We start from the raw sequence: 57384 nt of genomic DNA on the forward strand, positions 1-57384 counted from the left end.
GCTGATTGAGGTTGTCTGACAGTGTACGCAAAACGTATCTGGCTTTGAAGAGCGGCCAGTTACGAGAGGGTACATAATCACACGACTCTAGACATTTAACGAATGCTGCTCTCATCCTTGGGGCAAATACTGTCACAGGGCGGAGCAGTAATAACCGTGGCACAGTCAATACCATGGGCAATGACTATGCTGAATATATTTATAAGGGCCCAGTTTGCGGCGTCGTTGCCCCTGGTCAAATAGTCGGTATTAACGCTGACAATAAAATTACCGACCAGTGGTGCGATGCGGTCATGTTCTCGATCAAATCGACTGCTCCATCTTTTGTCGGCGGCGATTCCTGGGCCAATGATATAGGCTCGCGTCCGACGCCCAAGGCTGGCCAGGCGCCGATACAACCTCTGCGTCACGTCGACGTGGTCACGCTACAACCATTACCAGGTAATAACCCGCCAGAGTACATGGACGTGGTGACCAAGTCCGCTGACAGCGACGAAGAATGGGCGCAAAAGCAGGAGCTTTACGCTGCTGCGTTAGCCACCTACAACATCGCCGCGCAGCAAGATGCCGACGCCATGGCCTCCTTCGACGCAGCGCTGGAAATCGCGCGCCAAAAAGTCGACCGCATCGCCATTGCCGGCCGCGTGCCCGTCAATGTATTAGGTGCCCAGCCTGGCGACTATATCGTGCCGGTGCAGGATGGCGCCGGCATCAAGGGTGTCGCCATGCACGAAGATGACTTGACCATGAAGCAGTATCTGCATGCCGTCGGGCGGGTGATTGCCATCGAGCCAGATGGCCGCGCCTATGTGATGGTCAAGTCCGTGTAGCTGTCGTCACGCAGCAGTCCCTCCCCAAACCCGCTACGGCGGGTTTTTTATTTCGCTAACAGAAAGGCAATCATGGCCATTGAAACCACCGCCGCCGGCGGCGCATTGATCAAACTGTTTGGCGTGCCCGTGCTGGCGGGCGCCGCCGCCACTTCGCTGGGCTTCATGTTCATGTGGCCCCGCTCTACCCGCGAGGCGTTTATCCGTTTTTGTTCCAGCATCATCATTTCCACCTTCCTCGGTCCGCTGCTGGTGGCGGCCGTGCTGTCGTGGTGGCCCAGCCTGTTCGACAGCGCGAAAGTCGTGGCCAGCCTGTATGGCGGCGACCCGGCCACCGGCTTTCTGTTTATCGCCGCGCCCCTGATGGTGGCGGCCGGCTTGCCCGCCTGGTGGGTGCTGGGCGCCTGCGTGCGCTGGTTCGACAAGCGCCGCGGCAAGGATATCGGCGAACTGGCGATCGATGCGGCCGCCATCGTCAAGGATGTGCGGGGTGGCTTATGACGCTGGCGCAATTGATGGTCATCATGCCGTACGCCGGTCAGCGCGCCACGCTGTTCCTGGCGCCCCTGAATGCCACGATGGCGGAATTTTCCATCAATACGCCGCAGCGCCAGGCGGCATTCCTGGCCCAGGTGGGCCACGAGTCGGGCCAGTTGCGCTATGTGCGCGAACTGGCCAGCGGCGCAGCCTATGAAGGGCGGGCCGATCTGGGTAACGTGATCGCGGGCGATGGCGTGCGCTTCAAGGGACGCGGCTTGCTGCAGGTGACGGGGCGCGCCAATTATGCCGCCTGCGGCGTGGCGCTGCGCCTCGATTTGCTGTCCAGGCCCGAAATGCTGGAACAAACCATGCACGCCTGCCGTTCGGCCGGCTGGTTCTGGCAATCGCGCGGCTTGAACACCCTGGCCGATGCGGGCGACCAGGAAAGGGTCACGCGCCGCGTCAACGGCGGCGTCAATGGACTGGCCGACCGCCTGGCCTTGTACCAGAAGGCGCGCAAGGTGCTGGCATGAAGCCGTCGTTGAACGTGCTGGCCTGTTTGCTGCTCTTGGGCGCGGCCCTGTTTTGCGCCCAGCGCTGGGGCCGGGAAACCGGCCGCGCCGCCTGCGCTGCGTCGCTTGCCGAGGCGCAGGGAGCGCTGCGGCGCCAGGATCAGGCCTTGACACTGATGCGGGAAGAGGGGACACGCCGCGCTGCGCACGCAAAGATGGTGCTGGCTGGCGCGCGAGAGGGGAGAGCAGATAGTGAGCAAGCCGCGACCCGCATCCTGGCGCTGCAGCCCGACGGCGACGCTTGCACTGCGGCCGAGGCATTGATCGCCCGGGAGATGCCGTGAGGGCGGCGCTGCTGTTGGTTTGCATGCTGGCCGGCTGCGCGGCGCGCGCGCCTAGTCCTGAAATGCTGCCGCTGGCCGTGCCCTGCATCACTAGCCGTCCCGTCGCGCCATCGCTGCCGGCAGTGCCATCGTCGGGCATCTATCCGCAGGTACAAGCCTTGCTGGCCCGCGAAAAACTGCGCGCCGCGTACGAGCGGGAACTGGAGGCGCTGCTAGACGCTTGCGCGGCTAACTAATGCTTCTTTTTGTGACGCATAACAAAAAACCCAGACTCTCCGCTTGTGCAGGGAAATCTGGGTTTTTCAGAAGTTGCTGTCGTGTGCTTTGGTGCCCGGAGCCGGAATCGAACCGGCACGCCCTTACAGGCGGGAGATTTTAAGTCTCCAGTGTCTACCAGTTTCACCATCCGGGCAGCGCGGCAAGATTCTAGCACAAGTAATGCTGATTACACCATCATCGACTGTATTAGATCGATGGGGTGCCGAAGAACTTTGTATCGTTTACGCTTCTGTTTTTTATAAAGATGCAATGATTTAGCGCACCCTCGCTCTCATCAAAACGTCGCCTTGAACTGCACCCCATAAGTACGCGGCTCGTTCAGAATACCCGTCAGGTTGTCGAAGTCGATCGCGCCCACGGCCTGGATGCGGTTGGTGATGTTGCGGCTGTAGGCGGCGATTTCGTATTTGTCCCATTTGTAGCCGGCGCGCAGACCGCCTTCGAGCAGCGGTTTGGCCTTGTATTCCTTGGCTTCGTACAGGAAGAAGTTGTAGCTGGTGCGGTAGGTCCAGTCGGTGTAGGCGAAGAATTCGCCGTTGGCGACGGGGATGCTGTATTTCAGCGTGAAGTTGCCCTGCCATTCGGGCGCGCGCGGCAGCGGGTTGCCGTTGATGTAGGCGGTGCCGACGAAGGGGCCGACCGGGTTGGTGACGGTGCAGCCGCTGGCCGGGTTATTCAGGGCATTGCCGCAGCTTTGCACGAACAGGTTTTTATCCTGGATCTCGGTGTGGTTGTAGCTGCCGCCCAGGGTCATGCTGACCGAGTCGCTCAGGTTGGCCTGGAAGTCCAGTTCCACGCCCTGGCCGGTGACTTTGTCGGCATTGATCAACTGGTTCATGTTGACGGCGCCGCTGCCGGCCGTCAGCTGCTTGTCTTTCACGCGGTACTGGAATACGGCCAGGCTGAGGCGGGCGCGCTTGTCGAACAGGTCCTGCTTGATGCCCGCTTCGACCGACAAGGCTTTTTCGGCGCCGGCAAACGATGGACGGTCGGAGAGACCATTCAATCGCCCCTGCATCGATGGCGCGCGGTAGCCGGTGGCGACGCGCGCGTAGACGTTCGTCGCTGGCGTCAAAATGTAGGTGCCGCTCAGGTCCCAGCTGACGTTATGCGAGGTGTTGTCGATGTTGAAGGGGCCGGCAGTGGTCAGTTCCACGCGCTTGGCCGAGAAGTCTTTTTTGTCGCTGGTGTAGCGCAGGCCGCCGCGCAGCTTCAAGGCGTCGGAAACGGTGTAGTTCAGTGAGCCGAAAGCCGCATACGAGGTGGAGCTCTGGTTCTGCGTCGAGTAAAACGGGTTTTGCGGATTGCCGGGCGACAGACTGTCAAAGCTGATGCTGTCGATCTGGATGTCTTCCTTGAAGTAGAACAGGCCGGCGATCCATTGCCATGGTCCCTTGCTGTTCGACTCGGCGCGCAATTCCTGTGAAATCTGCTTGTGGTTCGGGATCACGTCGGCCGTTTCAACCACGAAGGGGATGAAGCCGGGGCCCATCGGCGGCGCGTACACGGCGCCATAACCGCCATCGACGTCGGCGCGGCTGTAAAAGTCCAGTTTTTCGTAGCCGGTGATCGAGTTCAGGGTCACGCCGTCCAGGTCCCATTTCAGGCGCATGCTGCCGCCCTTGGTTTTCAGGTGCTGGCGGTTGATGCCGTCGGTAGGGTAGGAGCCGTAGTCGAAATTGTCGACCAGGTCATTCGTGCCCTGTTTCAGGATATTGGCGCGGAACAGGGTGGCGGTGCCGTCGAGGTCGCGCGCGTGCACATTGAACAGGGCGCTGAAGTCGCGCGAAGGCTTGACCAGCAGTTGTATGCGCGCGGCGTTGTCTTCATAGCCTTCGAAGTCGCGTGTGCCGGTCGGGCGCGGGTTGTGCACGCGGTTGTCGCGGCGCTGGGTCTGGCCCGAGAAGCGCAGGGCGACGGTGTCGCTGAGCGGGATGTTGAATACGCCTTCCAGGTTTTTTACGCCATCCTTGCCGAAGCCGCCGCTCAGATAGCCTTCGGTATTGAACACGGGTTTGGCGGAATCGAACTTGATCACGCCGGCCGGCGAGTTGCGGCCGAACAAGGTGCCTTGCGGGCCGCGCAGCACTTCCACCTGATCCACGTCAAACACGGGAAAACCCTTCAGCATGGCGTTTTCCTGCACCACGTCATCCATTACCAGGCCGACCGGCTGCGAGGCGTTCAAATCGAAGTCGGTATTGCCCAGGCCACGGATATAAAAGCGCGGGAAGGTGCGGCCGTAGTCGGATTCGACCGAGACGCTGGGCGAGCGGCCGCTGAGGAAGCGGATATCCTGGCCGCCAGCCGTCAGTACGTCCAGTTTTTCGCCTTTCAGGGTGGCGATTGACATCGGCACGTCCTTGATATTTTCAGCGCGGCGCTGCGCCGTGACGATCACCGTTTCCAGCTGGCCAGGGCCGGAGGCGGCCGGGGCGGCGGCTGGCGTATCGGTCTGTGCTGCGGCTGGCGCATCGGGCGCCGGGGCCGGGTCGTCTGCCATCGCCTGTAGCGGGAAGGCGGCAGTCACAGCCAGGGCAATCAATGTGCGGTGCACCATACCAGCATGCAGTGTCATCATGAACGGCTCCTATTGGTTTTCATTATGGGAAATGGGTCTTGGGTTTCGCTGTGCGTTTGCGGCAGTTGCGCTAATTTGCTAGACGAAAAGTCATGCTAGCACGTAAATTTCTGGCCGAAATGGCATTTCATCAGGCGTGCCATTCATTTTTATTTCGACTAAATGGCGAAACAAAATCGTATTTGCCGCTAGTCTGATGGCGATGCATAGTGGGAGAGCGCAGGCGTTTATTGCCGTGCCAGCGGCTGATCCAGGGCGCTTGCAGGGCGGGTTTTGTCTTCGCTTCCCGATGTGGCTGGCGACGCGTGTCGGTAAAAAGCAACATACGATATGGTTTATTTTCATCATCGACTTGTTGTCACGATACGACAAGGAGTGCCGATGGCGTCAATGCGGATACCGCCATTTCCCCGGCCCATGGTCCGCCGCATCGCGTAGAATACAAACCATTACATATTGGAAATTTGTATTTCTGCCATGACAACATCCTCATCCCCCGTCTCTTCTGCCACCAGCATCCGCCTGTCTGAACTGATCGCCGCATTGAGCCAGGCGCTCGACATTACCGAAGGGCAACCCGAAGGCCATTGCATACGCTGCTGCTGGATAGGCATGCATGTGGGCCGCGAGATCGGCATGCCGGACGAGGATTTGTGGAATCTATATTACACCCTGCTGCTCAAGGACCTCGGTTGCAGCAGCAATGCGGCGCGCATCTGCGAGCTGTATCTGACGGATGACCTGGCTTTCAAGCAAGGCTTCAAGACGGTGGGCGACAGCTTGCCGCAGGTGCTCAAATTCGTGCTCAAGCACACGGGGCTGAAGGCGGGCCTGTCCGAACGTTTCCGCGCCGTCATGACGATCTTGCGTGACGGCCCGCAGATTGCGCAGGAATTGATCGCCACGCGCTGCCAGCGCGGCGCCGATATCGCCCGCCTGCTGCGCTTTCCCGAAGAAGTGGCGGCCGGCATCTACAGCCTCGATGAACATTTCAACGGCCAGGGCAAGCCGGAAAAGCTGGCCGGAGAGGCGATTCCCCTGTTTGCACGCATCGCGCTGATGGCGCAGGTAATCGACGTGTTTCATACGGCCGATGGCGCGCGTGCGGCGCGCGGGGAAGTGCGCCAGCGCGCCGGCAGCTGGTTTGATCCGCAACTGGTGCAGGCCTTTGAACGCGTGGCCGAATCGGGCGCCTTCTGGTCCATGTTGCGCTCGCAAGAGATAGGCGCGGCCGTGGCGGCGCTGGAGCCGGCCAACAAGGTGGTGCCCGTCGATGAAGATTACCTGGACGATATCGCCGTAGCGTTCGGCCAGGTGGTCGATTCGAAAAGCCCGTACACCAGCGGCCATAGCGCCCGCGTGGCCTTGTACACGGACATGATCGCCGAGGCCATGGACGTGTCTCCCGAGCGGCGGCGCTGGCTCAAGCGGGGCGCCTTGCTGCATGACGTGGGTAAGCTGGGTGTCAGCAACAGCGTGCTGGACAAGGCAGGCAAGCTCGATGCGGAAGAGTGGCAGGCGGTGCAATTGCACGCCCAATACACGGAAACGATATTGTCGCGCATCGATGCGTTTGCGGAACTGGCCATCGTGGCCGCCGCCCACCATGAGCGGCTGGACGGCAAGGGTTATCCGCGCGGCTTGATGGCGGACAACATCAGCCTGGAAACGCGCATCATCACCACCGCCGACATCTTCGACGCCATCACGGCCGACCGTCCTTACCGTGGCCCGATCCCGATCCCGAAAGCGCTCGATATCATGGCCGAAACGGTGGGTACGGCCATCGATGCTGAATGTTTCGAGGCCCTCAAGGCGGCGCTGGCCCGCTTGCCGGCACTGGAGCAGCAGCCGCTGGCTGCATGATCAGATAGGAAACGCCCCGGCGCCCGATACATTCAAGCTGGCAACCTTGTCACTGGAAAAGTATTTGATCTGCCCCAGGCCGATGGCGTAAGCGCCGTCGCTGAGCGGCGTGATCGGGCCCGTCAGTTTTTCACCAGTAACCAGGGTCACGACCCATGGCGTGGTAGCTGACTTGCCCGCGTGCGCCAGTGCTTGTTGTACCAGGTCCGACATACTGCCTCCGTTGATGGATTGATGGCGCCATCATAGCAGCCGAACCAGCCGCTTCAGGTATCGGTCAGCAGATTCTTCGGCAGTGCGACCGAGCTCAGTTTCCAGCGCCACAGGCCGTCGCGCGTGAGCGTCAGTTCGCCGATATGGCTCTTGCTGTGGGCGCGCTGGACCACCACGCTATCCCACGCCGTGTAGTGCAGCGCGTAGTCTGCCTGGCCGTTGCGCTGCCGGCCGCTGACATCGCTGACCTTGGAAACCGGGCTTTCATAGCGGGTGTTCAGCTGCACCAGGGAGATCAGGCCTTCAGGCATGAGCATGGTGTCGAGCAGGGGCGCGATGACGGTCGGGCTGATATCGGCCGCCACTTCGGGCGCCGCGAACAGGGCGTGCAACTGCTGGTCGAGGCTGCCGCGCAGCAGGTCGAGGTCCACGTGGGTGGACAATGCCGCGCTGTCCTGGGCCTTGATGGCCGCGCGTATCTGCTGCATGGCAAAATACGGGCTGCCATAGAACAGGCCTGCCAATACGAACACAGCTATCACCGCAAAAAAGATGCCTCTTTTCATCATGCCACCTCTTGAAAAGCTGGCGCCCAGATGCGCCGGAAATCTTGGCATCTTACAGAATATTGCCTCAAAACAATATAGAATTTTATGCAATAATTGCCATAGGTCAAATATTTGACCTTCAGATTTGCTTTCCTGCCAAGGCTAGAGTAGTTCCGCGGGCAGGGTGACTGCGATGAGTTTCCAATCCCACACACCGTGCCGTTTCAATACGAACTGGCTCACGTCCTGGCCGCTGCGGCGCAGCACCACTTCCGACCACGAACGGTAAGACATGCCGAAGTCGTGGCGTTTTCCATCTGCCCCTTCCTTGCCACGCATGATCAGCGCCGTCAGGCCGGGCGGCGAGACGATGGTGTCGACCATGGCCGCCAGTTCTTCGGCATCGTGTCCATGGCCATCCGTTTGCAATTGCCGTAGTACGCTAGCACGCACGGCAGCCAGGTCGGCCTGCTGTTCCAGTCCCGTCATCCTGACCGACCTGGCGGCCATGCTGATGCGGTACATGGCGATGTAGGGGCTGACCCAGGTAAAGCCGATGGCGGCAACGCAAAACAGGGTGGCGACGGCGTGTTTTCTTTTCATGGTCTCTATTGTTTAAAATCTATCTCGGTTCGCGGTGATTTTACCCGGCCAGCGCCGGTAGATGGTGTAGCATGCGTGCCGGCGCGCCAGATCGCGCCGTCATACGCAATACAGAGGACAACCATGAATATCACTATCAATGCCGTGCTGCAGGCGTATATCGATCCGCTCACCGACAGCGAATACGCGGCGCTCGAACGCAGCCTGCTGAACGAAGGATGCCGCGACGCGCTGGTGCTGTGGAATGAGGTGCTGATCGACGGGCATAATCGCTACGCCATCTGCCGCAAGCACGACATTCCCTTCAAGACCATCCAGAATACCAGCTTCGAATCGATCGACGACGTGATGCTGTGGATGATAGACAATCACCTGGCGCGGCGCAGCGTGTCGGACTTCCAGCGCGGCGTGCTGGCCTTGCGCAAGAAGGAAATCGTCGCCGCGCGCAGCCCGGTGCCCGTGAACGCCGTCGATACGGCTGAGGGCGAAAGCCTGCCGAAACCGGCCATGAGCACGCGTGAAGAAGTGGCCAAGGCGGCGCGCCTGAGCAGCAACCAGATCAGCCAGATTGAGAAAATCCAGAAGGCGGCCACGCCGGAACTGGTGGAAGCGGTCCGTTCGGGCACGATTTCCATCAACGCGGCAGCTACCGTGGCGTCCTTGCCGCAGGCCGAGCAGGTGGCGGCGGTTGCCGGTGGCAAGAAGCTGCTGCGCCAGGCAGCCAAGGAAATCCGCGAACAGCGCGCGGCGACGCGTCCGCCACGTGAGCCGAAAGTCCATGTATCGCAGGATACGCCAGAAACGGGCAATGAGCCGTGGGCAGAGAGTGCGGCACAAGCGCCTTCCGAAGTGGAGCGCCTGCGCGGCGAGATCGCCAGCCTGAAACAGCGTTACGTGCAGCTGCAGGCGGAAAATGCGGAACTGAACCAGCGCATCGCAGCGCTGATCGACGCTTCCTGACGATGTGATCTGATGATTTGACTTGAGAGGGAGTACTGAATGCTAGCTCGCAGTGCCTTGTTTGCCGCCATCGCCTGCGGTGTTGTTGCCAGTGCCCCTGCGCTGGCCGCTCCCCCAGCTTCTGCAAGCGACATGGCGCGCTGGCAGGCGCAGGCCGCCAATGTCAGCATCGCACGCGATACCTGGGGCGTGCCGCATGTGACGGGCAAGAGCGATGCGGATGCCGTATTTGGCCTGATGTATGCGCAGGCGGAAGACGATTTTCCGCGTATCGAGCGCAATTACATCAACGCCATGGGACGTCTGGCGGAGGTGGAGGGCGAGCAGGAACTGTATCGCGACCTGCGCATGAAGCTCTTTATCAATCCCGCGGATTTGCAGGCGCAGTACCGCGCCAGCCCGCCCTGGCTACAAAAATTGATGGCGGCGTTTGCCGCTGGCCTCAATTTTTACCTGGCCACCCACCCGCAGGTCAAGCCACGATTGATCACGCATTTCGAGCCATGGATGGCCCTCAGTTTCAGCGAGGGCAGTATCGGTGGCGATATCGAATCGGTCGACCTGGCCCAGCTCGTATCGTTTTATGGCCAGCAGGCCAGGCCGGCCGCCGTGGCGCTGGCCAGCGTGGAGGCCGGCCTGGACCCCGAGCCGAGCGGCTCGAACGGCTTCGCCATCGCGCCCGCCATCACGCAGAATGGCCACGCACTGCTGATGATCAATCCGCATACCTCGTTCTACTTCCGTCCCGAAGTGCAGGTCACCAGTGGCGAAGGCTTGAACGCGTATGGCGCCGTCACCTGGGGCCAGTTCTTTGTCTACCAGGGTTTCAATGAGCGTCTCGGCTGGATGCATACTTCGGGCGGCGGCGACGTCATCGACGAGTACCTGGAAAGTATCGTCGACAAGGACGGCGCCTGGTTCTACCGCTATGATGGCGCCTTGCGTCCCTTGAAGGCCGTACCCATCAGCTTGCCCTACAAGCTGGCCGGCGGTGGCATGGGGACGAAAACCATCACGGTCTATTACAGCCACCACGGCCCCATCGTGCGTGCGCACGATGGTAAATGGGTGGCTGTGCGCCTGATGAATGAACCATTGAAAGCCTTGACGCAATCGTACACGCGCACCAAGGCGCGCGACTACGCGGCGTTTTACAAGAGCATGGAGCTGCGCACCAATTCATCGAACAATACCGTGTACGCAGATGCGGATGGCAATATCGCCTATTTCCACGGCAATTTCATTCCTGTGCGCGATCCGCGCTTCAACTGGAAGCAGCCTGTCGACGGCAGCGACCCGGCCACCGAGTGGAAAGGTTTGCATACGGTGGCGCAAACCATCACCCTGTTCAATCCGAAGAATGGCTGGATACAGAACACCAATAACTGGCCGTTTTCGGCGGCGGGCGCACATAGCCCGCGCCAGCAAGACTATCCAGCCTATATGTCCGTGTATGGCGAAAATGCACGCGGCCTGCATGCAGTGAAAGTTTTCCAGAACAAGACCGGTTTTACCCTGGACAGTCTGATCGCCGCTTCCTACGACAGCGAACTGACAGCGTTTGAATCGCTGCTGCCAGCGCTGTTCGTCGCCTGGGATGCCTTGCCAGCCGGTGATGCGCAAAAGCTGGCGCTGGCTGGCCAGATCACGCTGCTGCGGGCCTGGGACTGGCGCTATTCGCTCACATCCACGGCCACCTCATTGGCCATATTCTGGGGCCAGGAGCTGGCGGATATGGCCGGCAAGCAGGCGCGCGAGCAGGGTACGCCGGTGGTCGATTTCATGGCGACCGGGCAGGTCAGCGCCGGGCAGCGGCTGGCGGCATTAGCCAGCGCAGCGGATAAACTGCAGCGCGATTTCGGCAACTGGCAAACGCCGTGGGGCGAGATCAACCGCTTCCAGCGCCTGACGGGCGAGGTGGTGCAGCCGTTCGACGATGCGAAGCCCAGCTTGCCCGTGCCTTATGCGTCGGGTAACTGGGGCGCGCTGGCTGCGTTTGGGCAGAGTAGCAAGAGCACCACGCGCAGGATCTATGGCGAGCGCGGTAACAGCTTTGTCGCGGCAGTAGAGTTCGGCCCGCGCATCAAGGCAAAAAGCCTGCTCGCGGGCGGCCAGAGCGGCGACCCCGCATCACCGCACTTCAGCGACCAGGCGGCCATGTATGCGCGCGGGCAATTCAAGGACGTGCTGTTTTATCCGGAAGAGGTGGACCGGCACCTGGAACGCAGGTACCAGCCGGGGGAATAATCAGACCGGCGCTGTGCCGGATGAGCGGCGGCATGCCGCGTCATCCGGTACTGCCCGTTTAAATCGCGTCAAGCGCCGTGCGCAGGTCGTGGCGCAGGTCTTCGATGTCTTCGATGCCGACCGACAGGCGGATCAAGCCGTCGCCGATGCCCAGCTTGGTCCGTTGTTCTGCCGGGATGCTGGCGTGCGTCATCAGGGCAGGATGCTCGATCAGGCTTTCCACGCCGCCCAGGCTTTCAGCCAGGGCAAACACTACACAGCGCTCCAGGAAGCGGCGGGCGCCGGCCAGGTCGGTGTCCAGGTCGATCGAGATGATGCCGCCGAAACCATCCATCTGGCGTTTGGCCAGCGCATGTTGCGGGTGCGATTCCAGGCCTGGATAAAACACCTTGCGTACTTCCTTTTGCTGTTCCAGCCATTGCGCCAGCGCCAAAGCGCTCTGGCAGTGGCGCTGCATGCGGATGGCCAGGGTTTTTACGCCACGCAGGGCCAGGAAGCTGTCGAACGGGCCGGCAATCGCGCCCACCGAGTTTTGCAAAAAGCCCAATTGCTCGCGCCATTCCGCCTGGCGTTCCTCGGCGCCGACGATGGCGATGCCGCCGATGATGTCCGAGTGGCCGTTCAGGTACTTGGTGGTCGAATGGACCACGATATCGAAACCGTGTTCGAGCGGACGTTGCACCAGCGGGCTGGCGAAGGTGTTGTCGGCCACGGCGATGATGCCGCGTTCGCGGCAGATGTCGGCAATCGCACGCAGGTCGGCCAGTTTCAGCATCGGATTGGTCGGCGTTTCCACCCACACCATCTTGGTTTCCGGGCGAATCGCGGCCAGCAGGTTTTCCGGGTTCGTCAAATCGACATAGGTGAACTGATGGCCGGCCGAACGGCGGCGCACTCTTTCAAACAAACGGTAGGTGCCGCCATACATATCGTCGCCGGCGATGATGTGCGCGCCTGCGTCCAGCAATTCGAGCACGCTGGAAATGGCCGCCAGGCCGGAAGCGAAGGCAAACGCCGCGCTGCCGCCTTCGAGGTCGGCCACGCAGCGCTCCAGCGCCCAGCGCGTGGGATTGTGCGAGCGGCCGTAGTCCAGGCCCTTGTGCACGCCGGGGCTTTCCTGCACAAAGGTGGAGGTGGCGTAAATCGGCGGCATGATGGCGCCCGTCGATGGGTCAGGCGACTGGCCGGCATGGATGACGCGGGTAGCGAGGTGGCTCTTGCGGGAAGATGGATTGCTCAAGATAGTGTCCTGCGTAAGTGGTTGAGTAGGTCGAAACGCGTGATCAGGCCATAGAATACGGCATCGTCTGCCACCACGGCAGTCAAACCGCGGTCCAGGGTGGCGCGCAAGGCGGGCAGGCCGGCGGACGGCGCCAGGGTTTCGAGCTGGGTGGTCATGGTGGCGCCCACCAGCGAAGCAAAGTGTGCGGCGTCGCCAGAGACCTGCAGCAGCAAGTCCGATTCGTCGATGATGCCCACCAGCTTGCCCTCGGCGATCACGGGCAGCTGCGCCAGGTCGCTCGAACGCATGCGGTTGAAGGCCGTGAGCAGGGTGTCGCCAGGCGCCACGCTGACCACGTCGCCTTCGTCGTAGCGGCGGCCGATCAGGTCGCGCAAGTCGCCCGATACAGCGCGTTGCAGCAAGCCCTGGTCGCGCATCCAGCCGTCGTTATAGACTTTCGACAGATAGCGCGTGCCGGTGTCGCACACGAAGGTGACGACTCTTTTTGGCGTGGTCTGTTCGCGGCAGTATTTCAGGGCGGCGGCCAGCAAGGTGCCGGTCGAGGAGCCGCCCAGGATGCCTTCGGCGCGCAGCAGGGCGCGCGCGGAATCGAAGCTTTCCTGGTCGGTGATGGTAAAGGCGCGGCGCACGCCGTCCATGTCGGCAATCGAGGGGATGAAATCTTCACCGATGCCTTCCACCGCCCACGAGCCGCTGGTGTCCGACACCTTGCCCGATTCGATGTATTCGGTAAGGATGGAGCCTTGCGGGTCGGCCAGCACGAATTCCAGCTTCGGCTGCGCCTTGCGGAAGTAGCGGGTCAGGCCCGTCAGTGTGCCTGAAGACCCGACGCCAACCACGATGGCGTCCACGTCATGGCCGCTTTGCTCCCAGATTTCGGGGCCGGTGGTGGTTTCGTGGGCCAGCGGATTGGCCGGATTGTTGAACTGGTCGGCGAAGAAGGCGCCTGGCAGTTCGCGCGCCAGGCGCGCTGCGTAATCCTGGTAATACTCGGGGTGGCCCTTGCCCACGTCCGAGCGCGTGGTGTGCACCTCTGCTCCCAGCGCCTTTAAATGCAGTACTTTTTCAGTCGACATCTTGTCGGGCACGACCAGAATCACGCGGTAGCCCTTGATGCGGCCGACTAAAGCCAAGCCGATGCCGGTATTGCCGGCCGTCGCTTCGATGATGACGCCGCCAGGCTGCAAGCGGCCATCGGCTTCGGCTGCTTCGATGATGGACAGGCCGATGCGGTCCTTGATGGAGCCGCCCGGATTTTGCGATTCCAGTTTCAGGAATAGCTGGCACGGGCCGGTGTCGAGCCTGGTCACTTCGACCAGCGGGGTATTGCCGATCAGCTTGAATAGTGCTGCCGGTTCGGCAGGGGAGGGCATACGGTCATTCATGGTGGCTCCTGTCATCGAAACAGCCGCTCAGGATTGTGTCCCGGGCCGCTTTTCGCGCAAAAGGGCGGAGTGTAGGCGCGTCGGTAGCTTGCGCGAACGAATGTTTATGTGCTTGCTTATACATTTTGTGCATATCAACTCACAGTGGATGGGCGGGTTTCGCCGTGCCAGTATGCACCGTTTCTGAGCGCGTCGCCGCGCGGCTTGCGGCGCCTTCAGCGTGCAATTGCGCTGTCTCAAGCAGGCCATTGCCCTTTATAATCACGCCTCAAAAACGCAGTAAACAATATCCATTATTCAGACAGGGCGGCGACAGTGGCAAAACTTTATTTCCGGTATTCCGCGATGAACGCGGGCAAGTCGACGGCCTTGCTGCAGGTCGCGCACAACTATGAAGAGCAGGGCCAGCAAGTACGTTTGTACACGGCCGCCATCGACAGCCGCCACGGCGTGGGCCAGGTTACATCGCGGCTGGGGCCGCAGCGCGAGGTCGATATCTTCGATGCCGACACTGATTTCCTGGCCGAGATACCAAAAGTGGCCTGTCTGCTGATCGACGAAGCGCAATTTCTCACGACCCAACAAGTGCAGCAATTGCACCAGCTGGCGCAGGTCAAGGGCGTGCCCGTGATTTGCTACGGCTTGCGCACGGATTTCAAGGGCGAACCGTTCCCCGGCTCGGCCTACCTGCTGGCGCTGGCCGACGATATCGAAGAGCTGAAAAATATCTGCACCTGCGGCAAGAAAGCCACCATGAATATCCGCATCGACGAGCAGGGCCGCCGCATCCGCGAAGGCGAGCAGATCAGCATAGGCGGCAACGAGGCCTATCGGCAGGCTTGCGGGCGGTGTTTTTATTCCAGATAAATTGCTGTATTAGTTCCTCATCAAGGCGCCCCAGGCCCGCTGCCGGACCTGGGTACTGCCTCCAGTTTCTGCCTCTTCCCTTCCCATCCTTCTCATCCACACTTTTCCGACGTCAGAAATCCAGCATGCACGACGGCCTGGAAAACTGCTTTGCATGAAACGTGCGAAATAGACCATATTTGGCCGATTCTCCTTGTTTTTGCTGCATTATTTTACGAAAAATTTACACATCGCCATGCTCTTTTTCTGATTTTTTTATACTCGAATCGCTAAGCTTTGTCTGTATTCCAGCGCGTATTTCAGCGTGTCTCAAGACAGACATGAGGAGCCTGACCAGGCACCGGGAATGCTCGGTAGAGGTCGCTAAAAAAAATTGGTTTTCAACATAAAAGGGAAGTAACAGTATGGCTAAGATCAACACTGTCCGCCACCAGCTTGCATTGGCATGTGCCGGTCTCGGATTGCTTGCAATGACGGCAGCGCAGCCTGCGTTTGCGCAAGAAGCAGCTAGCAGCACGCCGGCAGCGACCGGCGGTGCGGCGGCAGGCAGTCCAGCAGGATCGGAAAACCTGTCATTTGCAGACCGGTTTGTGCATACCTACAAGGACTACCTGAACTGGAACGGCGATCCTGCGGATGCTGCGCCGACCTGGCGCAAGGGCTATCAGCCGCCGCCTGAGTCGTCGCCACCGATGCCGTTTACGGGCTGGCCGCTGGGCGGCTCCGAAACCATCGGCTACGACAATAGCTATTACGGCGCACTGATGGATGCTATTTATAGCGGTCCGAATGGCCAGGCCTGGAAAGACAGCCGGGTCACCGTGTATGGCTGGATTAATCCGGGCATGAACCGCAGCTCCTCGCATACGGCCTACAACACGCAAAATGGCACGGGCGGCAATTTCCCGGCCGCTTATTCCTACGCGCCCAACACCGTGCAGATGGACCAGGTTGCCTTGTATGTCGAGCGTACGCCAGATGTGGTGCAGACCGACCATTTCGACTGGGGTTTCCGTGTAGCAGCCTTGTGGGGCGCTGACGCGAAATATACCTTCTCGCGCGGCCTGTGGAGCAATCAATATACAAATTCGAATGGCAAGGTGGCCAAGAACGGCTATGACGTTCCGATGGCGTATCTGGAAGGCTATTTCCCTGGCGTCGCCGACGGCATGAACGTGCGTGTAGGCCGCTATATCTCGATACCCGATATCGAAGCCCAGCTCGCGCCGAATAACTATACCTATAGTCACTCGCTGCTGTACACCTATGATCCCTACACGCAGGAAGGTGCAGTCGCCACCATCAAGCTGAACAAGAACTGGACTGTCCAGGGCGAAATCTCGGGCGGCAATGACGTGGCGCTCTGGTACCACCCTAAAGTGCCTGCCACGTATATCAACGGCGCTGGTGCAACGGTGGCCAATCCGAATGCGGGCCAGAAAATCGGCGCGCAACTGACGCCTGCCGTCTGCGTGAACTGGACCTCGGACTCCGGCAATGACGCTCTGTATCCCTGCATGAACGGCGGCACGGGCATTTCCAACAAGGGCAATTACGGCTGGAACAATGTGCAGCATGAAGTGCTGACCTGGTATCACAAGTTCAACGACAAATGGCATATATCTACCGAGGGCTGGTATATGTATGAGAAAAATACGCCGAATATGCAGAATTCCGATGGCCAGGGCTTGTGGAACTCGTATTTTGCCGGCGCCAATTCGGTCGGTGGTCCGTTCGGCGCCATGGGTGGCAGAGGTTGCGGTCCTAACGACGGCGTCACTTGCACCTCGAAAGAATGGGCGTTCGTGAACTACATCGTGTATCAGCCTACGGCACGCGATTTCATCACCTTGCGTTCCGAAATGCTGGACGACGTGAATGGCCAGCGCACAGGCTTCCCGACCAAGTACACGGAATTCCTGCTGGGCTGGAATCACTGGATCGGCAAGGCGATCACGATTCGTCCAGAGATTCGTTATGAACACGCCGGCATGGCGGCCTACAACAACCCTTGCCCGGTAGCCGGCACGGCAGGCTGCGGTTCGACCGTCACCTCGGGATCGAATCACCAGTTCATGTTCGCCATGGATGCGGTGATCCACTTCTAAACGGACTTTCAGCATTACCTGGACGCTGGCGCATGGTCTGTGGACTATTGCGCCAGCACATTTTTCCTGCCTGAACTTGATAGTGACTCCTATGAAAAACCTCATCCTCCCCACACTGATCGCCCTTGGCTGCATGGCCAGCGCCAGCCTGGCCCAGGCGCAGCAGCAAGACGCCCCGTCCAAGCCGGCCAAACAGCAGGCATTGCCGCTGGACCACGGCCCGCACGCACAAGTTACGCCGTGGGTCAATCAACAGAAACGGCAACAGGCGGCAGCCGCAGCAAAGGCGAAACCGGCAGCACAGGATAAAAGTTAAAAAGATGCCTATGGCGGCTTTTTGTTAAATCCGGAGCGCTAAAAATAGTGCCGGGCTTGCTGATAAGCCGGTGTCCTGTCGCACGCTTACGCTTGCTTTTTTCGCGCCTGCATTGCCTGGCAACTTGAGTCTTTGTTTGCATTGTCAACTTGGGTAGATCATGTTTAGAAATAAGAAATACGTGGCAATCGGCGCCACGGCTGGATGCGCGCTGCTGGCCGCCATCGCCGTGTCCGCGAGCAAGAGTCCATCATCGCTGTCAGAAACGGCGGCGCCTGCCAAGGATGTGCAGAACAGTGTCACCTTGACCGAGGTGCAAGCTAAACAGATCCACATCGTCACCGCACAGTCCGGCAACTTCACGCCTCAGAGCGAGGCCGTGGGCTATATTGATTTCAATCAAGACCGTACCGTGCCCGTGTTTGCGCCCTATCAGGGACGGGTGCGGCAAGTGTTTGCGAAAGCCGGCGACGATGTCAGGCAAGGGCAGGCACTGTTCTCCATCGATAGCCCGGACCTGTTGCAGGCCGAATCGAACCTGGTGTCCACTGCCGGTGTGCTGGCCTTGAACAGCCGGGTGCTTGAGCGCGCAAAAAAGATGCTGGAAGTGCAGGTCAGTGCTCAAAAGGATGTGGAGCAAGCCATGTCCGACCAGCAGACGGCCGATGGCAATTACCGCGCCGCGCGCGATGCCGTGCGCATTTTCGGCAAGTCCGATACCCAGATCGATCAGATTGTCGCCAGCCGCAAGATCGATGGCGAGCTGACCATCAGCAGCCCGCTGCAGGGCCGTGTGACGGCGCGCAATGCCAGCGCTGGCTTGCTGTTGCAGCCAGGCACGACGCCGGCGCCGTTTACCGTGGCCGATTTGTCCACCATGTGGATGGTCGCCAACGTTTCTGAATACGATATGCCGCAGCTCAAAGTAGGTCAGCAGGCCGAGGTCACGGTCATGGCCTACCCCGGACAGACCTTCAAGGGCGAAATCAGCAATATTGCTGTCGCGGTCGATCCCAATACCCATAAAGCCGCCGTGCGTGCCGAGATCAAGGACGGACAGCATCTGTTGCATCCGCAGATGCTGGCCACCTATACGATTCGTACCGGCACTGCGCAGCATGCGATGGCGCTGCCCGTCAATAGCGTGGTGCGCGAAGGCGACGGCAGCATGACCGTGTTCGTCACGCAAGATGCCCGCACATACACCCGGCGTGCCGTCAAGCTGGGGCTGGAACAAAATGGCTTGATGCAGATCATCGACGGTCTCGCCGCCGGTGAAAAGGTCGCCTCAGACGGCGCCCTGTTCCTCAGCAATATGTTGTCCCTGCAATCGCGCTAGCGGCTCGCCGCCAGACGCTATCTGCCTGCCACCCCCATCCTGCATCCTGTCGAAAGAAAGAAGGCACATCGTGCTTAGAGGTCTCATCACGTTCGCATTGTCGCGCCGGCCCATCGTGCTGCTGGCCTTGCTGGTATTTATTGTCGCCGGCCTGTTTGCGTATTCAAAACTTAATATTGAAGCCTACCCGAATCCGGCCCCCGTGATCCTGGAAATTACGGCGCAGGCGCCTGGCTTGTCCGCCGAAGAGATGGAACGTTCCTACACGCGGGCGATGGAAGTGGGCCTGGCCACGACCCCCGGGGTGGACAACATCCGTTCGACCTCGTTTTATGGCTTGTCGTTCGTACGCGTGACCTTCAAATATGGCGTCGACTATTATTTTGCATCAACCCAGGCAGCCTTGAACCTGCAGCAGAATGTCAGCCTGCCCAATGGCGTGCAGCCGCAAATCCAGGCCTCCAGCCTGGTCGGCGAGGTATTGCGTTATCAACTGACGGGGCCGGCGCACACGGGATTGACGAATTTGCGCACCTTGCAGGACTGGGTGGTCACGCGCCGTTTGATGACTGTGCCGGGCGTGATGCAAGTGGTCACCTGGGGCGGCACCACCAAGGAATATGAAGTCGAAGCCGATTTGCACAAGCTGCAAGGCTTGGGCGTCACCTTGCCGCAGCTCATCAGCGCCGTGGGCAACGCCAATACCAACGTGGGCGGCCGCACCGTCAATATCGGGCAGCAATCGGTCAATATCCGCGGTGTCGGCCTGATCAAGGATACGGCGGACATCGGCAACATCGTGCTGTCGCAATCGAATGGCGTGCCGGTGCTGGTCAAAGACGTCGCCAAGGTCACCATAGGCGCCGCGCCGCGCCTGGGCAAAGCGGGCCGTGACGACCAGGATGATGTGGTGACGGGCATCGTGGTGATGAACCGCACCTTGCAAACCAATGAGGTATTGGCGCGCATCAAGACGGAGGTGGACAAGATCAACGCTGACGGCAGCTTGCCGCCGGGCGTGAAGATGGAACCCTTCTATGACCGCTCGACCCTGGTCAACGTCACCACGCATACGGTGCTGCACAACCTGATTTTCGGCTGCCTGCTGGTGTTTTTGATCCAATGGATATTCCTCGGCGATTTGCGCAGCGCCATCATCGTCAGCGCCAATATTCCGATTGCCTTGTTCTTCAGCATCATCATCCTGGTCATGCTGGGCGATTCCGCCAATCTGCTGTCGCTGGGCGCGGTCGATTTCGGCATCATTGTCGATTCCGCCGTGATCCTGGTTGAAAATATCTTCCGCAATTTCCAGAAAACCCGCTCACAGCAGCAGGATCTGATGGAAGAGCAAAACTTTGGCTTGCTGCAAGCCTGGTCCTTCCGTTTGCGCCTGCTGTATATCAGCGCCATCCAGGTGGACCGCGCGGTGCTGTTTTCCTCGGCGATCACGGTGGCGGCCTTTATTCCCTTATTTACCATGCAAGGGGTCGAGGGGCAAATCTTCAGCCCGATGGCGCGCACCTATGCCTACGCCTTGCTCGGCGCCCTGTTTGCCACGTTCACGGTGACGCCAGTACTGGCTTTTTTCCTGCTGCCGCAACATGTGGAAGAGACGGAAACCATGGTGGTGCGCGCCATTCGCCGCGTCTACACCCCGGTATTGGCCTGGGCTTTGGCCAAACGCAAGACCACGGTGGCCATCGGCCTGGGTTTCTTGCTGATCGCCGGCCTGATGCTGCCACGCATAGGCACGGAATTTTTGCCCGCGCTGGAAGAGGGCAATCTGTGGATACGCGCCACCATGCCTACCACCGCCTCGCTGGAAGCGGGCATGGACAAGGTCAACCGCATGCGCCGTATTTTGAAAGCACATCCTGAAGTCATCACGGCAGTGTCGCAACATGGACGGCCGGACGACGGCAGCGATGCCTCCGGCTTTTACAACGTGGAATTGTTCGTGCCGCTCAAGCCTTTCGATGAATGGCGCAAGGGCTACACCAAGGACATGCTGGTCAAAGACGTACAGGATCAATTTGCGGCCGAGTTTCCCGGCGTGGAGTTTAATTTTTCACAATACATCCAGGATAATATCGAGGAAGGTTTGTCTGGCGTCAAAGGCGCCAATTCCGTAAAGATCATCGGCCCCGACCTGGCGACGCTGGAAAAACTGTCGGACCAGGTCATGCATGAGATGCGGCAGGTCAAGGGCGTGGAAGACCTGGGCGTCTTCCGCGTGCTGGGACAACCGAACTTCAATATCACCATCGACCGCGCCAAGGCGGCGCGCTATGGCTTGAATACGGGCGATATCAATACGGTGGTGCAAGCGGCTGCCGGGGGTACGCAGGCGACTACCGTGCTGGAAGGCGATCGCCAGTTTGCCTTGACCGTCCGGCTGGCGCCGCAATACCGCTCCGATCTGGAAGCGATCCGCAATATCCCGGTCGCTTACACGGCCACGGGCGGCGGCACGGCCTATGTTGCCCTGCGCGAACTGGCCACGATTACGCTCGACACGGGCGCCTCGTATATCTTCCATGAGCGCAATGAACGTTTCATTCCCGTGAAATTCAGCGTCCGTGGCCGTGACCTGGGCAGCACCGTGGAAGAAGCGCAGGCGCGCATTGCCAGCAAAGTCGCCTTGCCGAACGGTTACCGCATCATCTGGGCCGGCGAGTTCGAGGAATTGCAGCAGGCCAAGCAGCGCATGCTGATCGTCTTGCCGATTGCACTGATGGCGATTTTGATCTTGCTGTACACCTTGTTCAATTCCCTGCGCGACAGCCTGCTGACCCTGGCTGCGATTCCTTTCGCGATTGCGGGCGGCATCGTCGCGCTGTATTTCTCGGGATTGCCCCTGAGTGTCTCGGCGGCGATCGGCTTTGTTTCCCTGTTCGGGGTGTCCGTGATGAATGGCATCCTGGTGATCAGTTATTTCAATCACCTCATCGTCGAGGGCAAGACGCCGCTCGAAGCGATGCGCGACGCGGCCGAGCAGCGCATGCGGCCCATGCTGATGACCGCCTTGTCCGCTTGCATAGGCTTGCTGCCGGCAGCCTTGTCGACCGGCATCGGCAGCCAGGTGCAACGGCCGCTGGCCATCGTGGTGGTGGGCGGCATGTTGCTGGGGCCGATCATGTTGTTGATCGTGGCGCCGGCGCTGCAAGTGATGGTATTGGGATGGTCGCGCAAGCGCCCCGGCCTGGCAGCCGCGCAGTCAAACGAAAAGGAAGCCTGATATGAAGCAATCAAGTTGGAAGCGGGCAGGTGGAAGTTATTATCGGAATGGCGCAGCAGTCTTGCTGGCAGCGCTGGCTTGTGGCGGCTGCGCCGTCGGGCCTGACTTCCAGCGCCCGCAAGCGCCTGACGTGGACAGCTATACGCGTGCACCCTTGCCTGCAATAAAGACCTCGGCAGCGTTGAAAGTGGAGCGCCAGTGGTGGACCGCGTTTGGCTCGCCGGCATTGAATGCGCTGGTGGAACGTGCTTTCCAGCACAACCCCAGCATCGCCAGCGCGCAGGCGGCCTTGCGCCAGGCGCAGGAAAGCACGGCGGCGCAATGGGGCAGTTATTTCCCCACCATCCAGGCGGGCTATGCAGCTAGCCGCCAGAAAAATGCGGTTGGCACGATTTCCCCGACCCTGACGTCGGGCGCGCCTTTGTACACCTTGCATACGGCGCAACTGTCCATCAGTTATGTGCCCGATGTATTTGGCCTGAACCGGCGCACGGTCGAATCATTGGGGGCGCAGGAAGAAACCCAGCGCTACCAGTTGCAGGCCGCGTACCTGACCCTGGCCTCGAATGTGGTGGCCGCTGCCATCCAGCAAGCGGCCCTGAGCGCACAAATTCATGCGACGGAAGCCGTGATTGCGGCCGCTACCGAGTCGCTCGCTGCCCTGCATCGCCAGGCGGAACTGGGCTTTGCCACGGGGCTGGACGTGGCCGCGCAGGAAACGGCACTGGCGCAGGCGCAGTTATCCTTGCCGCCGCTGTCGAAACAACTGGAACAGACGCGCAATTTGCTGGCCGTGCTGACCGGCAGTTTCCCCAGCCAGGGCAGTGTAGACGATATCGCCCTGGAGGCCTTGCAATTGCCATCGAGCTTGCCCGTCAGCCTGCCGTCGCAACTAGTAGATCAGCGGCCCGATGTGCGCGCCGCCGAAGCGCAGATGCATGCGGCCAGCGCACAGGTGGGCGTGGCGGCCGCCAACCGCTTGCCGCAGCTGTCGATTTCCGCCCTGTATGGCGGCAGCGCCACGCAGTTCAGCAAGATGTTTTCGGGCGACAACAAGTTCTGGGGACTCACGGGAAATGTCACGCAGACCGTGTTTGACTTCGGCACCTTGTTGCATCGCAAACGCGCTGCCGACGCTGCCCTGGACCAGGCCGCCGCGCAATACCGCAGCGTGGTCTTGAGCGCCTTCCAGAACGTGGCCGATACCTTGTATGCGCTCGATGCCGACGCGAAGTCGCTGTCTGCCTCAGTGGCGGCGGAAGTGGCGGCCAGGAAAACGCTGGATATGACGCAGCAGCAACTGGCCCTGGGTTATGTCAATGCCCTGGTCTTGCTCAACGCCGAGCAAGCCTGCCAGCAAGCCAGCATCGCACGGATACAGGCGCAGGCAATGCGCTACACGGATACGGCCGCCCTGTTCCAGGCGCTGGGTGGCGGCTGGGAAGGGGAGCAGTGATAGACGACGGCCATCTTCATTGGACATCGTCTTCCGCAAGCCCCACGTCCACATCTTCCGACAGGGCCAGGTCGCCCCGCTCGTAGGCGGCCAGGATGTCATTCGCCCTGGCCACGTCGCTTTCACGCACCAGTATGCGCGCGCCACCGATGGCGGGCGCCAGCAGCAGGTTGGCCTGCATGTGCTGGTCGTCCGTCAGGATGACGGGGATGCCGGCCGCTTCCAGGCAGCCGCGTATCACATGGGCGTCGGTGGGTATCATCAGCCTGGCGAGCAGGCAGTAGTCGTTATTGTTATCCATCGTTTCTCCGTCGGCAGGCCAGGTGCTGTATCGATTTCGCTCCATCTTAGCACTGCGTCATAGCTTTATCGGCCAGCATGGATAGAATAGGGCGACACTACCATGATGAGCATCCTTCACAGCCATTGCCATGCGCTGGCGTCCCCCTTGCTGTGCCGTTACCTTGATATCGGCCTGTATCTGGCGCCGTCGCTGCTGCTGGCGCTGCTGATCCGCTTTTTGTCGGGCCGTCATCCCTTCTTTTTTATTTTTGCGCTGGCCGGCACCCTGTGTCATGAACTCGCGCATTTTGGCATGGGGCTGCTGACAGCCGCGCAGCCGCGCTCGTTCAGCATCATGCCGCGCCGGGTGGGGCAGGGCTGGGAGCTGGGCTCGGTAACTTTGCGCAGCGTGCGCTGGTATAACGCGGCGCCTGTTGCGCTGGCGCCATTTTTAATCCTGGCGCTGCCGTTTGCGGTGGCGGCCTGGCGCACGCATCCGGGCTGGGCTTTCCAGTGGAGCGATGTGCTGCTGGCGTTTCTGGTGGCGCCGCAATTTCTGGCTTGCTGGCCATCCTTGATCGACTGGAAGATTGCGGTCCGCTCCTGGCCCTATGTGCCCGTGGCCGCCGGCCTGTTCTTGCTGCTGCGCCAGTTCCGGCCCGAGTGGCTGGAACTGGCGCATTGGCTGCCTGTCTGAGACAGTTTCTTACAGTACGGCCAGCATATCGTGCGGTTCCGGCCGGCGCGTGTAGTCGGGATTGACTTCCGCGTAGACGATCGTGCCATCCTGGGCGATCACGTAGCGCGAAGGCATGGGCAGGGTCCAGCTATCGTCGCCATTGGTGGCCGGCAAGTCGTTCTTGCGCGAGGCGTACAGTTCGACCAGATAATCCGGCAAGCTGTAGCGCACACCGAAGGCGGCGGCAACCTCGTTGCCTGCGTCATGCAGGATGGGGAAAGTCAGGTGATTGGTGCGCTGCGACTTGCGGCTGCTGGCGGCCAGTTGCGGCGAAATCGCGATCAGGCTGGCGCCAGCGGCTAGGAAGGCGGGCAACTCGTCTTGCAGGGCTTGCAGTTCCATATTGCAATATGGGCACCAGGCGCCGCGGTAAAAGGTGATGATCAGCGGGCCGCGCGCCAGCAAGTCTTTTGACGCCACCGGCTTGCCGTCAGCATCGTTCAAGCTGAAGGCAGGCGCCTGGTCGCCCACTTTCAAGGCGCGCTCGGCCAGGCTTGACGCGATCAGTTCTGCCGTGGCGCGGGCCATGATGGGGTGGATTTCCGGTGGCGTGTTGTAAGGCGGTTTGCCGGCGATGAAGTCAGCCCGGAAGGCGTCGAGTTTGGCTTGCAGTGTCATGCTCATGCTCCTGTCAATAATAAGGTGGTGTTGCTGCAGTCATTATTGGATGGCGTGGCAGTCTTTAACAGGCAGGCTGATGGACTAGTAAGTATTCCAGATGGGAATAGATGTTGGGCTTTAATGGCAGTTTGATGCTATTATTTATATTGATATGGAATAGAAAAGCACGCTATGGACCGCTTGAATGCAATGGAAAATTTTGTCGCCGTGGTCGATGCCGGCTCGTTTTCAGCGGCGGCGCGCCTGCTTGGTATAGGCCAGCCGGCCGTGTCGAAAACCATCGCCCAGCTGGAACTGCAACTGGGCGTGCGTCTGCTGCTGCGCTCAAGCCGGCGCATGACCCCGACCGAGGCGGGCCTGCGCTTTTATGAACGGGCGCGCCGCGCCGTGGCCGAGGCCGAGGAAGCAGAGCTGGCGGCGCGCGGCGCAGGCGCCAGCCTGTCCGGCCTGCTGCGCATCTGCGCCGGCGTAACGTTTGCGCGGCTGCATATACTGCCCCATCTGCAGCTATTCCTTGATCAGCATCCAGAGGTGAACATCGATGTAGTGCTCGACGACCGCAATATCGATATGCTCGAGCATGGCATCGACGTGGCCTTGCGCATGGGCGGCTTGAACGATTCGGGCATGACGGCGCGGCGCATAGGCCAGGCGCGCCGGGTGGTGCTGGGCACGCCAGCGTACTTTGCGCGGGCCGGCCTGCCGGCCAGTCCGGTGGATCTGGCTGGCAACCAGGCCATCGTGTATGCCCAGCCCGGCGGCGGTACCGCCTGGACTTTTACGCAAGGTGGGGAAGAGGCATCGGTGGCCTTGACTGGCAAGGTACAGGTCAATGCTGCCGAGGGCGTGCGCGCGGCCGTGCTGGCCGGCATGGGCTTGACTATCGTATCGGAATGGATGTTTGCACCAGAATTGCGTGACGGCCAGGTGTGCCGCGTGCTCGATGACTGGCGCTTGCCGATGGTGGATTTATGGGCGGTGTATCCGGGCGGACGCATGGCCAGCGCCAAGGCGCGCGCTTTTATTGAATTTGTCGAGCAACTGCTGTCGATGCCGCCGCAACCGGCCGTGGTCCAGGTGTGATGCCGATATGTGCTCTCTGGAAAGTCTTGCTTGCACAGGGAAACATGAATTAATACAATGACTTGGCGAAAATATTATGGCTATTGTCAAAAAGTATGACGGTATTTCCCTGCCTTCAACGATGTTTTATTTTGTAAAGTTTCAGATATGACCTTTAATCAGCGCTTAAGCTGACGGGCAGAAACTGCGGCTACATAGGACACGATACCTGTGGTTCCCTGTAGAATAATATTCAGACCAGTCATAGAGTCCCCTTTCGTGTTGTGCTGGCTGGCGCCCGGTTCCCCGGCGCCGGCGGTAACTGATTTATATAATTTTCGGAGAAGCCGATGAAGAAGCAAATGATGCTGGTCACCCTGGTGCTCGCCCTGTCAGCCCAGGCTGGTGCAGCGCAAACGGACAAGAGTGCCGCTCCTCCGCCCCCCATGAAGCCGCTGGCCCAGCAAACGCAGGCCGCCCTGTGGGCTTCGCGCGTGCTGTCGCGCTACCATTACAAGGCCATGCCGCTCGACGATGCGATGTCGGAAAAAATCTTCGACCGCTACTTCAAGTCGCTCGATGCCGAAAAGCTGTTCTTCGTGCAAGCCGATATCGACCGTTTCGCGCCCGTGCGCTCCAAGCTCGACGACGCCATCAATGGCGAAGACCTGAGCGCGCCGTTTGCCATCTACAATCTGTACCAGCAGCGCTTCGAAGAACGCATGGCCTATGCGCGCGAACTGCTGAAGACAAAATTTGATTTCACGCAAGACGAAAGCTATCAGCTGGACCGTGAAAAGGCCGCCTGGCCGAAGAATGATGATGAAGTGCGCGATCTGTGGCGCAAGCGCGTCAAGAATGACTGGCTGCGCCTGAAACTGGCCGGCAAGGACGACAAGTCCATCCGTGAAACCCTGGACAAGCGTTATGAAAGCTATGTCACGCGTTCGCGCAAGCTCAATAACGAAGATGTGTTCCAGATCTTCATGAACGCCTACGCCATGTCGATCGAGCCGCATACCAATTATCTGGGACCGCGTGCTTCGGAAAACTTTGACATCGCCATGCGTCTGTCGCTCGAAGGCATCGGCGCCGTGCTGCAAACGCGCGACGAATACACGGTGGTGCGTGAAATCGTGCCAGGCAGCCCGGCCGGTTTGTCGGGCAAGCTGAAAGTGGGCGACCGCATCATCGGCGTGGGGCAGGGCGATAGCGGCCCCATCACTGAAGTGCTGGGCTGGCGCATCGACGATGTGGTGCAACTGATACGCGGCACCAAGGATTCCACCGTGCGCCTCGATATTCTGCCGGCCGATGCCGGCCCGGACGCCAAGCATACGGTGCTGGCGCTGGTGCGCAAGAAAATCAGCATGGAAGAGCAATCGGCGAAGAAATCCATCATCGAAGTGCGCGACAACGGCGTCAAGCGCCGCATCGGCGTGATCTCGCTGCCGACCTTCTACCAGGACTTCGATGCGCGCCGCCGTGGCGACAAGGATTTCAAGAGCGCCACGCGCGACGTGTCCCGCTTGCTGGGCGAGTTGAAGAAAGACAAGGTTGACAACGTCCTCATCGACTTGCGCAACAACGGCGGCGGTTCGCTGAACGAAGCCGTCGATTTGACGGGTTTGTTCATCGACAAAGGCCCGGTGGTGATGCAGCGCAATGCCGAAGGCAAGGTCGATACTGAGAGCGATACCAACGCCGGCCTGGCCTGGGATGGCCCGATGGGCGTGCTGATCAATCGTGGTTCGGCCTCCGCTTCCGAGATTTTTGCCGCCGCCATCCAGGATTACGGCCGTGGCCTGGTGATCGGTGAAGGCAGCTTCGGCAAGGGCACCGTGCAGACCCTGATAGACCTGAACCGTTTCGGCGGCAGCGACAAAGCCCGCTTTGGCGAGCTGAAAATGACGGTGGCGCAATTCTTCCGCATCAACGGCGGCACCACGCAATTGCGTGGCGTGACGCCCGACATCAAGCTGCCAGCCATGTCGGATACGGAAAACTTTGGCGAATCGAGTTATGACAATGCCTTGCCATGGGTCTCCATCAAGCCGGCGAACTACACGCCGACGGGCGACTTGAAAGACATCGTGCCGCTGCTCGACAAAAAGCATGAAGCGCGCGTGGCCAAGGACAAGGACTTCCAGTATCTGCAGGATGACATCGCGCTGATCGTCAAGCAGCGCAAGGATAACCAGCTGTCGCTGAACGAAGCCGTGCGCCGCAAGGAGCGCGATGCCCAGGATGCGCGTGCCAAGGCGCGTGAAAAACGCCTGATCGCGCAGATTTCCAATCCGGGCGATGATCTGGTGGTGATTCCTGATCCGAAAGATGTGAAGAGCGCAGCCGGCAAGACCGCCAAGCAGCAGATTGCTGCCGTGAAAGGCGCCTTGCGCACCGACGATGGTTTGCAGGGTGACGAGCGTGCGCTGAGCGCCGAACTCGACGCCGAAACGGCCGCGAAGAGCGCCAAGGATGTGCTGTTGAACGAAACGGCGCGCATCCTGGCTGATGAAGTGGGACTGATCAAGGCCGACACCCGTCTGGCGGCCAAGGTCTTGCCATACGCAACCGATGCCAAGGGCGCGCCGGCAACGGCTACCACGGCGAAGTAAGTCTGGCGTTAGTATCAGTTAAAGGCCGGCGCAGGGATTCCTGGGCTGGCCTTTGTTGTTTATGGGAGGGCATGCTTTACCAGTTATGTCTGATGCTTATTTCTATCATTCCAACAATCAATTGGATCGATATGTGGCAATGCAGCATAATTCATCCGTCTCCTCTATTCTCCTCCAAGAAAATAGATTCAGCCCGCTCCCGCAGCGGGCTTTTTTTTGCCTGGATTTTTATATTCGCTATTGCAAGGCGGTATTGGCGGCGAACAGGGCGCTGATCCAGTTGGCGAATGCCTGCACCTTGGGTGCGGTCAAACGTCCTTGGGGCGTCAGCAGCGAGATCGGCATGGCGGTGGGTGGACAAGCGTCGAGCACGGTCACCAGCTCGCCGCTGTCCAGGTAGGGACGTACCTGGTACAGGCCAGACTGCGCCAACCCCAGTCCTTGCAAGACGCAGATCAGGCTGGCGTCGGCGTCATTGACGGCGATCGGGCCTGTCATCGGTACGCGCACCACTTTGCCGTCCTGCATGAAATCCCAGTCGAAGGCGCGCCCCGTGCGGCCGGAAAAATGCATCACGCCGTGGTGGGTGGCCAGGTCGGCCAGGGTGCGCGGCGTGCCGTGCCGCGCCAGATAGGCGGGGGCGGCGCAAGTGACGAAGCGCATCGTGCCCACTTGCTTGCCGATCAGCGCGGAATCCTGCAAGTCTCCCACGCGCAGCGCGCAATCGATGCCTTCCTGTGTCAGGTCGACCAATCGGTCCGTCAGGCTCAGAAACAGTTCCACGTCTGGATAAGCGGCATGAAATTGTCCGATATGGGGCAACACCAGCCGGCGGCCCACGGTATTGGGCAGGTTGACGCGCAGCACGCCCTTGGCTTTATTCGCTTCCGGGCCGCGGAATGCCAGTTCCGACGCATCGACGGCGCCGAGGATGGCCGTGCAATGGCGAAAATATTCGGCTCCGTCAGGTGTCAGCGACAACTTGCGGGTAGTGCGCTGCAGCAGCTGCGTGCCCAGATAAGCTTCCAGTTTCTGCAGGGTCGCCGTGAGCGCGGCGCGGGGCAGGTTCAGGGTCTCGGCCGCCTTGGAAAAGCTGTTGGCCTCGACGATGCGCACAAAGGTTTGCATCGCCTTGATCTTGTCCATGAGGGCGTTTCCTGAGAATTGTTCATATAATGTGAAAAGTATAGGGTGATTATGCCCTAATTATCTTTGCCTCGCGTTTGCCTACAATAGCGTCATCGTTCTTCATCGCCATTCACTTATATTCACCGAGTAAATAATATGAACAAGGCCTCTCAAGACACATCGGATATCTCGGCCGGCATGGTGCTGCTGCTGGCAGTCGCTTCCGGCCTGATCGTCGCCAACCTGTATTACGCCCAGACCCTGGTCGGCCCCATCAGCGCCGCCACGGGCTTGTCGGCCAAGGCGGCCGGCCTGATCGTGACCCTGACGCAAGTGGGCTACACCCTGGGCTTGCTGTTTGTGGTGCCGCTCGGTGATTTGCTGGAAAACCGCCGCCTGATCATTACTGCCTTGCTGGTGACGGCGGTGGCGCTGGCGGTGGCCGCCTTCAGCACGGGTGCCGTGGTCTTTTTGGCCGCCGCGCTGGCCATCGGACTCGGTTCGGTAGCGGCGCAGGTGATCGTGCCGTTCGCTGCGCACCTGTCGAAAGAAGCCACGCGTGGGCAAACCGTGGGCAAGGTCGTCAGTGGCTTGCTGCTGGGAATCATGCTGGCGCGCCCCGTGGCCTCGCTGGTGGCTGCCCATGCCAGCTGGCACCTGGTGTTTGGCGGCGCCGCCGTGCTGATGCTGGTGCTGGCGGCCGTGCTGCGGCGCGCTTTGCCGCTGCGCGTGCCCGTCTCGTCGATGTCGTATCCAGCTTTGATGGGGTCCTTGTGGCATTTGCTGCTGGGCACACCCGTGCTGCGCCGGCGCGCCGCTTATCATGCGGGCCTGTTTGGCGCCTTCAGCCTGTTCTGGACCGTCACGCCGCTGGTGCTGGCCAGCCCTGCATTCGGCTTGTCGCAAACGGGCATCGCCATCTTTGCCCTGGTCGGCATGGCAGGCGCCGTCTCGTCGCCCATCGCTGGCCGTCTGGCCGACTCTGGCCACACCTTGCCGGCGACGGCGATTGCGCTGCTGCTGGGCGTCATCGCCTTTGCCTTGCCGATGTTTGCGCCGGCCTCGAAACATGTGGCGCTGGGCTTGCTGGTGGCAGCTTCCATCGTGCTCGACATGGGTGTGGCTGCCAACCTGGTGCTGGGCCAGCGCGCCATCTTCAGCCTGGGCGCGGAAGTGCGGGGCCGCTTGAACGGCCTGTATTTCGCGCTGTTCTTTGCCGGCGGCGCGGCCGGTTCGGCGCTGGGCGCCTGGATGTATGCCAGTTATGGATGGCAGGCAACTTTGCTGACCGGCATGGCATTTCCCGGCCTGGCGCTGCTGTACTGGCTGGGTGAGTTATTACCAGTACGGGCCCGCCGCACGGCCTGAAGCTTGCCATGCGCCAGCATTATCACCAGACTGTATTTCTATCATCATGAAGATAAAGTGGAATGATATGGCGCGACGCAGCATAATGCATCTGTCTCCTCTACTTCCTCACAGGAAATAGATTCAGCCCGCTACCGCAGCGGGCTTTTTTTTGCCCGGCGATCTTATGCCGCAATGACTTCAGGCAATAGCTCGGGATGATTGTTGAGTAATTTCAACAGTTTGACGGTGGCCAGCGGCGGCCTGGTCTTGCCGTTTTCATAGCGCGAGAAGGCATTCACGCCGCCACCAAAGATTTCCGCCGCCTGGCGCTGGTCCAGGTTCAGCTTCTTGCGTACGCTAAGGATGAACTGGGGATCGACCGACGCGCTATTGACCTGCTTGTTGAAGGCCAGCATCAGATCCATGGTGCGGCGCGATTCCTGCGGCCCCAAAATGGCTTCGTCGCAAGCCGTGCAAAACTCGCCTTCGACGTGCGGCAGCACTGTCGTTTCGCCTTTGTAGGTGTAGGACAGATCACGTACCTCCTGGACCAGGTCGCCGGCACCGCAGATTTCGCATTTCATGGCTATAACTCCTTGAACGACACGATTAACACGCCATTCTGTATCATTAATTTCAAATAGACATCTTCATCATTTGGTGTGACCGCGTGATAGACATCCATCCACAGCCCCGGATTCTTGTCCGATTCCATGGTTTTATAAAAGAACCCGCTATGCGGCAAGTCGAGCACGATGGCGATCATGCCGTCCAGGTCGAGCCCAAGCCGGGTAGCGCCTTCCCGCGCGACTTTGGTAGTCTTGTAGCGCCCCTGCCGTATCAATACCAGCATGTCCGCCAGATTGTGCGTAGCCCTAGTGTCATTTGTCATGGGGTGCTCGCTGTATGGTAATTTAACCTACTTGGTTTAATTTGGCAAGTAGGTTAATGAAGGTGTGTGCTTCTTCAGTCCAGCGTAGCAGCCTCCTGCGGCGTCGCTTTGCGCTGGATGCTCAAAAAACCGCTTAAGGTTGGGCCAGCAAAACCCGTATGGTGTTTTCCGTTTCCGCATAATCACCTTCGCCAAAATGCTGGTAGACGATGCGGCCTTTTTTGTCGATCAGGTAAAAAGCTGGCCAATACTGGTTGCGGTAGGCGCGCCAGGTGGCGTAGCGGTTGTCTTGCGCGATCGGATAGCTCAGGCCCAGGCGCTTGGCAGCCGCTTCCACGTTGCTGGTCGAGCGTTCAAACGGGAATTCCGGCGTATGCACGCCGATCACGGTCAGGCCCTGGTCCTTGTATTTGTCGTGCCATTGCTGGACGTAGGGCAGGGTGTTGACGCAGTTGATGCAGGTGTAAGTCCAGAAATCGACCAGCACCACCTTGCCCCGCAATTGTTCGATGTTCAAGGGTGGGCTGTTGATCCAGTGTTCGATGCCGGCCAAGGCGGGCGCTTGCCCCAGGTCTTGCAAGGGCGCCGCCTGGGTGACGTGCGCGGTGATGGCGAGGCTGCTGCCGGCAACGATGCTGGCGGCGATGAGCAATTTTTTGATGGTGCTGATCATGGTCATGTCCTTTCAGTGGGGAAGAGTGCATGACCGTATTGAAGCTGCGCCGCGTATCGGGCGTGTGTCGGCCTGTGCATGGCGCTGCGGCGGACTGTATCGGCGGCGCCTGCAGATACAGTCGGACATAAATCTTTGTTAGACTTCCGCTATAAAGTAGCCTTTCCATCGCAGAGAGCGCGTCATGCATACAGAATTTTCGCCACCATCGGGCCACACGACAGGGTTTTTCAGGCGTAGCCTGCAGCGTATCCTCGCCACTTGCGTCTTTCTGCTGGGCGGCATCGGCTTTGAGGTCAGCCATCCCGTCAACTGTTCCACCATCCACAGCAGCGGACCGCGCCACCGTCCGGGCAAGCGCCGCGATGGATAAACCCGACCACATCCTGATCGTCGATGACGACCATGAAATCCGCGACCTGCTGTCCAGTTATCTGCGCAAGATCGGTTTCCAGGTCTCGGCCGCGGCGAATGGCCGCCAGATGCGCAGCGTGCTGGAAGAAGGGCCGGTAGACCTGGTGATCCTCGACTTGATGTTGCCCGGTGAAGATGGCCTGGTGCTGTGCCGCGAGCTGCGCGCCGGTAAATGGCGCGCCGTGCCGGTGCTGATGCTGACGGCGCTCGATGAAGAGACGGAGCGCATCATCGGCCTGGAAATGGGCGCCGACGATTACATGGCCAAGCCGTTTTCCTCGCGCGAACTGGTGGCGCGCATCCGTGCGGTGCTGCGGCGCACGCGCATGCTGCCGCCCAGCATGAAGCCGCTGGAAGTGAGCCAGTTGCTGCGTTTCGGTGACTGGCGGCTCGATACGACTGCCCGCCACCTGCTCGATACCGACGGCACCATGGTGGCGCTCAGTGGCGCCGAATACCGGCTGCTGCGGGTATTTCTCGATCACCCGCAGCGTGTGCTGACGCGCGATCAGCTGCTGAACCTGACGCAGGGGCGCGACACGGACCAGTTCGACCGCTCCATCGATTTACTGGTCAGCCGCTTGCGCCAGCGCCTGCGCGACGATGCGCGCGGCCAGCGCTATATCAAGACCCTGCGCAGCGAAGGTTATATTTTTACGTGTACCGTGGAAGTGTCCGAGGGCGCGGCATGACGATGCCACGCGGGCGTTGGTGGCCCTGGTGGCCGCGTAGCCTGTTTGCGCGCCTGATGCTGATTTCGCTGAGTGGCCTGGCCGTCGCCTACGCCTTGTCCTTTACCGTGACGTTTTATGAACGGGGGCAGGCCACGACCTCCTTGATGCTGGGTGATATGGAGCAGGATGTGGCCAGCTCGGTGGCCTTGCTGGACCGGCTGCCGGCTGCCGAGCGCGCGCAGTGGCTGCCGCGCCTGGAGCGGCGCACCTACAGTTTCATGCTGGGGCCGGGCCTGCCTGGTGCGGCGCCCGATGCGCATCTGTCCGAATTGCTGGCGGCGTCTATCGAGCGCTCCATCGGCCAGCATTATCAATTGACCGCCAGCGCCATTCCGGGCTTGCGCGAACATTTGCAAGTGCATTTGCGCCTCAGCGACGGCGCGCCCTTGACCATCGATTTGCGGCCGCGCGGCTTGCCCGTCTCACCGTGGCTGATGCCGCTGCTGCTGCTGCAACTGCTGCTGCTGGCCGGTTTTTCCTGGTGGTGCGTGCGCCTGGCCACGCGTCCGCTGGCTGAACTGGCGCAGGCGGCCGATGCGCTGGGCCCCGACTTGAAAACCGTGCGCCTGCCGGAAGACGGTCCGGCCGAAGTGGCGCGCGCGGCGACCGCCTTCAATGCCATGCAGGACCGTATCGGCACCTATATGCATGAGCGCATGCATATCCTGGCGGCGATCTCGCACGATTTGCAGACTCCCATCACGCGCATGCGCCTGCGCGCCGACCTGATGGACGACGGCGACCAGCGCGACACCCTGATCCGCAATTTGCAGGAAATGGAATACCTGGTGCGCGAAGGCGTGACGTATGCGCGCACCCTGCATGGCGCTACCGAGCAGCCGCGCCGCATCGACCCCGATGCGCTGCTCGACAGCCTGCTGTGCGATTATCTCGACGCGGCGGCGGACGTCACCTTGAGCGGCCATATCGGCGTGCCCATGCTGCTGCGCCCCGTGGCCTTGCGGCGCATCCTGGTCAACCTGATCGACAACGCCTTGAAATACGCAGGCAGCGCCGAGCTGGCGGTGGAATCGTCGGGCGGCGTGGTGACGATTTGCGTGCTCGATCGCGGCCCCGGCATCGCACCGGACAAGCTGGAAACGGTGTTTCAGCCGTTCTACCGCCTGGAGACATCGCGCAACCGCGACAGCGGTGGTACGGGCCTGGGGCTGGCAATCGCGCGCCAGCTGGCGCAGGCCATCGATGTACGTCTCAGTCTTGCCAACCGTCCCGGCGGCGGCCTGGAAGCGCGGCTAAGCTTTGTATCCGAGATTTGTACCTGAGTGTATCTGGCGCCCGTCCAGATACATTCCCCGCTACTTGCTCCACGCAGTGACACAGCCCGGATACACGGGCGGCGTCTAATAAGACTCAGCGCCAGGCAATCCCTGCCGGCACTCTTATTTAACAGCGAGGAGCACGCAATGCATCAAGTCGATAAAGTTCTGTACACCGGTAAAACCCACACCACGGGCGGGCGCGATGGCCTGTCCCGCAGCGACGATGGCCGTCTCGATATCATGCTGTCTTCGCCCGGCAGCGCAGGACTGGGCACCAATCCGGAACAGCTGTTCGCCGCTGGCTGGTCGGCCTGCTTTATCGGTGCGCTGGGCAAGGCGGCTGCGAAGATGAAAGTCGCGCTGCCGTCTGATTTATCCGTCGATGCCGAAGTGGATCTGGGCATGGCGGGCGACGCTTATCTGCTGCAGGCGCGGCTCGGTATCCACCTGCCTGGCCTGGCGAGTGACGTGGCCCGGGCCCTGGTCGATGCCGCGCACCAGACCTGCCCGTATTCTAAACTGACACGCGGTAACATCAACGTGGCATTGCAGCTGTTGGCCTGATTTTTCTGCCGGGAGAAAACCATGTTCAAGAAACAGCCTGAAACGATGAACGATCAGCGCCGCCATCTGTTGACAGGGGCCGCCGCCATGGCCGGCCTGTCGATGGTCCAACTGCCATTCATGCAGGTGGCGCAGGCCGCTGGCGCTGGAACGATAGCGGCGCCAGCGCTGGCGCCCATCAGGCAGATACAGGCCGGCGAACTCGATACCGGGTATTTCGAGGCGGGGCCAAGCGACGGCAAACCGGTCATCCTGCTGCACGGCTGGCCTTACGATATCCACAGCTATGCCGAAGTCGCGCCCATGCTGGCGGCGCTGGGCTACCGGGTGATCGTGCCCCATCTGCGCGGTCACGGCACGACGCGCTTCCTGTCGGCCAGCACGTTCCGCAATGCGCAGCAATCGGTGGTGGCGCTCGATATCATCGCCCTGATGGACGCCCTGCAGATCGAAAAAGCCATCCTGGCCGGCTATGACTGGGGCGCGCGTACGGCCAATATTATTGCGGCGCTGTGGCCGCAGCGCTGCAAGGCCATGGTCTCGGTCAACGGCTATCTGATCAACAACCTGGAGCGCAACCAGCTGCCCCTGGCGCCGACAGTGGAGCATGGCTGGTGGTACCAGTTTTACTTTGCGACAGAGCGGGGCCAGGCTGGCTACGAAAAGTACCGGCGCGAATTTGCCAAGTTGATCTGGAAAGTCAATTCGCCGAGCTGGCAGTTCGACGATGCTACTTTTGAGCGCAGCGCGGCCTCGTTCGACAATCCCGATTACGTCAGCATCGTGATCCATAACTACCGCTGGCGCCTCAGCGTGGCCAAGGGCGATCCGAAATACGATGCGCTGGAACAGCGTCTGGCCGCCGGCCCCGTGATCGGCGTACCGACCATCACCATCGATGGCGATGCGGATGGCGTGGCGCCGGCGTCGGATGGCACGGCTTACGCCAGCAAGCTCTCGGGCAAGCGCACGCACCGCGTATTAAAAGGCGTGGGTCACAACCTGCCGCAGGAAGCGCCGCATGAATTTGCCAGGGCAGTGGTGGAAGTCGATAGTTACTGACGGAGTTGAAAACCCGCTTGCCAGCGCCTGCAAGGACACGGTAGTATCGTTGCAGGCGCACTCATTGTGCCAACGTCGCTCGGACGGATCCGGGCGCTTACGTAGCGAGATATCATGACCGACAGCCAAGCTCCGCGCAGCTTTTCGCGCATCAATCGTCTTCCCCCTTACGTTTTCAATATCACCGCCGAACTCAAGATGGCCGCGCGCCGCCGTGGCGAAGACATCATCGACATGTCGATGGGGAACCCGGATGGCGCCACGCCGTCCCACATCGTCGACAAGCTGATCGAGACCGTGAAACGGCCCGATACGCACGGCTATTCCGCCTCCAAGGGCATACCCCGCTTGCGCCGCGCGATTGCGCATTGGTACAAGAAGCGCTACGAAGTCGAGATCGATCCGGATAGCGAAGCCATCGTCACCATCGGTTCGAAAGAAGGCCTGGCGCATCTGATGCTGGCCACGCTGGACCGGGGCGACACGGTGCTGGTGCCCAACCCCAGTTACCCCATCCATATCTGGGGCGCGGTGATCGCAGGCGCCGATATCCGTTCCGTGCGCATGGGGCCGGGCGTGGATTTTTTTGCGGAGCTGGAGCGGGCGATCCGCGAAAGCTATCCGAAACCAAAGATGATGGTGCTGGGTTTCCCCTCGAACCCGACGGCGCAATGCGTGGAGCTGGAGTTTTTCGAGCGGGTGGTGGCACTGGCCAGGCAGCATAATATTTTGGTGGTGCATGACCTGGCGTATGCCGACATCACCTACGATGGCTGGAAGGCGCCGTCCATCATGCAGGTGCCTGGCGCGCGCGATGTGGCCGTGGAGTTTTTCACCATGTCCAAGAGCTACAATATGGCGGGCTGGCGCATCGGCTTCATGGTCGGCAATGCGGAACTGGTGGCCGCTTTGGCGCGTATCAAGAGTTATCACGATTACGGCAGTTTTACGCCGGTGCAGGTGGCGGCGATCGCGGCGCTGGAAGGCGATCAAAGCTGCGTGACGGAGATTTGCGCCCAGTACCAGCGCCGCCGCGACGTGCTGGTGAAAGGCTTGCACGAGGCGGGCTGGATGGTGGAAAAACCGAAGGCGTCCATGTATATCTGGGCGCATATCCCGGAAGCCTATCGCCATCTGGGTTCGCTGGAGTTTGCCAAGCTGCTGCTGGAAAAAGCAAAGGTGAGCGTCTCGCCCGGCATCGGTTTTGGTGAGTACGGCGATGAATATGTACGCTTCGCCCTGATTGAAAATGAGTCGCGCGTGCGGCAGGCGCTGCGGGGCATCAAGCAGATGCTGCGCGAACCTGCCGCCACCTGATCACATCTTGTAGTTCAGGCTCAAGAAGATGCTGCGTGGAGCGCCGTAACGCTCCAGGCCGCCGGACCAGGAATAGCCTAGCGCCTGGTAGTAGCGGCGGTCGAGCAGGTTGTCGACGTTGAGCCGCAGCTGCAGCTTGTCATTGACCCGGTAGCCGGCCGTCAGGCCGAGCAGGGCGTAAGTGCCCTGGCTGGTATAAAAGCCCGTGTCGCTGCGGTAGATCTTGTCCTGGGCGTAGATGGCGCCGCCTACGTTCCATTTGGACAGGTCGCCGGCCAGCTGGTAATTGGTGTACAGCTTGAACAAGTGTTTCGGTTCATCGGTGGCGATGCGCTGGCCGATATTGCTGGCGATGCTGTCCTTGATGTATTTCGCCATCACATAGGTATAGCCGGCCGATATCTGCCAGCCGGGCAGGGGCGAACCCGATACTTGCAAGTCCACTCCTTCGCTGCGCACCTGGCCGGCCGCGCGCGAGCAGCTGATTTTTCCACCCGTCGGGCAGTTTTGATCATCGGCCATGGCGCGGTTGTTTTGCTCGATGCGGAACAGGGCCGCGCTGGTATTGAGCGCGCCGCCAAAGTATTCGCCTTTGACTCCCACTTCATAATTGGTGCCGGTCAGTGGTGGCAAGGTATTGCCCTTCACGTCGATGGCGCTTTGCGGCTCGAAAATCTGCGTGCCGCTGGCGTACAGCGAGTGCCGCTGGTCCAGGTCGTAGACCAGGCCCGCGTAAGGCGTGAATTTGGCGCTTTCTTCCAGGCCGCGTTTCCAGGTCGGCGGCGTTTCATACCAGCCCGTCACATCTTGCGCATACCAGCCGAAGCGCCCGCCCAGCAACAGGTGCAAAGGGGCGGCCAGGCTGAAATTACCGGCGGCATACACGCCTTTTTCACTGGTCTTGCGGCCCCAGGCATACAAGGGCGCGGCGTGGCCATTCATGGCAAACGCGCGCGGATTCCAGTGGCGGATATCGATCACGCGGTCGCTATCGTTTTCCCACGCCTGCGAGGCCAGCGAGTCGTCATGGCGGTAGCTGCTGCCGATGATGAGGTCATGCTGGCGTCCGAACCAGTTGACAGGGCCGCTGGCGCGCAGGTCGGCCACCAGCTGCCTGGTGCCGTAATGCCAGCCCGTTTCCGATTGGCTCAGCAGATAGTCTTCGCCATCGATGCGGCTGTTGGTGGTGTTGCGCGTGTTCGAGGTGGCGTCGATATGCGTGACGGCGAAACGGGCCCGCCAGCCGCCTTCCATGCGCTGTTCCAGGTCGGCGAACAGCACATTATTGTCGCGGTTCTGGAAGGAGTCGGCATTGTTGAAAAAGCTGGAACGGGGCAAGTCCATGTGGCGGCCATCGGCAAAAGTCGGCAAGCCGACAAACAGGCCATTGGTGCGGCTGCGCTGCACGGAAAAGCCGATGCCCAGGGTGGTGTCGGGCGCCAGGTCCGCTTCCACGATGCCGTACAGGGTGGCATCCTTGTGCTTGACGATATCGATGTAGCTATCGCTGTCGCGCCAGCTGCCAGCCACCCGGCCACGCACGGTGCCGGCGTCGTTCAGGGCGTTGCTGGCGTCCACAGTCAATTGCTGCTTGTTCCAGCTGCCCGCGCCGGCCGACAGGTTCAGCAGCGGCGTGGCGGTAGGGCGCTTGCGCACCAGGTTGATGCTGCCCGATGGCGCGCCGGCGCCTTCGAGCAAGCCGGTGGCGCCGCGCACCACTTCGACCCGGTCGTACATGATCATGTCGGCCGAGACATTGCGCTCGTTAAAACCCGTGACATCAAGCGGCAAGCCATCCACGTTGACGTGGCTCAGCGCAAAGCCGCGCGCAAAATAGGTCGCCTCCTGGTCCGATACGGCTTGCCCCTTGCTGTAAATGCCCGGCGTGGCCTGGGCCACGTCTTGCAGGCTGCTGAGTTCGAAATCATCCATCTGCTGGCGCGAAATGATGCTGACCGTTTGCGGCGTCTGCCGCTGCGACAGCGACAGGCCGGTGGCGGTGCTCATGGCGCGCGTGGTGTAGGAGCTGGTCCCTTCGGTGCTGTTGTTGTCCGCCTGCGCGCTGACGGTCACGCCCGGCATGGTGGCCATCGCCGTCTCCGCGCCAGCCTTGCGCAGGCTGTAATTGCCATTGCCTTCTTCGACGATTTCCAGGCCGCTGCCATCGAGCAGTTTCTGGAAACCTTCATACACGGTGTAGCGGCCTTGCAAGCCCTTGCTGTGCAAACCGTTGACTTGCGCCGAAGCGGTCGCCACGCTGACGCCCGCTTCGATGGCGAAGGTGGACAGCGCGGCATTCAGTGGGCCGGCCGCGATCTGGTAAGTGCGCTGGCTTGCGGCGGCGCTCTCGGCGGCCACTGCGGCTTGTGGCGTGATGGCCGTGGCGAAGCCAACGCCGATCAGCAGGGCCAGCGCGGCGCGCACGGCGACGGTGGTTGGATGTCTTTGTGGAGAGTGCTGCAATGCCATGGGTTCCCTTTCGATGGTGCAGATTTTTCTGCTTCTATCTGATATGACGGAGCAGATCTGATAACCGGACAAATTATTTTCAGGCCGGCTCCATCGTGATCCACCAGCGCGTGCGCTGGCGCAGGCGGATCGGCAGACTGCGTTGCAGCAGATGCAGAATATTGTCTGTATCTTTCAGTTGAAACGTGCCGGAAACGGGCAGCTTGGCCAGTTCGGGCGCGCAGCACAGCACGCCGTGGCGATAGCGCGCAATTTCCGCCAGCAGATCGCCCAGCGGCGTGTTGTCGGCCACCAGCACGCCTTTGGACCAGGCGTCAAAGTGGGGCGCCAGCGGCATCCTGGCCGAGATGGCGTCTTGATTAAAACTGGCTTGTTCGCCAGCTTTCAGGATGCGCGCGGCCAGTTCGCCATGTTTGGGCCGGATTTCCACCGCGCCCTGCATCACGGCCACCTGCGTGCGTGGCTGGAACAGCGCGTCATCGTGCCTGACGCTAAAACGCGTGCCGATGGCGCGGATGCGGCCTTGCTCCGTCTGGACCAGGAAAGGACGCGGCGGGGATGCCGTGTCGGGCGCCGTCTCGATATGGATTTCGCCGCTGCGCAAACGTATCAGCCGCTCTTGCCGGCCATACGCGATATCGATGGCGGTGTCCGTATTGAGCACGATACGTGTGCCATCGCCCAGCGTCATGGGCCGGATTTCGCCCCTGGCCGTGCGCACATCGGCGCGCCATGCGGGGCCACCGGCCAGGTGATCCGCGCCCCACAGCAGCGGACCGGCCGCGATCAGCGCCGCCAGGGTCTTGACGGTGCTGCGCCGCGTTTTTCTTATTGGACGGTCCAGCACGCGCATGCCGGCCGCCGGTGGCAGCAAACCCAGGCTGTGGCACAGCATTTCAGCACGCTGCCAGGCTATTTCATGGGCCGGGTCGCTGCTGCGCCACGCTTGCCAGGCTTGCTGCTCCTGCGGGCCGCAGTCTTGCGAGCGCAGCCGCACCAGCCATGCAGCGGCTTCGTGCGCGGCGCGCGGATCGACATTCACACCTGCGGTCATGCGATCAACAATATGCAGCGGGCTATCGCCTGCACCAGGTAGCGGTGCACGGTGCGCTCGCTGATCGCCAGGCGCGCGGCGATCTCGGCATGGCTCAAGCCTTCCAGGTGCGACAGCAAAAAGGCGCTGCGCACGGGCGCGGGCAAGCCATCGAGCATGGTGTCGATGCGGTGCAGGGTTTGCAGGATATCGAGCCGCTCTTCGGGCGACATGGCCGTCAGTTCCGGCACGTGGGCCAGGGTGTCCAGCCACGCTTGTTCCAGCGACAGGCGGCGGTAATGGTCGATCACCAGGCGTTGCGCCACCGTCGTCAGGTAGGCGCGCGGTTCGCGCAACGCTGGCTGATGGGTGTTTGTCAGCAGACGCACAAAGGTATCGTGCGCCAGGTCGGCCGCCTGGTCCGCGCATTGCAGCTTGCCGCGCAGCCAGCGCAGCAGCCAGCCGTGGTGCTGCTGGTAGATTGCGGTGATGGGATCGGTGGCGGTGAGGGCAATGGTCACGATGGCTGGCGCTGGCATCCGGAGACAGGCATGTCTTGCCATCCAGAGAGGTCTTTATTGAGAATAATTCTCATTATCGCAAAAATGCTGCAATTGCGTCAATCGCGCCACAGACAGTGTTGCGTGGTTCAGACACTGCCTCAGAGCAGCATCGCGGCGATGTTTGCCGCGCAGCAGGACTGAGTTAGGCCGCACGCCCTTATTATCATTCAACCGTATTTCTATCATCACCAATATAAAGTGGTTCAATATGCTGCAACGCGACATACTGCACTTGTCTCCTCTATCTCCTCCAAGGAAATAGATTCAGCCCGCTCCTGCAGCGGGCTTTTTTTTGCCTGTTGGATTTGCTTCTTAGAATTGGTTGCCAGCCAGCGTATGCGTCAGGGCATGAATAGGCAGCAGGGCGGCGCCCAGCGCGATTGAGCTGCGGCCCAGCTCGGACACCCGCACCACGCAGGCCGAACGGTGGTCACCCTGGATCAGGCGGCCGTTGTTCAGCCGGTCTGACAGGCGCGTCAGCAGGGAGAAAGGTAAAGAGCCCGACAGCATGATCTCGGCCGGATCGAACCAGGCGATGGCGCTGTTCAAGGCCGCTTCCAGCTGTTCGGCCGCCCGGTCCAGCCAGCGCGCTATCACGTCTTCATACGCGCGCGTCTGTTCATCGAAATCCGCCACGGAATCGATTTCGCAGCCGGCCTCGCGCAGCAGGGCCAGCAAGTCCAGCGTGGTTGGGCGCGGGCGGTCGCTTGTATACAGGATGCCGATTTCGCCCGCGCTGCCCAAGCCGCCGCGCAGCAGGCGTCCGTCTTCAATCACACCCGCACCCACGCCATAACCGAGCAGGATGACGATCACGGTCGACGATTGCCGCACGGGGCCGCCACGATAGTATTCGGCCAGCGCCGCTGCATTGGCGTCGTTTTCCAGCATTACGCGCAAGCCCAGGGTATCGTCCAGAATTTGACGCAGCGGCACGTCGCGCCAGCCCGGCAAGTCTGTCACCACATGCCAGCGCTTGCCATCGCGCGCCAGGGCAGGGCCCGGGATGCCGATGCCGACACCGAGAAAACGCTTGCCCAGCAAGCGGTGTTTGACCGACAGGTCGATGATGCGTTGGTCGAGCAGCTGGGCAAACTCCACCGGGCCTGGCGTGCCGATGGTTTCGGTGGTCATCGAGATCAGTCCGCCGGCAAAATCGACAAGGGCAATTTCCAGCACGCCTTTATGGATGGTCGCGCCCACCGTGTAGCCGCCTTCCGGTGAAATCGTCAAGGGTATGGTTGGGCGTCCCCGGCGTGGCGCCTCGGGCGACACCAGTTCCTCGACCAGGCCCAGATTCAATAACTCATGCGACAACTTGGTCACCGTCGAGTTGCTGACGTCCATCGCCAGCGATAGCTCGGTGCGGGCCGTCGGCCCCCTGGTGCGCAAATGCCAGAGCAAGTGTTTTGCCTCTGAACTCAGGTTCAAACGTCCAATATTCATGCGGGATCATGGCTCGCGCCATCGTTGTTGTTGGGTATAAGCGACATAATAGTTGATTTTTTATTTATTTCGCAAGTAATAAATAAAGCTGTCATATACCGTCAGTAGTATCGCCGTTGACTGCTTGTCACTACCAACTATTACAGAGGAAACCATGTCTAAAAGAAAGTCGACGCGTACCCAAGGCTGTGCCCTGGTCGCGTTATGCGCCATTGCTGCTCCCGTTCTTGCTCAGACGGCAACGCAAGATGCTGGCGCGCCAGCACAGCAGCAGGGTGTGGTGGCGCAGGAAGCATCTGCTGCGGCGCCAGCGTCGGACCAGTCCGATGCCTCGGTAGTGGTGGTGACGGGCTCGGCGCGTCCGCAGCGCCGTTTTGACGTGTCGTATGCCGTCAATGCGCTGTCGCAAAAAGAGGTGCAAAAGCTGGCGCCGCAAAACATGGCGGATTTGCTGGGCAAGCTGCCCGGCATCCAGGTCGAGGCGACCGGTGGTGAAGTGCAAAACATCACGCGTGTGCGCGGCATCCCGACCGACGACGGCCTGGCGCTGTTCCAGCAAGATGGCTTGCCGCTGTTCACCGAAATCAATGGCTTTTTCTTCCGTGGCGATAGCCTGAACCGTTATGACCTGATGACCAACCGCCTGGAAGTGGTGCGCGGCGGTCCGGCGCCCATCTATGCCAGCCAGGCAGCGGCGATTGTCAACAGCACTACCGTGACGGGTGGCGAACAAACCCGTGGCAAGGCGCAAGTGACCCTGGGCACCACCGGCCTGGCCCGTGTCGACCTGATGCAGTCGGGCAAGATCGACGACCGCACCTATTACGCCATCGGCGGCTTTTTGCGCGAAGACCAGGGCCATCGCGACAACGGTTTCCCGAATGACCGTGGCGGCCAGATCCGCGCCAATATCAAGCGCGTGACCGATGCGGGCGTGCTGAAATTGAGCGTCAATTACCTGAACGACCATAACCAGTTTTACTTGCCGATACCGATTGCGGATCCGCGCAACCCGTCCGTTTCGCTCGATAAATACATCAATTATTTCGATGGCACCATGAATTCGCCCTCGCTGCAAAACGTCACGCAAAAATACCGTGATGGTAATGGCAACCTGCAAACCGACCACCGCGACCTGGACAATGGCCGCCATCTGCAGTTTGGCAATGTCGGCGTGCAATTCGATGGCGACATCGGCGAATGGCGTCTGTCGGCCAAGGGCGGCTATACCCAGGGCCGATTGGATTTCGATGCCTATTATTCGACCTCGAACCCGGCCGACGCCACTGCGTTTGCCAACGGCTTTAAAAATGCGGCCACGGCGGCATTCGGCCCGGTCGATCACTTCGGTTACGCAATAGCCGGCACCAATGGCGCGCAAGTCTATAATCCGAACAGCGCTTCGGGGCTGGTGGTGCAAGGGCAGTACCGCGCAGCGAGCTCCAGCTTTTACTCGGCCCAGAGCGACATCAACCTGACGCGCAACTTCCAGACTGCGATGGGTAACCATGACGTCAAGTTTGGCGTCTACACCAGTGCTTACGGCCAGACCAGCAAATCGGTCTACAACGACATGCTGACCGAAGTGGCTGGCCAGCCACGCACCCTTGATTTGATCGCTTATGCCGCCAATGGTTCCATGCTCGGTTCCGTGACGGACAAGGGCGTGCTGCATTACACGTCGACCCTGAACCAGGGCGACACGGACGCCAAGATGGGCGCTTTTTATGTCAATGACACCTGGGAAGTCAATGACCGGCTGCGCCTTGACGCCGGCTTGCGCGCCGAGCGCTACCACTACAACGGTTATGCGCTGCTGACCAACCAGGTCAACCTGGGCGACCCGACCACCCTGGCCGACGACACCACCCGCGCCTTTACGGGGGCACGCCAGGACCACACCTATAACACCACGACCAAGAACTGGACCGCCGGCGCCAACTACGATTTCTCGGAACAGTTTGGTGGCTACGCCCGCGTTTCGCACCTGGAAGTGCCGCCATCGCTGCAGGTGGCCGCCACCGTCGATCCGCTGGTGCTGACCACCAAGGCCGACCAGTATGAAGTCGGCGTGAAAGCCAAGGCAGGCCGCTCCTACCTGTACGTGACGGGTTTCTACACCAAGTTCAACCCGCTCAACGCTTCGTTTACCGCGTTTAACCCGGTCACGGGGCGCAATGACCAGACCGTGCCCTTCTTTGGCCAGGCCATCGTCAAGGGCGCCGAATTCGATGGCGCCTGGTTCATGACGGACCGTTTCTACCTGAATGGCTCGCTGACCTTGCAAGATCCGCAATACAAGAACTTTGTCAGCAGCGTGGGCGCCGATCCATCGCAAGTGGTGGGCAACCAGATCATTCGTGAACCCAAGGTGTTCGGCAATATCCGCCCCAGCTATAATTTCAATGTAGGCGACAAGCAAGTTGACGTCTATGGCAGCTACGCTTACACCGGTAAGCGTTATGTCGACTTTTTCAACGCAACCGAACTGCCCGCCTACCACTCCTTCGGCGCTGGCGTGACGGTGACACAAGGAGACTGGACATTGCAAATTGTTGGTGACAATCTGACGAATGCCAAAGGTTTGACCGAAGGCAATACCCGTACCGACACCCTGTCGGGCCAGGGCACCCAGCAAGCGATTTACGGCCGCCCCGTATTTGGCCGCAGCGGCCGCATCGTGCTGAGCAAAGCGTGGTGATGGGATGAAGCGTGCACTATTAGTGGCAGCATCCTTGCTGTCGATGGCGCAAGCTGTACAGGCTGCTCCCGTGCGTGATGCGCATTGGGCGCTGCTGGGCAATCAGCTGTTCCCAGCCATGCTGGACCTGGGCGCTGACACCGCGCAAGCTGCGCCAGCTTTGAAGGACGTGCTGGCCAGGCGCCGTGTGCGTTTCGATGCTTGCCAGCATGAGGCCGCTTGCGTCTTGCGCGCAGCCAGCTGGAGCGACGCCGAGATAACGACAGTGTCGACTCTGGCGGCCAAGCGCCCGGCGACGAGCTGGCGCAAGGTGTCGCTGGCCGACGACGGCGTGGCAGCCCAGCTGACGCGCGAACTGCGTGGCTTGAACAGCATCATCGCCGTGTATGGCCAGGGCGCGGCGCCGCGCTATCCGAAGATAGACGGTCCGCTGGAGGCAGTCGGCAGCAAGCTGTTCAACGATAGCGTTGCCGATGCGGTACTGTTGGGCGAGGCCAGCGAGGACGAGCCTGCATTGGCGCTGGACCATAGCCTGGCAATCGGCCTGGCTTTGCTGGACGTCAATGACCGCAGCGAAGCGGTGGAGTTCGAACCGCTGGAAGCGAAGTTCAATGCCGACGCGCTGGCCCGCGCCAGAACGCTGGATTGGCGCCAATACCGCTACACGGCCATCGTGGTGCCGGGCATGGGACCGGAAAACCTGGCCACGCCCCTGAGTGCGCGCGGCAAGTTGCGCGTGCGCCTGGCGGCACAGCGCTTTGCGCAAGGCGACGTGGCGTTCGTGATGATGAGCGGCGCCTCCGTGCATCCCAAGGGCAGCCGTTTCGTGGAAGCGGTGGAAATGCGCAAGGCCTTGATCGAGCGTTACGGCGTACCGGCCGACCGCATCATCATCGAGCCATATGCGCGCCATACGACCACCAATCTGCGCAATGCCACGCGCAGGCTGATCGCGCTGGGCGCCCCGCTGGACCGTGACGGCCTGGTGATTACCGACGTGGACCAAAGCCGCTACATCGGCAGCCCGGAGTTCGACCAGCGCAACCTGCAAGAGCTCGGCTATCAGCCGGCAACCATCGGTGCGCGCATCTCGCCGACGGAGCTGGTGTTCCGGCCTGCTGCCGCCTCGGCCCGCATGGATCCTAAAGATCCGCTCGATCCATAAGCCTGTTTCCGATGAGATCGTGGTGAAAAGCAAGGGGAGTGGCCAGACGGCTACCCCCTTTTTTTAAGGGCGGCCATCGTGAGCACTGCATCTGATCATTTGCTGGGAACGCCATCGTCACGCGGGCTGACCCGTGCCTACGCGGGCGCGCATTTCGGCAAAAGCCTGTTCTGGTACGCCAGTGAAATCCTGTTTGCCTACTTTCTCACGGAAGTGGGCCACATTCCCGTGCGCTATATGGGGCTGATACTGGCCATCGGCTATTTTTCGGGCACGGCTGCCGATCTCGTCCTGGGACTGCTGCTGCGCCGGCGCCTGTCCCACGTCATGGCGGCTTGCCGGCTGCAATGCCTGGGCGCCGTGCTCAGCGCCTTGACGCTGGTGCTGCTGTTTCTTTGCAGCTACGTGCCGCCCGCCTGGAGCGCTCCCTACGCCTTGCTGACGGGTATCACCTTTCGCATCGCTTACGCACTCTATGATTTGCCGCAGAACGCCTTGCTCAGCCTGGCGACCAAGGACGCCGACAGCCGCTCAAGGGTCAGTTCCCTGCGCATCTTCTTCAGCGGTACGGCATCCTTCCTGATCGCCAGCGCCATCGCGCCTCTGTTGACGTCCCGCATCACCACGGACCAGCCCGCACGTTTCCTGCTGCTGGTGCTGGGGCTGTCGCTGGCCGCCATCGTCTCGGCTGTTGTTTTGTTGCGGGCCATGCGTAAAGCCGGCCCTTTTCCGGCACTGCCATCCACGCAGGCGGCGCGGCCAGGCTGGTGGCAATCGCTGTGCGGCTTGCCGCCAGGGGTATGGATAGTGGTGGCCATGATCGTGCTGATCTCGGGCGGCTGCGCCATGTTTCTCAGGATGGAGCCGTATTACATTGCCTACGTGCTCAAGTCGCCGGCGCGGGGAGCATCGATAGTCATGATGGCGTCGCTGGGCGCGATCCTGTCGCAGTTTCTATGGCGCTATCTGTTGCTGCAGCCGGGCAAGAGCAGGGTAGATTGTTTGCTGCTGGCCACCATGGGCTTGCTGGTCTCGATAACGGGATTTTGGCTCGATGCCCATGATTGGCGACTGACGATGGCTTGCGCCCTGGGTTTTGGCATCTTCAGCGGTGGTTGCGGCACGGTATTGTGGGCTGCTTTTGGCGACCTGGTTGCAGACAGCGCCAAGGCCGACGCAGGCCTGGCGTACGGCTTGATGACAGGCAGCGTCAAGATTGCGCTTGGATGCAACTGCCTGATGCTGGGGACGCTGCTTGACGGCATCGATTACCGTGGAGTCCAAAACGGAGAGTTGCTCAGCCTGATGTGCCTGCCCTTGATGCTGGCGTGCCTGCTGGTCATGCTGCTGATCTGGCTATGGGCGCGCACGGGCCTGCCGGCGAGATATCAAAGATATCAATGAAACGCATTTCTATCATCACAACATACAATTGGATGGCGATGCTGCAATGCGTCATTATTGAGCTGTCTCCTCTACTTCCTCACAGGAAATAGATTCAGCCCGCTCCCGTAGCGGGCTTTTTTTTGCCTTTTTTCTGCGTGCATGCTTGCACACGCTTGCTTGCGAAGTTGGCATCTTGTTGCCATGGCGCATGTTAAACTGGCATCTCTCCCTACTTGAAGACTTTGCGATGATAGAGCTGCTGCGCCATACGCTGGAATCGACTCCGATCCTGGCCTTATTTCTTGTTATCGGCGTCGGTTATGCGCTGGGTCGCGTCAGCGTGTTCGGTTTTTCGCTGGGCGTGGGCGGCGTGCTGTTCGCCGGGCTGGCGCTGGGAGCGTTCGCGCCCGGTTCCGTGCCGCCGCCGCTGGTTGGCTCCATCGGCTTGCTGCTGTTTCTATATGGCATAGGCGTGCAGTACGGCACGCAATTTTTTGCCGGTTTGCGCGGGGCAGGGCAGAAGCATAACCTGATCGCTTTTATCGCCGTCATGGGTGGCCTGGCCGTCTCCATCTGGGGCGGGCAGTGGATCGATATTTCCCTGCGCATGGCCAGCGGCGTGTTTGCCGGCGCCATGACCAGCACGGCTGCCTTGCAGGCGGCGCTGGAAGCATCGCACGGCAATGGCGACGCGGCCGTCGGTTATGCGGTGGCCTACCCGTTCGGCGTGGTGGGCCCCATGCTGGGCTTGTACCTGGCGGGGCGCGTATTAAAACCCGTGCTCACGCCGCCACCGGCGCCGATCATCGTGTCGGAAATCACCATCGATACGGCCGCCCTGGCAGGCGCCGATTTATCGGCTTTGGCGGAAGGCCCGCTGGCTGGCGTGCAAGTGATTGCCGTGCGCCAGGGACATCAAAACCGCTTGCCGGCGCCCGGCGTGGTGCTGGCGCTGGGTGACGCGCTGATGGTCACCGGTACGGTCGCCGCCGTGGAAGCGGCCAGGACGGCGCTGGGCCATTCGGACCCGGGCCGTTTGATGAAGGACCGCAGCGATTTCGATGGCATGGAAGTGTTTGTATCCGATGCGGAAATCGTCGGCGTGCCGCTGGGCGAGCTGAACCTGGCTAAAGATTTCCCGCTGCAAATCGCCTTCATCCGCCGCGGCGACGCCATGATCTTGCCGCAGCCTTATCTGACGCTGGAATTCGGCGACCGGGTGATGGTCATTGCGCCATCGCAGCACGCGGCCGACGTGCGCAAGCTGTTCGGCAATTCGATCACGGCCACGGCCGAGTTCAGCTATGTCTCGCTGGGCATGGGCATGGTGCTGGGCGTCTTGCTGGGCCTGATCCCGATTCCCTTGCCATGGATAGGCTCGTTCAGCCTGGGCCTGGCCGGCGGACCGCTGGTGATGGCGCTGATTTTGGGCCGCTTGGGCCGCGTCGGTAAAGTCAGCTGGCGCTTGCCGCTGTCGGCCAATCTGGTCATGCGCAACTATGGCTTGACGATTTTCCTCGCTTCCGTCGGCATGGCTTCCGGCTTGCCGTTCGTGCGGCAAGTGGGCGCCGATGGTTTACCCATGCTGGTGCTGGGCGCCGTGACGGTGCTGGTGGTGGTGGGCCTGGTGGTGCTGCTGGGCAGAATCTTCCTGCGCCTGCCATTCTCCGAACTCTTGGGCATCGCCGCCGGCGCCACCGGCAACCCCGCCGTGCTGGTGTTTGCCAATCGCCTGGCCAAGTCAGACAGGCCCAACCTTGGCTATGCCATGATTTTCCCCAGTATGACTATCGTCAAGATCATTGCGGTGCAGGTGTTGCTGCATTTGTATGGGTAAAAGCGCCGGGTGTCTGCTTCGTATGCAAGATGTCTCCAGCGGACCGTGCAGATAGTCTGCCTATCGTTTGCTCAGCATCAAAAGATAACGTCGATAGCGTCGTGTGGACTGGTATTGGATGGCGACGTATTTGATAATGCATGAGCTGCCGCCCATGATGAAATTGCCTCCCTTGGTTTCTGAAAGTGACCTTGGAACTTACGCATATCTATCTAGAGTCGTGTGATTATGTACCCTCTCGTCACTGGCCGCTCTTCAGGGCATGGTCGTAGTGGGCAAGGACTCCATCTGGATCGCCTTCGGCCTTCACATCTTTTTGATTGTGATATCGGTGGTTGCGGTCGGACTCAACTCCCTGGACCTTCCGGCTGGTTATCGTCCTGTGCATCCGTATATTCCCGATAATCGTATTTTTCTTATGTCCATCGCTGCATTGTTGCTTGTCAATGTTACTTACTCCGCTACCCACGCGACCTTGCTTGAGCAGCAGGCGGCAGACGAAAAAATCAAGGTGGACGCACAACAGAAGATGTTGGCGGACAAACAGGCTATAATCGAGCGCATGGAAAGATGCATTACTAGCGCTAACAGCGTCTGAGTAAATTGTTTGAAGGACATGAAATGAACAGCTTGATCGCAAAGTTGGAAACGGATGCCGTGGCGCGTGTGCGCGCTGGCAAGATTCTGTCTAGCTTGATGGGCATCGTTTCCGTGAGCGCCGTATTGGTCGTTGCCTACCTTTCATGGGCCATCTGACACGCCATATAACGCGTTTCACTCAAAGCCGGCATAAGCCGGTTTTTTTTACGCCCATCGTGATGGTTATCGATGTTGGCATCAAGAGCCACTCTGCTGTTGCACGATTCAATCCGCATCAGTAGCTAATTTTTGATGGGCTACGCCGCTTTCTTTGGCTTTCTCAGGCGCATAGCTCAAGCCGAAGCGCTTGGCATAATCTGCCAATGGTTCCAGGCCGATGCTGCGCCTGCGCTCGTCCACACGGGCTTCATCCTCGATAGGATCAAACCGCAGCGGATTAGTGCTCAGTTGGCTACCATAGCGCTGAGGTTTGCCGTCGGCGACGAGCAGGCGGTCTTCGAGCAATGCAAGAGCGCTGCCCAACGCATCATGACGCTGCACTGCATCATGTAGTTGCGGCAAATACTTGCGCTGGCTGGCGTGATCAGCGTGCTGCAAGACCAGGAAAGCGGTCTGGGAAGCGGCGCCTGCAAAGCGCAGGCCGGGCCAGCCGTAGGCATCGATAATTTCCGCCAGCCGTTTCATATTGGCAACGTCGATTGCCGTCTGCTGCTTCCATTCTTCTGGGCTGAGGTCGCCAGTTTCCGAGCGTCCACGGTAGAGTTGATCGGGGCCGGCCATGGCCTCGATATCGCGCACGGCTTTGGCGCGCTCAGCACTGATGGCCTCCCGGCTCAGCACGACTTCTTCTCCAAACAGAACGATGGCTTGTTCCGCCGGCGGCGTGAATCTGCCTTGCACATTGCCTGTGAAGCGGATTTTATTCTCGCTGCTGTCGACATGATTGGCCGCGGCCGACAAGTTGACTTTGGCACCGATGGGAAATATCAGCCCGGCAACAGGTTTACTACCGTTGTAGACTGAAATCGTGACTTGTGTTTGCCCATCATCGGCGTAGCTGGGGGCTGCAAGGCAGGCGAGAGCGGCGAGGAGCAAGTGGTGCGGGCGTAAGGTCATTCTGTGTTCTCGATAAGTTGAATAAGGAAGCTTGCGTGATATCGCAATGGCCCTGTTTTTCACGTTTTTTTTTGAAAAGTAGGTAAATCCAGCATAACGAATTGCCCGGCTAAAAAACTCTCACTTTGTCACCGGCCCTCAGCTTGCCGTCACTCTTTTGCTGTCTGGATCAGTGGCGTTGCCTGTGTTCTGCTGTACAATCCTCGAGAACGATCGTGCTTTTTTGTGCGCTGCTTCTACCTGCGCATACTGTAGGCAACGACGCATAAAAACAAGGAGACGACGATGGATCTGCACTTCACGGCGGGGGAGACCGCCTTTCGCGATACGGCGCGGGCCTTCCTGGACACGCATTTGCCGCACGAGCTGCAGCGCAAGGTGCGCCAGCATTTGCGGCTGGACAAGGATGATTATGTGCGCTGGCACAAGATCGTCGCCAAACAGGGCTGGGCCGCCCCTGCCTGGCCGGTGGAATACGGCGGCACGGGCTGGACTGCCGTGCAGCGCCATATCTGGGAAGACGAATGCGCGCGTGCCGGTGCGCCGCCCATCCTGCCGTTTGGCGTCAATATGGTGGCGCCCGTCATCATGGCGTTTGCCACTGCGGAACAAAAAGCGCATTATTTGCCGCGCATCTTGAATTGCGACGACTGGTGGTGCCAGGGCTATTCGGAACCAGGCGCCGGTTCCGACCTGGCTTCATTGAAAACCACGGCTGAGCGCGATGGCGACGATTACATCGTCAATGGCCAGAAAACCTGGACCACCCTGGGCCAGCATGCCGACATGATTTTTTGCCTGGTGCGCACCGATAGCACGGTGCGCAAGCAGGAAGGCATCAGCTTCTTGCTGATCGACATGAAAACGCCGGGCATTACCGTGCGCCCCATCATCATGCTCGATGAAGAACATGAAGTAAATGAAGTGTTCTTTGACAATGTGCGCGTGCCGGTGAGCAACTTGGTGGGCCAGGAAAACAAGGGCTGGACTTACGCCAAGTATCTGCTGGGCCATGAGCGCACGGGCATTGCCGCCGTGGGCCGCTCCAAACGCGAATTGACTTTCCTCAAGCAACTGGCGATGCAGCAAGTCAAGCGGGGCCAGCCGCTGCTGCGTGACCCGGCGTTCGCTGCCAAGGTGGCGCTGCTGGAAATTGAATTGATGGCGCTGGAAATGACGGTCTTGCGCGTGATCAGCGAGGAAGGCAAGGGGCCGGGGCCGCAGGCGTCGATGCTGAAAGTGCGTGGTTCGGAAATCCAGCAGCAGCTGACAGAATTGATGGTCGAAGCGCTGGGACCGCAAGCCTTGCCCTTCGATACGGCTTTCCTGGAAGGCGCGACGGAACATAGCAGTTTTGGCGACGACCTGGCTGCGCCGCTGGCTGCCTACTACTTCAATTATCGCAAGACATCGATCTATGGCGGTTCCAACGAAATTCAAAAAAATATCATCACGCAGATGATCCTGGGCCTGTAGGCGATAGGGAGACACAATGGACTTCAATGTTAATCAGGAACAGCAGCAGTTTGCCGATGCGCTGCGGCGCTGGGTCGACAAGGATTACGCGTTTGAAAAGCGCCGCAGCATCATCCATTCCGCGGCTGGCGTATCGGATGCGGCCTGGGCTGGCTTGGCCGAGCTGGGCATGACAGCCTTGCCGCTGCCGGCCAGCGCCGGTGGTTTCGATGGCACGGCCGTCGACATGCTGCTGGTAATGCAGGAACTGGGGCGCGGCCTGATGGTCGAGCCTTATTTTGCCACCGTTTTCGGGGCGAAATTTCTGACGTTGGCCGGTGGCCATGACGCTGTGCTGGAACAGGTGGCAGCAGGCACGTTGAAACTGGCGTGTGCGCTGGGCGAGCGCCAGGCGCGCCACGACCTGCACGATATCGTCACCACGGCCACCGGCAGTGGCAATGGTTTTGTACTCGACGGTACAAAAACCGTGGTGATGCACGGCGCGCAGGCCGGCTCGCTGATCGTATCGGCCCGCAGCGGTGGCGATCAGCGTGATACGGATGGCATTTCGCTCTTCCTGGTGCCGGTGGATGCGCCCGGCGTCAGCATTCAGGATAGCCGTACCATCGATGGCCAGCGCGCCGCCACCGTCAACTTCGTGCAAGTGGTGCTGGGTGCGGAAGCCTTGATCGGCCAGGCCGGGCAGGGCTGGGAAATACTCGACGCGGCGCTTGATTATGGCGCTACCTTGCTGTGCGCGGAAGCGGTGGGCGCCATGGATGCGATTTTTGCCGCCACGCTGGAATACCTGAAGACGCGCCAGCAGTTCGGCGCGCCGATCGGCAAGTTCCAGGCCTTGCAGCACCGCATGGCCGATATGTTCATCCATGTGGAGCAGGCGCGTTCGATGGCCATGCTGGCGGCCGCCAAGGTCGATAGTGAGGATGTGGTTGAGCGCCGCCGCATCGTTTCCGCCGCCAAGGCCCGCGTGAACCAGGCAGCGACGTTTGTCGGCCAGCAAGCCGTGCAATTGCATGGCGGCATGGGCGTGACGGACGAATTGCCTGCCGCCCACCATTTCAAGCGCCTGACCATGATCGCCCTGACCCTGGGCGATAGCGACCATCATATCGAGCGTTTTATCGCCCAGCCGGGCTTTTTGCCTTTGGAGACCGCATGACCAATCCTCAACACTGGTATTTCGAAGACTTTACGCAAGGCATGGAAATCGCGCTGGGCCAGCGCCATGTGACGGAAGCGGAAATCATTGCTTTTGCCACCGATTTTGATCCGCAACCATTCCACGTCGACCATGCTGCGGCCGAGAAAACCATCTTCAAGGGCGTGATCGCCAGCGGCTGGCATACCTGCAGCATGATGATGCGCCTGGTGGTGGACAATCTGCTCAAGCACTCATCCAGCATGGGTTCGCCCGGCCTGGACAGCATACGCTGGCTGCTGCCGGTGCGCGCCGGCGACACGCTCAGCCTCAGCTACTACGTCAAGGAGGTGCGGCCATCGAATTCGAAGCCGGACCGGGGTATCGTGGTTTCCGTCTGGAATGTGAGCAACCAGCATGGTCAACTGGTCACCACGGTGGAAGGCATGGGCATGTTCGGCCGCCGGCCTGGCGGGGAGGCAGTCCATGCGTGATGCGCTCAAGATCGAGGGAGTCGCCGGTTTCCGCCAACTGGCAGGCCAGCATGTGGCTGTTTCCGACTGGCTGAGCATTACCCAGCAGCGCATCGACACCTTTGCCGACGCCACCGACGACCATCAGTGGATACACGTCGATGCCGAACGCTGTGCGCGCGAATCGCCATATGGCGCCACGGTGGCGCACGGCTTCTTGACCCTCTCGCTGCTGCCCGCCTTGCTGCAAGGCGCGCTGGCCATGTCGGGCATCCGCATGGCGATCAACTATGGCTTGAACAAGGTACGCTTCCCGGCCCCCGTTCCCGTCAACAGCCGCTTGCGCGTGCGCCTCGATATTCTTACGGTGGATGACTTGCCCGAAGGCGCGCAAGTGAACTGGGCCGTGACCATGGAGCGTGAAGGCGACAGCAAACCGGTGTGCGTGGCGGAGTTCTTGATGCGCTGTTATCCCTGAATCAGGTGCTGCTTTTTTAACGCATCAATCAACGCCCGCAGCTTGGCTTGCCCCTGCGTGCGGGCCGGGAAGTACAGATACAGGCCGTCGCTGGGCTTTACATAGTCTTGTAAAACCTGTTCCAGCCGGCCTGTCTGCAAATCTGCCTGCGCCTCAAAAATGCCCACATAGGCCAGTCCCAGTCCCAGGCGGGCGAAGTCGAGCAGCTTGGAGCGGTCGTTGACGATCAGCTGGCCCGGCATGTCGACGGTGTAGCTGCGAGCGTCTTCGGCAAATTCCCAGTGGTGTAGCATGCCTGAACGCACGAAGCGGTAGCTGATGGCGGTATGCGTCATCAGGTCGCGCGGCGTGGCGGGGCGGCCCATGCGCTGAAAATAGGCGGGGCTGGCGACCACGGCCCAGTCCAGCGGCGGCGTCAGGCGCACGGCCACCATGTCTTGCGCCAGCGCTTCGCCCAGGCGGATGCCGGCGTCGTAGCGCCCGGCGATCAAGTCCACCGTGCCTTCATCGAAGGTAATGTCGAGCTGCAATTGCGGATGGTCGCGGCAAAATTGCACCAGCATGGGTTCGATCAGCAGCCGGCAGGAGGAGCGGGTCATGCTCAGGCGCAGAGTGCCGGATGCCGTATTGCGAAAACCATTCAATTCCTCGAAGGCCAGGTCGATATCGCCCACGGCCGGCGCCAGCCGGGCAAACAGGGCCGCGCCGGCTTCCGTCAGCGCCACCTTGCGCGTGCTGCGGCGAAACAGCGGCACGCCATGGCGCTGCTCGAGCACGCGGATGGCCTTGCTGACGGCGCTGGCGGAAATGTCCAGCCGCGCGCCGGCGGCCGTGAAGCTGGCCAGTTCTGCCACGGCCAGAAAGACGGCCACGCCATCGAGTTTATCTTTATCCACGGTATTCCTTTATGAACTGCTGGTTCATGCCGAATATACCTTATCCACATTTTTCTTTGATAATCGTGCGCGTATCGTGGACTCTGGTTGCAGGCCGTACCACGGCCTGGCCACACCGGAGAACAAGATGCAGGCACAGAACAAGGCGAGTGACAGCAAGGTATGGATGGTGACGGGTGCTTCGCGCGGCCTGGGCGCCGAGATCGTGGCGGCCGCGTTGGCAGCGGGCGAGCGCGTGGTGGCGACGGCGCGTGTGGCGGGCGATGTGACGCAGCGCTTCGGTGAGCAGCCCGGTTTGCTGGCGCTGGCGCTGGACGTCACCGATGAAGCGGCGGCGCATGCTGCAGCGGCGCAGGCGGCGGCACATTTCGGACGCATCGATGTGCTGGTCAATAACGCCGGCTATGGCATTGCCGGCGCCGTCGAGGAAGTGAGCGGCGCCGAGGCACG

53 protein-coding genes and 1 tRNA gene (1 of these 54 only partly in view) are annotated in these 57384 nt (G+C 60.5%); 35 read left to right on the top strand and 19 right to left on the bottom strand.

Going from position 1 to position 57384, the window contains the following annotated elements; translation table 11 throughout:
• Positions 1-293 precede the first annotated feature (293 nt).
• The 5 genes from HDE72_RS25505 to HDE72_RS25525 all read left to right on the top strand — a co-directional run bounded on the left by HDE72_RS25505 (position 294) and on the right by HDE72_RS25525 (position 2402).
• Positions 294-830, top strand: a complete 537-nt coding sequence (locus HDE72_RS25505; RefSeq protein WP_183747868.1) for a hypothetical protein — start codon at positions 294-296, stop codon at positions 828-830.
• A 72-nt stretch (positions 831-902) separates the two neighbouring features.
• The gene (locus HDE72_RS25510) at positions 903-1331 is read left to right on the top strand and encodes a hypothetical protein (RefSeq protein ID WP_183747871.1); all 429 of its coding nucleotides are present in this window, start codon (positions 903-905) and stop codon (positions 1329-1331) included.
• A complete protein-coding gene (locus HDE72_RS25515; protein WP_183747874.1) occupies positions 1328-1843 on the top strand; it encodes a glycoside hydrolase family 19 protein in 516 nt (171 codons plus the stop codon). Before HDE72_RS25510 ends, HDE72_RS25515 begins: the two co-directional genes overlap by 4 nt.
• The gene (locus HDE72_RS25520; protein ID WP_183747876.1) at positions 1840-2166 is read left to right on the top strand and encodes a hypothetical protein; all 327 of its coding nucleotides are present in this window, start codon (positions 1840-1842) and stop codon (positions 2164-2166) included. The genes HDE72_RS25515 and HDE72_RS25520 overlap by 4 nt, the downstream gene beginning before the upstream one ends.
• The gene (locus HDE72_RS25525) at positions 2163-2402 is read left to right on the top strand and encodes a hypothetical protein (RefSeq protein WP_183747879.1); all 240 of its coding nucleotides are present in this window, start codon (positions 2163-2165) and stop codon (positions 2400-2402) included. Before HDE72_RS25520 ends, HDE72_RS25525 begins: the two co-directional genes overlap by 4 nt.
• 89 nt (positions 2403-2491) lie before the next feature.
• On the opposite strand, the gene HDE72_RS25530 is transcribed toward HDE72_RS25525, so the two are convergent.
• Together HDE72_RS25530 and HDE72_RS25535 are read right to left on the bottom strand one after the other, a co-directional pair.
• Positions 2492-2578: transfer RNA gene (locus tag HDE72_RS25530), tRNA-Leu, on the bottom strand.
• A gap of 141 nt (positions 2579-2719) precedes the next feature.
• Positions 2720-5026 carry a TonB-dependent receptor gene (locus HDE72_RS25535; RefSeq protein WP_183747882.1) on the bottom strand — a complete coding sequence of 769 codons (2307 nt, stop codon included), beginning with the start codon at positions 5024-5026 and terminating at the stop codon, positions 2720-2722.
• 477 nt (positions 5027-5503) lie between these two features.
• Between HDE72_RS25535 and HDE72_RS25540 the strand changes: the two genes are divergently transcribed.
• Positions 5504-6892 (top strand): HD-GYP domain-containing protein, encoded by a 1389-nt coding sequence (locus tag HDE72_RS25540; RefSeq protein WP_183747885.1) that lies wholly within the window; start codon positions 5504-5506, stop codon positions 6890-6892.
• On the opposite strand, the gene HDE72_RS25545 is transcribed toward HDE72_RS25540, so the two are convergent.
• The 3 genes from HDE72_RS25545 to HDE72_RS25555 all read right to left on the bottom strand — a co-directional run bounded on the left by HDE72_RS25545 (position 6893) and on the right by HDE72_RS25555 (position 8256).
• Positions 6893-7105 (bottom strand): hypothetical protein, encoded by a 213-nt coding sequence (locus HDE72_RS25545; RefSeq protein ID WP_183747889.1) that lies wholly within the window; start codon positions 7103-7105, stop codon positions 6893-6895. It abuts the gene before it with no gap.
• A 53-nt stretch (positions 7106-7158) separates the two neighbouring features.
• Positions 7159-7674: a DUF2939 domain-containing protein gene (locus tag HDE72_RS25550; protein ID WP_183747892.1), complete on the bottom strand. Its 516-nt coding sequence runs from the start codon at positions 7672-7674 to the stop codon at positions 7159-7161.
• Between the two features lie 141 nt (positions 7675-7815).
• Positions 7816-8256: a DUF2939 domain-containing protein gene (locus HDE72_RS25555; RefSeq protein ID WP_183747895.1), complete on the bottom strand. Its 441-nt coding sequence runs from the start codon at positions 8254-8256 to the stop codon at positions 7816-7818.
• A gap of 123 nt (positions 8257-8379) precedes the next feature.
• Between HDE72_RS25555 and HDE72_RS25560 the strand changes: the two genes are divergently transcribed.
• Complete coding sequence (locus tag HDE72_RS25560; RefSeq protein ID WP_183747899.1) at positions 8380-9216, top strand: hypothetical protein; 837 nt, start codon at positions 8380-8382, stop codon at positions 9214-9216.
• A 39-nt stretch (positions 9217-9255) separates the two neighbouring features.
• Entirely contained in the window at positions 9256-11463 is a 2208-nt protein-coding gene (locus HDE72_RS25565) for an acylase (protein WP_183747902.1), read from the top strand.
• A gap of 58 nt (positions 11464-11521) precedes the next feature.
• Here HDE72_RS25565 and HDE72_RS25570 read toward each other — a convergent pair whose 3' ends face one another.
• Both HDE72_RS25570 and HDE72_RS25575 read right to left on the bottom strand, forming a co-directional pair.
• Positions 11522-12703, bottom strand: coding sequence for a trans-sulfuration enzyme family protein (locus HDE72_RS25570; protein ID WP_183747905.1), 1182 nt, complete (start codon positions 12701-12703; stop codon positions 11522-11524).
• Positions 12700-14091 (bottom strand): pyridoxal-phosphate dependent enzyme, encoded by a 1392-nt coding sequence (locus HDE72_RS25575; RefSeq protein WP_409254985.1) that lies wholly within the window; start codon positions 14089-14091, stop codon positions 12700-12702. Before HDE72_RS25575 ends, HDE72_RS25570 begins: the two co-directional genes overlap by 4 nt.
• Positions 14092-14406: 315 nt before the next feature.
• On the opposite strand from HDE72_RS25575, the gene HDE72_RS25580 reads away from it, so the two are divergent.
• The 6 genes from HDE72_RS25580 (at position 14407) to HDE72_RS25605 (ending at position 23418) form a co-directional block, all read left to right on the top strand.
• A complete protein-coding gene (locus HDE72_RS25580) occupies positions 14407-14958 on the top strand; it encodes a thymidine kinase (RefSeq protein ID WP_183747908.1) in 552 nt (183 codons plus the stop codon).
• A gap of 470 nt (positions 14959-15428) precedes the next feature.
• Entirely contained in the window at positions 15429-17066 is a 1638-nt protein-coding gene (locus HDE72_RS25585) for an outer membrane beta-barrel protein (RefSeq protein ID WP_183747911.1), read from the top strand.
• A 91-nt stretch (positions 17067-17157) separates the two neighbouring features.
• Positions 17158-17382 (top strand): hypothetical protein, encoded by a 225-nt coding sequence (locus HDE72_RS25590; protein WP_183747914.1) that lies wholly within the window; start codon positions 17158-17160, stop codon positions 17380-17382.
• A 160-nt stretch (positions 17383-17542) separates the two neighbouring features.
• Positions 17543-18721: an efflux RND transporter periplasmic adaptor subunit gene (locus HDE72_RS25595; protein ID WP_183747917.1), complete on the top strand. Its 1179-nt coding sequence runs from the start codon at positions 17543-17545 to the stop codon at positions 18719-18721.
• A 70-nt stretch (positions 18722-18791) separates the two neighbouring features.
• Positions 18792-21962 carry an efflux RND transporter permease subunit gene (locus HDE72_RS25600; RefSeq protein WP_183747920.1) on the top strand — a complete coding sequence of 1057 codons (3171 nt, stop codon included), beginning with the start codon at positions 18792-18794 and terminating at the stop codon, positions 21960-21962.
• Between the two features lies 1 nt (position 21963).
• Complete coding sequence (locus HDE72_RS25605) at positions 21964-23418, top strand: efflux transporter outer membrane subunit (protein ID WP_183747921.1); 1455 nt, start codon at positions 21964-21966, stop codon at positions 23416-23418.
• Positions 23419-23434: 16 nt separating this feature from the next.
• Here HDE72_RS25605 and HDE72_RS25610 read toward each other — a convergent pair whose 3' ends face one another.
• Entirely contained in the window at positions 23435-23719 is a 285-nt protein-coding gene (locus HDE72_RS25610; RefSeq protein WP_183747924.1) for a putative signal transducing protein, read from the bottom strand.
• Positions 23720-23821: 102 nt separating this feature from the next.
• On the opposite strand from HDE72_RS25610, the gene HDE72_RS25615 reads away from it, so the two are divergent.
• Positions 23822-24397, top strand: coding sequence for a hypothetical protein (locus HDE72_RS25615; RefSeq protein ID WP_260176931.1), 576 nt, complete (start codon positions 23822-23824; stop codon positions 24395-24397).
• A gap of 9 nt (positions 24398-24406) precedes the next feature.
• Here HDE72_RS25615 and HDE72_RS25620 read toward each other — a convergent pair whose 3' ends face one another.
• Complete coding sequence (locus tag HDE72_RS25620) at positions 24407-25057, bottom strand: peroxiredoxin-like family protein (RefSeq protein WP_183747927.1); 651 nt, start codon at positions 25055-25057, stop codon at positions 24407-24409.
• A 174-nt stretch (positions 25058-25231) separates the two neighbouring features.
• Here HDE72_RS25620 and HDE72_RS25625 point away from each other — a divergent pair, with 174 nt between their 5' ends.
• Both HDE72_RS25625 and HDE72_RS25630 read left to right on the top strand, forming a co-directional pair.
• Positions 25232-26143, top strand: coding sequence for a LysR family transcriptional regulator (locus HDE72_RS25625; RefSeq protein WP_183747930.1), 912 nt, complete (start codon positions 25232-25234; stop codon positions 26141-26143).
• Positions 26144-26472: 329 nt separating this feature from the next.
• Positions 26473-28740 (top strand): carboxy terminal-processing peptidase, encoded by a 2268-nt coding sequence (locus tag HDE72_RS25630; RefSeq protein WP_183747933.1) that lies wholly within the window; start codon positions 26473-26475, stop codon positions 28738-28740.
• Between the two features lie 237 nt (positions 28741-28977).
• On the opposite strand, the gene HDE72_RS25635 is transcribed toward HDE72_RS25630, so the two are convergent.
• The gene (locus HDE72_RS25635) at positions 28978-29886 is read right to left on the bottom strand and encodes a LysR family transcriptional regulator (RefSeq protein ID WP_183747936.1); all 909 of its coding nucleotides are present in this window, start codon (positions 29884-29886) and stop codon (positions 28978-28980) included.
• A 138-nt stretch (positions 29887-30024) separates the two neighbouring features.
• Here HDE72_RS25635 and HDE72_RS25640 point away from each other — a divergent pair, with 138 nt between their 5' ends.
• On the top strand, positions 30025-31236 hold the full coding sequence (locus HDE72_RS25640; protein WP_183747939.1) for an MFS transporter: 1212 nt from the start codon (positions 30025-30027) through the stop codon (positions 31234-31236).
• Positions 31237-31400: 164 nt separating this feature from the next.
• On the opposite strand, the gene HDE72_RS25645 is transcribed toward HDE72_RS25640, so the two are convergent.
• The 3 genes from HDE72_RS25645 to HDE72_RS25655 all read right to left on the bottom strand — a co-directional run bounded on the left by HDE72_RS25645 (position 31401) and on the right by HDE72_RS25655 (position 32783).
• Positions 31401-31802 (bottom strand): type II toxin-antitoxin system MqsA family antitoxin, encoded by a 402-nt coding sequence (locus HDE72_RS25645; protein WP_183747942.1) that lies wholly within the window; start codon positions 31800-31802, stop codon positions 31401-31403.
• Positions 31803-31804: 2 nt separating this feature from the next.
• Complete coding sequence (locus HDE72_RS25650; protein WP_183747958.1) at positions 31805-32110, bottom strand: type II toxin-antitoxin system MqsR family toxin; 306 nt, start codon at positions 32108-32110, stop codon at positions 31805-31807.
• Between the two features lie 133 nt (positions 32111-32243).
• On the bottom strand, positions 32244-32783 hold the full coding sequence (locus HDE72_RS25655; protein WP_183747961.1) for a thioredoxin family protein: 540 nt from the start codon (positions 32781-32783) through the stop codon (positions 32244-32246).
• Positions 32784-32967: 184 nt separating this feature from the next.
• Between HDE72_RS25655 and HDE72_RS25660 the strand changes: the two genes are divergently transcribed.
• The 6 genes from HDE72_RS25660 to alaC all read left to right on the top strand — a co-directional run bounded on the left by HDE72_RS25660 (position 32968) and on the right by alaC (position 38154).
• Complete coding sequence (locus tag HDE72_RS25660; protein ID WP_183748050.1) at positions 32968-33156, top strand: hypothetical protein; 189 nt, start codon at positions 32968-32970, stop codon at positions 33154-33156.
• Positions 33149-33889, top strand: a complete 741-nt coding sequence (locus tag HDE72_RS25665; protein WP_183747964.1) for a response regulator — start codon at positions 33149-33151, stop codon at positions 33887-33889. Before HDE72_RS25660 ends, HDE72_RS25665 begins: the two co-directional genes overlap by 8 nt.
• Positions 33886-35214, top strand: a complete 1329-nt coding sequence (locus HDE72_RS25670; protein ID WP_260176935.1) for an ATP-binding protein — start codon at positions 33886-33888, stop codon at positions 35212-35214. The genes HDE72_RS25665 and HDE72_RS25670 overlap by 4 nt, the downstream gene beginning before the upstream one ends.
• 141 nt (positions 35215-35355) lie before the next feature.
• Complete coding sequence (locus HDE72_RS25675) at positions 35356-35775, top strand: organic hydroperoxide resistance protein (protein WP_183747967.1); 420 nt, start codon at positions 35356-35358, stop codon at positions 35773-35775.
• A 21-nt stretch (positions 35776-35796) separates the two neighbouring features.
• Complete coding sequence (locus HDE72_RS25680; protein ID WP_260176937.1) at positions 35797-36837, top strand: alpha/beta fold hydrolase; 1041 nt, start codon at positions 35797-35799, stop codon at positions 36835-36837.
• A 114-nt stretch (positions 36838-36951) separates the two neighbouring features.
• Entirely contained in the window at positions 36952-38154 is a 1203-nt protein-coding gene (alaC, locus tag HDE72_RS25685; protein ID WP_183747970.1) for an alanine transaminase, read from the top strand.
• Here the strand turns inward: alaC and HDE72_RS25690 are convergent, their stop codons facing one another.
• The 4 genes from HDE72_RS25690 to HDE72_RS25705 all read right to left on the bottom strand — a co-directional run bounded on the left by HDE72_RS25690 (position 38155) and on the right by HDE72_RS25705 (position 43665).
• On the bottom strand, positions 38155-40623 hold the full coding sequence (locus HDE72_RS25690; protein WP_183747973.1) for a TonB-dependent siderophore receptor: 2469 nt from the start codon (positions 40621-40623) through the stop codon (positions 38155-38157).
• A 79-nt stretch (positions 40624-40702) separates the two neighbouring features.
• Positions 40703-41677, bottom strand: coding sequence for a FecR domain-containing protein (locus HDE72_RS25695; protein ID WP_183747977.1), 975 nt, complete (start codon positions 41675-41677; stop codon positions 40703-40705).
• Entirely contained in the window at positions 41674-42195 is a 522-nt protein-coding gene (locus tag HDE72_RS25700; RefSeq protein ID WP_183747980.1) for a sigma-70 family RNA polymerase sigma factor, read from the bottom strand. The genes HDE72_RS25695 and HDE72_RS25700 overlap by 4 nt, the downstream gene beginning before the upstream one ends.
• Before the next feature lie 336 nt (positions 42196-42531).
• Complete coding sequence (locus HDE72_RS25705) at positions 42532-43665, bottom strand: ROK family transcriptional regulator (RefSeq protein ID WP_183747983.1); 1134 nt, start codon at positions 43663-43665, stop codon at positions 42532-42534.
• Positions 43666-43819: 154 nt separating this feature from the next.
• On the opposite strand from HDE72_RS25705, the gene HDE72_RS25710 reads away from it, so the two are divergent.
• The 6 genes from HDE72_RS25710 (at position 43820) to HDE72_RS27905 (ending at position 51510) form a co-directional block, all read left to right on the top strand.
• Positions 43820-46366, top strand: a complete 2547-nt coding sequence (locus HDE72_RS25710; RefSeq protein WP_183747986.1) for a TonB-dependent receptor — start codon at positions 43820-43822, stop codon at positions 46364-46366.
• A gap of 4 nt (positions 46367-46370) precedes the next feature.
• Entirely contained in the window at positions 46371-47531 is a 1161-nt protein-coding gene (locus HDE72_RS25715; RefSeq protein WP_183747989.1) for a YdcF family protein, read from the top strand.
• 78 nt (positions 47532-47609) lie between these two features.
• Positions 47610-48935: an MFS transporter gene (locus tag HDE72_RS25720; RefSeq protein ID WP_183747992.1), complete on the top strand. Its 1326-nt coding sequence runs from the start codon at positions 47610-47612 to the stop codon at positions 48933-48935.
• Between the two features lie 229 nt (positions 48936-49164).
• The gene (locus HDE72_RS25725; RefSeq protein WP_183747995.1) at positions 49165-50754 is read left to right on the top strand and encodes an aspartate:alanine exchanger family transporter; all 1590 of its coding nucleotides are present in this window, start codon (positions 49165-49167) and stop codon (positions 50752-50754) included.
• A 271-nt stretch (positions 50755-51025) separates the two neighbouring features.
• Complete coding sequence (locus HDE72_RS25730; protein ID WP_183747998.1) at positions 51026-51352, top strand: hypothetical protein; 327 nt, start codon at positions 51026-51028, stop codon at positions 51350-51352.
• A 23-nt stretch (positions 51353-51375) separates the two neighbouring features.
• The gene (locus HDE72_RS27905) at positions 51376-51510 is read left to right on the top strand and encodes a hypothetical protein (protein ID WP_260176941.1); all 135 of its coding nucleotides are present in this window, start codon (positions 51376-51378) and stop codon (positions 51508-51510) included.
• A 108-nt stretch (positions 51511-51618) separates the two neighbouring features.
• Here the strand turns inward: HDE72_RS27905 and HDE72_RS25735 are convergent, their stop codons facing one another.
• On the bottom strand, positions 51619-52470 hold the full coding sequence (locus HDE72_RS25735) for a DUF6624 domain-containing protein (protein ID WP_183748001.1): 852 nt from the start codon (positions 52468-52470) through the stop codon (positions 51619-51621).
• A 285-nt stretch (positions 52471-52755) separates the two neighbouring features.
• On the opposite strand from HDE72_RS25735, the gene HDE72_RS25740 reads away from it, so the two are divergent.
• The 4 genes from HDE72_RS25740 to HDE72_RS25755 are packed head-to-tail and all read left to right on the top strand — an operon-like array spanning position 52756 to position 56038.
• Complete coding sequence (locus HDE72_RS25740; protein WP_183748004.1) at positions 52756-53946, top strand: acyl-CoA dehydrogenase family protein; 1191 nt, start codon at positions 52756-52758, stop codon at positions 53944-53946.
• A gap of 16 nt (positions 53947-53962) precedes the next feature.
• Complete coding sequence (locus HDE72_RS25745) at positions 53963-55108, top strand: acyl-CoA dehydrogenase family protein (RefSeq protein ID WP_183748007.1); 1146 nt, start codon at positions 53963-53965, stop codon at positions 55106-55108.
• Positions 55105-55581: a MaoC family dehydratase gene (locus HDE72_RS25750; protein WP_183748010.1), complete on the top strand. Its 477-nt coding sequence runs from the start codon at positions 55105-55107 to the stop codon at positions 55579-55581. Before HDE72_RS25745 ends, HDE72_RS25750 begins: the two co-directional genes overlap by 4 nt.
• Positions 55574-56038 carry a MaoC family dehydratase gene (locus HDE72_RS25755; RefSeq protein WP_183748013.1) on the top strand — a complete coding sequence of 155 codons (465 nt, stop codon included), beginning with the start codon at positions 55574-55576 and terminating at the stop codon, positions 56036-56038. Before HDE72_RS25750 ends, HDE72_RS25755 begins: the two co-directional genes overlap by 8 nt.
• On the opposite strand, the gene HDE72_RS25760 is transcribed toward HDE72_RS25755, so the two are convergent.
• On the bottom strand, positions 56029-56934 hold the full coding sequence (locus HDE72_RS25760) for a LysR family transcriptional regulator (protein WP_183748016.1): 906 nt from the start codon (positions 56932-56934) through the stop codon (positions 56029-56031). The two genes, HDE72_RS25755 and HDE72_RS25760, sit on opposite strands and share 10 nt — an antisense overlap.
• A gap of 127 nt (positions 56935-57061) precedes the next feature.
• On the opposite strand from HDE72_RS25760, the gene HDE72_RS25765 reads away from it, so the two are divergent.
• Positions 57062-57384: the 5' end (the start) of an oxidoreductase gene (locus tag HDE72_RS25765; protein WP_183748019.1), read on the top strand. 529 nt of this gene lie beyond the right edge of the window; the window shows 323 of its 852 coding nt (coding positions 1-323); the start codon lies at positions 57062-57064; its stop codon lies beyond the right edge, outside the window.

Origin of the sequence: Janthinobacterium saanense (genome assembly GCF_014200675.1) — a bacterium.
Classification (GTDB): domain Bacteria; phylum Pseudomonadota; class Gammaproteobacteria; order Burkholderiales; family Burkholderiaceae_D; genus Janthinobacterium.

Coding starts and splice junctions, on each gene's coding strand:
- HDE72_RS25745 (WP_183748007.1), top strand. CDS start 53,963: ATGGACTTCAATGTTAATCAGGAACAGCAGCAGTTTGCCGATGCGCTG.
- HDE72_RS25705 (WP_183747983.1), bottom strand. CDS start 43,665: ATGAATATTGGACGTTTGAACCTGAGTTCAGAGGCAAAACACTTGCTC.
- HDE72_RS25620 (WP_183747927.1), bottom strand. CDS start 25,057: ATGACACTGCAAGCCAAACTCGACGCCTTCCGGGCTGACTTCATCGCC.
- alaC (WP_183747970.1), top strand. CDS start 36,952: ATGACCGACAGCCAAGCTCCGCGCAGCTTTTCGCGCATCAATCGTCTT.
- HDE72_RS25750 (WP_183748010.1), top strand. CDS start 55,105: ATGACCAATCCTCAACACTGGTATTTCGAAGACTTTACGCAAGGCATG.
- HDE72_RS25560 (WP_183747899.1), top strand. CDS start 8,380: ATGAATATCACTATCAATGCCGTGCTGCAGGCGTATATCGATCCGCTC.
- HDE72_RS25595 (WP_183747917.1), top strand. CDS start 17,543: ATGTTTAGAAATAAGAAATACGTGGCAATCGGCGCCACGGCTGGATGC.
- HDE72_RS25535 (WP_183747882.1), bottom strand. CDS start 5,026: ATGATGACACTGCATGCTGGTATGGTGCACCGCACATTGATTGCCCTG.
- HDE72_RS25740 (WP_183748004.1), top strand. CDS start 52,756: ATGGATCTGCACTTCACGGCGGGGGAGACCGCCTTTCGCGATACGGCG.
- HDE72_RS25655 (WP_183747961.1), bottom strand. CDS start 32,783: ATGATCAGCACCATCAAAAAATTGCTCATCGCCGCCAGCATCGTTGCC.
- HDE72_RS27905 (WP_260176941.1), top strand. CDS start 51,376: ATGAACAGCTTGATCGCAAAGTTGGAAACGGATGCCGTGGCGCGTGTG.
- HDE72_RS25680 (WP_260176937.1), top strand. CDS start 35,797: ATGTTCAAGAAACAGCCTGAAACGATGAACGATCAGCGCCGCCATCTG.
- HDE72_RS25645 (WP_183747942.1), bottom strand. CDS start 31,802: ATGAAATGCGAAATCTGCGGTGCCGGCGACCTGGTCCAGGAGGTACGT.
- HDE72_RS25615 (WP_260176931.1), top strand. CDS start 23,822: ATGATGAGCATCCTTCACAGCCATTGCCATGCGCTGGCGTCCCCCTTG.
- HDE72_RS25755 (WP_183748013.1), top strand. CDS start 55,574: ATGCGTGATGCGCTCAAGATCGAGGGAGTCGCCGGTTTCCGCCAACTG.
- HDE72_RS25650 (WP_183747958.1), bottom strand. CDS start 32,110: ATGACAAATGACACTAGGGCTACGCACAATCTGGCGGACATGCTGGTA.
- HDE72_RS25520 (WP_183747876.1), top strand. CDS start 1,840: ATGAAGCCGTCGTTGAACGTGCTGGCCTGTTTGCTGCTCTTGGGCGCG.
- HDE72_RS25625 (WP_183747930.1), top strand. CDS start 25,232: ATGGACCGCTTGAATGCAATGGAAAATTTTGTCGCCGTGGTCGATGCC.
- HDE72_RS25565 (WP_183747902.1), top strand. CDS start 9,256: ATGCTAGCTCGCAGTGCCTTGTTTGCCGCCATCGCCTGCGGTGTTGTT.
- HDE72_RS25670 (WP_260176935.1), top strand. CDS start 33,886: ATGACGATGCCACGCGGGCGTTGGTGGCCCTGGTGGCCGCGTAGCCTG.
- HDE72_RS25540 (WP_183747885.1), top strand. CDS start 5,504: ATGACAACATCCTCATCCCCCGTCTCTTCTGCCACCAGCATCCGCCTG.
- HDE72_RS25550 (WP_183747892.1), bottom strand. CDS start 7,674: ATGATGAAAAGAGGCATCTTTTTTGCGGTGATAGCTGTGTTCGTATTG.
- HDE72_RS25675 (WP_183747967.1), top strand. CDS start 35,356: ATGCATCAAGTCGATAAAGTTCTGTACACCGGTAAAACCCACACCACG.
- HDE72_RS25590 (WP_183747914.1), top strand. CDS start 17,158: ATGAAAAACCTCATCCTCCCCACACTGATCGCCCTTGGCTGCATGGCC.
- HDE72_RS25585 (WP_183747911.1), top strand. CDS start 15,429: ATGACGGCAGCGCAGCCTGCGTTTGCGCAAGAAGCAGCTAGCAGCACG.
- HDE72_RS25725 (WP_183747995.1), top strand. CDS start 49,165: ATGATAGAGCTGCTGCGCCATACGCTGGAATCGACTCCGATCCTGGCC.
- HDE72_RS25700 (WP_183747980.1), bottom strand. CDS start 42,195: ATGCCAGCGCCAGCCATCGTGACCATTGCCCTCACCGCCACCGATCCC.
- HDE72_RS25665 (WP_183747964.1), top strand. CDS start 33,149: ATGGATAAACCCGACCACATCCTGATCGTCGATGACGACCATGAAATC.
- HDE72_RS25555 (WP_183747895.1), bottom strand. CDS start 8,256: ATGAAAAGAAAACACGCCGTCGCCACCCTGTTTTGCGTTGCCGCCATC.
- HDE72_RS25715 (WP_183747989.1), top strand. CDS start 46,371: ATGAAGCGTGCACTATTAGTGGCAGCATCCTTGCTGTCGATGGCGCAA.
- HDE72_RS25610 (WP_183747924.1), bottom strand. CDS start 23,719: ATGGATAACAATAACGACTACTGCCTGCTCGCCAGGCTGATGATACCC.
- HDE72_RS25640 (WP_183747939.1), top strand. CDS start 30,025: ATGAACAAGGCCTCTCAAGACACATCGGATATCTCGGCCGGCATGGTG.
- HDE72_RS25505 (WP_183747868.1), top strand. CDS start 294: ATGTTCTCGATCAAATCGACTGCTCCATCTTTTGTCGGCGGCGATTCC.
- HDE72_RS25695 (WP_183747977.1), bottom strand. CDS start 41,677: ATGACCGCAGGTGTGAATGTCGATCCGCGCGCCGCGCACGAAGCCGCT.
- HDE72_RS25710 (WP_183747986.1), top strand. CDS start 43,820: ATGTCTAAAAGAAAGTCGACGCGTACCCAAGGCTGTGCCCTGGTCGCG.
- HDE72_RS25605 (WP_183747921.1), top strand. CDS start 21,964: ATGAAGCAATCAAGTTGGAAGCGGGCAGGTGGAAGTTATTATCGGAAT.
- HDE72_RS25545 (WP_183747889.1), bottom strand. CDS start 7,105: ATGTCGGACCTGGTACAACAAGCACTGGCGCACGCGGGCAAGTCAGCT.
- HDE72_RS25660 (WP_183748050.1), top strand. CDS start 32,968: ATGCATACAGAATTTTCGCCACCATCGGGCCACACGACAGGGTTTTTC.
- HDE72_RS25635 (WP_183747936.1), bottom strand. CDS start 29,886: ATGGACAAGATCAAGGCGATGCAAACCTTTGTGCGCATCGTCGAGGCC.
- HDE72_RS25630 (WP_183747933.1), top strand. CDS start 26,473: ATGAAGAAGCAAATGATGCTGGTCACCCTGGTGCTCGCCCTGTCAGCC.
- HDE72_RS25510 (WP_183747871.1), top strand. CDS start 903: ATGGCCATTGAAACCACCGCCGCCGGCGGCGCATTGATCAAACTGTTT.
- HDE72_RS25735 (WP_183748001.1), bottom strand. CDS start 52,470: ATGACCTTACGCCCGCACCACTTGCTCCTCGCCGCTCTCGCCTGCCTT.
- HDE72_RS25690 (WP_183747973.1), bottom strand. CDS start 40,623: ATGGCATTGCAGCACTCTCCACAAAGACATCCAACCACCGTCGCCGTG.
- HDE72_RS25515 (WP_183747874.1), top strand. CDS start 1,328: ATGACGCTGGCGCAATTGATGGTCATCATGCCGTACGCCGGTCAGCGC.
- HDE72_RS25575 (WP_409254985.1), bottom strand. CDS start 14,091: ATGAATGACCGTATGCCCTCCCCTGCCGAACCGGCAGCACTATTCAAG.